Source organism: Candidatus Eremiobacterota bacterium, from assembly GCA_031082125.1.
GTDB lineage: Bacteria > Vulcanimicrobiota > CADAWZ01 > CADAWZ01 > Ess09-12 > Ess09-12.
Map to the genome: position 1 here is coordinate 57,672 of JAVHLM010000027.1, position 57,671 is coordinate 115,342.

At 54.8% G+C, this 57,671-nt stretch carries 44 protein-coding genes and 1 pseudogene (2 of these 45 cut by a window edge); 22 read left to right on the forward strand and 23 right to left on the reverse strand.

Annotated elements, in window-relative coordinates:
* On the reverse strand, window positions 1-442 hold the 5' end (the start) of the coding sequence (locus RDV48_24130) for a serine/threonine-protein kinase (protein ID MDQ7825913.1). Its footprint begins 986 nt before the window's first position; the window shows 442 of its 1,428 coding nt (coding positions 1-442); it begins with the start codon at window positions 440-442; its stop codon lies beyond the left edge, outside the window.
* Between the two features lie 38 nt (window positions 443-480).
* Between RDV48_24130 and RDV48_24135 the strand changes: the two genes are divergently transcribed.
* Window positions 481-741, forward strand: a complete 261-nt coding sequence (locus RDV48_24135) for a hypothetical protein (GenBank protein MDQ7825914.1) — start codon at window positions 481-483, stop codon at window positions 739-741.
* Window positions 742-916: 175 nt separating this feature from the next.
* Complete coding sequence (locus RDV48_24140) at window positions 917-1,957, forward strand: type IV pilus twitching motility protein PilT (protein ID MDQ7825915.1); 1,041 nt, start codon at window positions 917-919, stop codon at window positions 1,955-1,957.
* A 67-nt stretch (window positions 1,958-2,024) separates the two neighbouring features.
* On the opposite strand, the gene RDV48_24145 is transcribed toward RDV48_24140, so the two are convergent.
* Window positions 2,025-6,746 (reverse strand): tetratricopeptide repeat protein, encoded by a 4,722-nt coding sequence (locus RDV48_24145; GenBank protein ID MDQ7825916.1) that lies wholly within the window; start codon window positions 6,744-6,746, stop codon window positions 2,025-2,027.
* Between the two features lie 736 nt (window positions 6,747-7,482).
* Window positions 7,483-7,677: a hypothetical protein gene (locus RDV48_24150; protein MDQ7825917.1), complete on the reverse strand. Its 195-nt coding sequence runs from the start codon at window positions 7,675-7,677 to the stop codon at window positions 7,483-7,485.
* 319 nt (window positions 7,678-7,996) lie between these two features.
* On the opposite strand from RDV48_24150, the gene RDV48_24155 reads away from it, so the two are divergent.
* Window positions 7,997-9,439, forward strand: coding sequence for a serine/threonine-protein kinase (locus RDV48_24155; protein ID MDQ7825918.1), 1,443 nt, complete (start codon window positions 7,997-7,999; stop codon window positions 9,437-9,439).
* A gap of 504 nt (window positions 9,440-9,943) precedes the next feature.
* Here RDV48_24155 and RDV48_24160 read toward each other — a convergent pair.
* Entirely contained in the window at window positions 9,944-11,197 is a 1,254-nt protein-coding gene (locus tag RDV48_24160) for an ATP-binding protein (protein ID MDQ7825919.1), read from the reverse strand.
* Between the two features lie 338 nt (window positions 11,198-11,535).
* Here RDV48_24160 and RDV48_24165 point away from each other — a divergent pair, with 338 nt between their 5' ends.
* Together RDV48_24165 and RDV48_24170 are read left to right on the forward strand one after the other, a co-directional pair.
* On the forward strand, window positions 11,536-11,697 hold the full coding sequence (locus tag RDV48_24165) for a hypothetical protein (protein MDQ7825920.1): 162 nt from the start codon (window positions 11,536-11,538) through the stop codon (window positions 11,695-11,697).
* 49 nt (window positions 11,698-11,746) lie between these two features.
* Complete coding sequence (locus RDV48_24170; GenBank protein MDQ7825921.1) at window positions 11,747-12,223, forward strand: DinB family protein; 477 nt, start codon at window positions 11,747-11,749, stop codon at window positions 12,221-12,223.
* 70 nt (window positions 12,224-12,293) lie between these two features.
* Here RDV48_24170 and RDV48_24175 read toward each other — a convergent pair whose 3' ends face one another.
* The 4 genes from RDV48_24175 to RDV48_24190 all read right to left on the reverse strand — a co-directional run bounded on the left by RDV48_24175 (window position 12,294) and on the right by RDV48_24190 (window position 16,203).
* Window positions 12,294-14,624, reverse strand: a complete 2,331-nt coding sequence (locus tag RDV48_24175) for an HNH endonuclease signature motif containing protein (GenBank protein ID MDQ7825922.1) — start codon at window positions 14,622-14,624, stop codon at window positions 12,294-12,296.
* A 261-nt stretch (window positions 14,625-14,885) separates the two neighbouring features.
* The gene (locus RDV48_24180) at window positions 14,886-15,473 is read right to left on the reverse strand and encodes an ankyrin repeat domain-containing protein (GenBank protein ID MDQ7825923.1); all 588 of its coding nucleotides are present in this window, start codon (window positions 15,471-15,473) and stop codon (window positions 14,886-14,888) included.
* A 59-nt stretch (window positions 15,474-15,532) separates the two neighbouring features.
* Complete coding sequence (locus RDV48_24185) at window positions 15,533-16,039, reverse strand: hypothetical protein (GenBank protein ID MDQ7825924.1); 507 nt, start codon at window positions 16,037-16,039, stop codon at window positions 15,533-15,535.
* A complete protein-coding gene (locus RDV48_24190) occupies window positions 15,979-16,203 on the reverse strand; it encodes a hypothetical protein (GenBank protein ID MDQ7825925.1) in 225 nt (74 codons plus the stop codon). Before RDV48_24190 ends, RDV48_24185 begins: the two co-directional genes overlap by 61 nt.
* A gap of 207 nt (window positions 16,204-16,410) precedes the next feature.
* Here RDV48_24190 and RDV48_24195 point away from each other — a divergent pair, with 207 nt between their 5' ends.
* The gene (locus tag RDV48_24195) at window positions 16,411-17,334 is read left to right on the forward strand and encodes a class I SAM-dependent methyltransferase (GenBank protein MDQ7825926.1); all 924 of its coding nucleotides are present in this window, start codon (window positions 16,411-16,413) and stop codon (window positions 17,332-17,334) included.
* A gap of 115 nt (window positions 17,335-17,449) precedes the next feature.
* Window positions 17,450-18,019, forward strand: coding sequence for a DinB family protein (locus tag RDV48_24200; protein ID MDQ7825927.1), 570 nt, complete (start codon window positions 17,450-17,452; stop codon window positions 18,017-18,019).
* Between the two features lie 329 nt (window positions 18,020-18,348).
* Here RDV48_24200 and RDV48_24205 read toward each other — a convergent pair whose 3' ends face one another.
* From RDV48_24205 to RDV48_24220, 4 genes are all read right to left on the reverse strand, one after another.
* Window positions 18,349-19,338, reverse strand: coding sequence for an ADP-ribosylglycohydrolase family protein (locus tag RDV48_24205; GenBank protein MDQ7825928.1), 990 nt, complete (start codon window positions 19,336-19,338; stop codon window positions 18,349-18,351).
* Between the two features lie 277 nt (window positions 19,339-19,615).
* Window positions 19,616-22,171 carry a histidine kinase dimerization/phosphoacceptor domain -containing protein gene (locus RDV48_24210; GenBank protein MDQ7825929.1) on the reverse strand — a complete coding sequence of 852 codons (2,556 nt, stop codon included), beginning with the start codon at window positions 22,169-22,171 and terminating at the stop codon, window positions 19,616-19,618.
* 240 nt (window positions 22,172-22,411) lie between these two features.
* Window positions 22,412-23,161, reverse strand: a complete 750-nt coding sequence (locus tag RDV48_24215; GenBank protein MDQ7825930.1) for a class I SAM-dependent methyltransferase — start codon at window positions 23,159-23,161, stop codon at window positions 22,412-22,414.
* Window positions 23,162-23,270: 109 nt separating this feature from the next.
* The gene (locus RDV48_24220; GenBank protein MDQ7825931.1) at window positions 23,271-26,444 is read right to left on the reverse strand and encodes a tetratricopeptide repeat protein; all 3,174 of its coding nucleotides are present in this window, start codon (window positions 26,442-26,444) and stop codon (window positions 23,271-23,273) included.
* 293 nt (window positions 26,445-26,737) lie between these two features.
* Here RDV48_24220 and RDV48_24225 point away from each other — a divergent pair, with 293 nt between their 5' ends.
* From RDV48_24225 to RDV48_24240, 4 genes are all read left to right on the forward strand, one after another.
* Window positions 26,738-27,796 (forward strand): hypothetical protein, encoded by a 1,059-nt coding sequence (locus RDV48_24225; GenBank protein MDQ7825932.1) that lies wholly within the window; start codon window positions 26,738-26,740, stop codon window positions 27,794-27,796.
* A 340-nt stretch (window positions 27,797-28,136) separates the two neighbouring features.
* Complete coding sequence (locus RDV48_24230; GenBank protein MDQ7825933.1) at window positions 28,137-29,297, forward strand: hypothetical protein; 1,161 nt, start codon at window positions 28,137-28,139, stop codon at window positions 29,295-29,297.
* Between the two features lie 160 nt (window positions 29,298-29,457).
* On the forward strand, window positions 29,458-30,546 hold the full coding sequence (locus RDV48_24235; GenBank protein MDQ7825934.1) for a PE-PPE domain-containing protein: 1,089 nt from the start codon (window positions 29,458-29,460) through the stop codon (window positions 30,544-30,546).
* Window positions 30,547-30,644: 98 nt separating this feature from the next.
* Window positions 30,645-31,250, forward strand: coding sequence for a hypothetical protein (locus RDV48_24240; GenBank protein ID MDQ7825935.1), 606 nt, complete (start codon window positions 30,645-30,647; stop codon window positions 31,248-31,250).
* 84 nt (window positions 31,251-31,334) lie between these two features.
* Here RDV48_24240 and RDV48_24245 read toward each other — a convergent pair whose 3' ends face one another.
* Together RDV48_24245 and RDV48_24250 are read right to left on the reverse strand one after the other, a co-directional pair.
* Window positions 31,335-32,129, reverse strand: coding sequence for a metallophosphoesterase (locus tag RDV48_24245; GenBank protein ID MDQ7825936.1), 795 nt, complete (start codon window positions 32,127-32,129; stop codon window positions 31,335-31,337).
* On the reverse strand, window positions 32,047-32,544 hold the full coding sequence (locus RDV48_24250) for a carboxypeptidase regulatory-like domain-containing protein (GenBank protein ID MDQ7825937.1): 498 nt from the start codon (window positions 32,542-32,544) through the stop codon (window positions 32,047-32,049). The genes RDV48_24245 and RDV48_24250 overlap by 83 nt, the downstream gene beginning before the upstream one ends.
* Before the next feature lie 194 nt (window positions 32,545-32,738).
* On the opposite strand from RDV48_24250, the gene RDV48_24255 reads away from it, so the two are divergent.
* Both RDV48_24255 and RDV48_24260 read left to right on the forward strand, forming a co-directional pair.
* Window positions 32,739-33,746: an HAD family phosphatase gene (locus tag RDV48_24255; protein MDQ7825938.1), complete on the forward strand. Its 1,008-nt coding sequence runs from the start codon at window positions 32,739-32,741 to the stop codon at window positions 33,744-33,746.
* Between the two features lie 58 nt (window positions 33,747-33,804).
* A complete protein-coding gene (locus tag RDV48_24260; protein MDQ7825939.1) occupies window positions 33,805-34,770 on the forward strand; it encodes a GNAT family N-acetyltransferase in 966 nt (321 codons plus the stop codon).
* Window positions 34,771-34,873: 103 nt separating this feature from the next.
* Here the strand turns inward: RDV48_24260 and RDV48_24265 are convergent, their stop codons facing one another.
* The 4 genes from RDV48_24265 to RDV48_24280 all read right to left on the reverse strand — a co-directional run bounded on the left by RDV48_24265 (window position 34,874) and on the right by RDV48_24280 (window position 38,373).
* Window positions 34,874-35,305, reverse strand: coding sequence for a PilZ domain-containing protein (locus tag RDV48_24265; protein MDQ7825940.1), 432 nt, complete (start codon window positions 35,303-35,305; stop codon window positions 34,874-34,876).
* Between the two features lie 178 nt (window positions 35,306-35,483).
* Window positions 35,484-36,164 (reverse strand): hypothetical protein, encoded by a 681-nt coding sequence (locus RDV48_24270; GenBank protein ID MDQ7825941.1) that lies wholly within the window; start codon window positions 36,162-36,164, stop codon window positions 35,484-35,486.
* 121 nt (window positions 36,165-36,285) lie between these two features.
* Window positions 36,286-37,362, reverse strand: coding sequence for a serine/threonine-protein kinase (locus RDV48_24275; protein MDQ7825942.1), 1,077 nt, complete (start codon window positions 37,360-37,362; stop codon window positions 36,286-36,288).
* A gap of 207 nt (window positions 37,363-37,569) precedes the next feature.
* Window positions 37,570-38,373 carry a hypothetical protein gene (locus tag RDV48_24280; protein MDQ7825943.1) on the reverse strand — a complete coding sequence of 268 codons (804 nt, stop codon included), beginning with the start codon at window positions 38,371-38,373 and terminating at the stop codon, window positions 37,570-37,572.
* On the opposite strand from RDV48_24280, the gene RDV48_24285 reads away from it, so the two are divergent.
* Complete coding sequence (locus tag RDV48_24285) at window positions 38,356-38,790, forward strand: hypothetical protein (protein MDQ7825944.1); 435 nt, start codon at window positions 38,356-38,358, stop codon at window positions 38,788-38,790. The genes RDV48_24280 and RDV48_24285 overlap by 18 nt on opposite strands.
* Window positions 38,791-38,795: 5 nt before the next feature.
* On the opposite strand, the gene RDV48_24290 is transcribed toward RDV48_24285, so the two are convergent.
* From RDV48_24290 to RDV48_24300, 3 genes and pseudogenes are all read right to left on the reverse strand, one after another.
* Window positions 38,796-39,728, reverse strand: coding sequence for a hypothetical protein (locus tag RDV48_24290; protein MDQ7825945.1), 933 nt, complete (start codon window positions 39,726-39,728; stop codon window positions 38,796-38,798).
* A 43-nt stretch (window positions 39,729-39,771) separates the two neighbouring features.
* The gene (locus tag RDV48_24295; protein ID MDQ7825946.1) at window positions 39,772-41,610 is read right to left on the reverse strand and encodes a hypothetical protein; all 1,839 of its coding nucleotides are present in this window, start codon (window positions 41,608-41,610) and stop codon (window positions 39,772-39,774) included.
* A 425-nt stretch (window positions 41,611-42,035) separates the two neighbouring features.
* Window positions 42,036-42,320 (reverse strand): annotated as a pseudogene (locus RDV48_24300) (type II toxin-antitoxin system PemK/MazF family toxin).
* A 255-nt stretch (window positions 42,321-42,575) separates the two neighbouring features.
* Here RDV48_24300 and RDV48_24305 point away from each other — a divergent pair.
* The 8 genes from RDV48_24305 to RDV48_24340 all read left to right on the forward strand — a co-directional run bounded on the left by RDV48_24305 (window position 42,576) and on the right by RDV48_24340 (window position 54,788).
* Entirely contained in the window at window positions 42,576-44,219 is a 1,644-nt protein-coding gene (locus tag RDV48_24305) for a hypothetical protein (protein ID MDQ7825947.1), read from the forward strand.
* Window positions 44,216-45,883, forward strand: a complete 1,668-nt coding sequence (locus tag RDV48_24310; protein ID MDQ7825948.1) for a hypothetical protein — start codon at window positions 44,216-44,218, stop codon at window positions 45,881-45,883. The genes RDV48_24305 and RDV48_24310 overlap by 4 nt, the downstream gene beginning before the upstream one ends.
* 424 nt (window positions 45,884-46,307) lie before the next feature.
* Complete coding sequence (locus tag RDV48_24315) at window positions 46,308-47,486, forward strand: ATP-binding protein (protein ID MDQ7825949.1); 1,179 nt, start codon at window positions 46,308-46,310, stop codon at window positions 47,484-47,486.
* A gap of 201 nt (window positions 47,487-47,687) precedes the next feature.
* A complete protein-coding gene (locus tag RDV48_24320; protein ID MDQ7825950.1) occupies window positions 47,688-49,166 on the forward strand; it encodes a serine/threonine-protein kinase in 1,479 nt (492 codons plus the stop codon).
* Window positions 49,167-49,580: 414 nt separating this feature from the next.
* Window positions 49,581-50,537: an Rpn family recombination-promoting nuclease/putative transposase gene (locus RDV48_24325; protein MDQ7825951.1), complete on the forward strand. Its 957-nt coding sequence runs from the start codon at window positions 49,581-49,583 to the stop codon at window positions 50,535-50,537.
* Window positions 50,538-50,682: 145 nt separating this feature from the next.
* Complete coding sequence (locus tag RDV48_24330; protein MDQ7825952.1) at window positions 50,683-51,825, forward strand: hypothetical protein; 1,143 nt, start codon at window positions 50,683-50,685, stop codon at window positions 51,823-51,825.
* A 212-nt stretch (window positions 51,826-52,037) separates the two neighbouring features.
* Entirely contained in the window at window positions 52,038-52,622 is a 585-nt protein-coding gene (locus tag RDV48_24335) for a hypothetical protein (GenBank protein ID MDQ7825953.1), read from the forward strand.
* Window positions 52,623-52,769: 147 nt separating this feature from the next.
* Window positions 52,770-54,788: a serine hydrolase domain-containing protein gene (locus RDV48_24340; protein MDQ7825954.1), complete on the forward strand. Its 2,019-nt coding sequence runs from the start codon at window positions 52,770-52,772 to the stop codon at window positions 54,786-54,788.
* A gap of 68 nt (window positions 54,789-54,856) precedes the next feature.
* On the opposite strand, the gene RDV48_24345 is transcribed toward RDV48_24340, so the two are convergent.
* Both RDV48_24345 and RDV48_24350 read right to left on the reverse strand, forming a co-directional pair.
* Window positions 54,857-56,851 (reverse strand): IPT/TIG domain-containing protein, encoded by a 1,995-nt coding sequence (locus RDV48_24345; protein MDQ7825955.1) that lies wholly within the window; start codon window positions 56,849-56,851, stop codon window positions 54,857-54,859.
* A 472-nt stretch (window positions 56,852-57,323) separates the two neighbouring features.
* Window positions 57,324-57,671 carry the end of an ankyrin repeat domain-containing protein gene (locus RDV48_24350; GenBank protein ID MDQ7825956.1) on the reverse strand. The gene runs 1,026 nt beyond the window's last position, so 348 of the gene's 1,374 nt are visible here — the last part of the coding sequence; its start codon lies beyond the right edge, outside the window; its stop codon occupies window positions 57,324-57,326.

The window sequence follows — 57,671 nt, forward strand, 5'->3', positions numbered from 1 at the left end:
TGTTGGAGGGCTTGAGATCTCGGAATATGACGGGCTCCGGTCTGAGATTGTGAAGATACTCGAGGATTGACGCGAGCTGGGTCGACCAGGCGTGGACCTCCCCGGCTTTGAGCTTTCGTTTTTTCCCCTTGTGGAGCTCTTCAAGGTTTTTCCCGGGAATATACTCCATCACCAGATAGTGCCGCCTGCCGGCAGAAAAGAAATCCATGATGGAGGGAAGGCCCGGGTGCCTGAGGCGCCTGAGAAGCTCCGCCTCCCGCCTGAAGAGCTCCTCGTGCTCGCCATGATCCCCGGAGGTGCCCTCCGGCTCTTCAATCTCCTTCAGAGCGAGCCGCTTCCCCGGCTCATTGACGGCCTCGGCGAGGTACACCGACCCGTATGAGCCCCTGCCCAGAATCCCGAGTATCCTGTATTTTTCAGCAATGATCCCGCCAGCTTCCATGTGCTTCCTCTCCCCCCGGCTGCGGGGCGAGCACTACTTTGCCAGAGGCTCTCACAATCCCTCCTGTGCCCTTTGAAAGGGTTCCGGAACTGACGACTGATTGCCGGCTCTTCACGATACTTTTTTCCCGGGACGTCTTCGTTCATGACAGAACTGATGTGTTTCTTCATATCATCGAAAAGACGGGAGATATTCTCTGCTACGGCAACCCGCAGCCCGAAGAGATGCTCCGGGAGCAGATAGAGCGGGTAAAAGAGATCGAAGCACTCACCGGGGAGGCACATGCAGGTGAGCCGTGAGCTGCGGGAAAAGGAAAGTGCTCCTTCTTCTGCGAGCATGCTGTCAGGCGGTACGGGGAGACCCGCAAGGAAATGCTGCAGAACAGGGAAAATATAATTGAAAAGATTGTAAGCAAAAAGGTTTTCTTCAGTCCTGAAAGAAGTCATGGTAAAACAGAGAAAACGAGGATCCACCATGGAAATCACCGAACTCTTCCAGGACACCATCTACGGCGGCGGCACCGATCTTCACCTCAATCCCGGCTATCCCCCGATGATACGAGTCGAGGGAACGATAAAGAAGATGGAGGGGGCCCTCCTTGACGCGGACATGATTTACGACCTCATTGCCCCCATCCTGTCAGAAGAGCAGAAGGCTCTTCTGGACAAAGGCCATGAAGTGGACTTTGCCTATGAGCTGCCGAACTTTGCCCGATTCAGGATAAATGTCTTCAAGCTCCTCCGCGGCATCGCCGTGGCGTGCCGTATCATCCCCCTCACGCTCCCGGATTTTTCGGAGCTGAACCTTCCTTACCAGTTGAGCGATCTGGCCTCTCTTGACAAGGGGCTTATCCTGGTGACGGGGCCCACAGGCCATGGGAAATCAACGACCATTGCCGCAGTTCTCTCCATCATTACCAATTCAAGGGATGATCACATCATTACCATTGAGGACCCCATAGAATTTGTCTTCCCCACCCATAAATGCCTTGTCTCCCAGAGAGAGCTTGGAACTCACACCCTCTCATTTGCCTCGGCGCTGAAAAGCGCCCTCAGGGAGGACCCAGACATCATCATGGTCGGCGAGATGCGTGACGTGGAGACGGCAGCCCTCACCCTGACGGCTGCCGAGACAGGGCACCTGGTCTTCTCGACGCTTCACACCAACTCTGCCATGTCAACGGCACAGAGGATCGTGGACATGTTCCCCCCCCACCAGCAGCAGCAGATACGGGTACAGCTTGCCGACAACATCAGGGCAGTCATCTGCCAGACCCTCATTCCCAGGAAGGACAACATGGGAAGGGCACCGGTCTGCGAGATTATGTTTGGAAGCCCTGCCATAAGGAACCTGATCCGCGAAGGCAAGACCCACCAGCTGGAAACGGCCATCCAGACCGCCATCAAGGAAGGGATGCAGACCTTCGACCAGTCTCTCAAGCAGCTTCTCTCCAGCGGCCTTATCACGAGGGAAGATGCCATGGCGAGGGCAAGCAACAAGAATATTTTCTCCTGAGTGACGGACCTGCGGCAAAGGACCTTACCGGGAATTCATGGGAGCGAAATGGTGACAGCGAGGGACTTCAGAAAGCGCCGTCGAGCTTCAGAAGGTCAAGAAGGTGAAGCGGCTCCCTGAATTCAAGGGATTCCGGCAGGGGGAGGTCGAAGGGAAGCGCGAAAGAGTCTTCAAGAGGAAGAACGAACTGGGGTGCCCTTGAATCCTCAATTCTCTCGCGCCACCTCTCATAGGTCCTGGCATCGCTTGATTCGGCGTTGCGCATGGCATCTGTGCAGGCGCCGTAGTCGTTGGTGATCTTGTAAAGGGCTGCCTTCCCCAGCCATGGGAGTGCCATGCGGGGATTAAGGGTGAGTGACCTGGTGAAATAATTCTGAGCTCTCTCGTGGTCATCGACGGAAAGTGCCGCAATACCGCAGTTATAGCAGAGAGCCGCATTTTTTTCCTCCCTTGCGCAGAGATCGGAGAAGCACTTGAGGCTTTCCCTGTAGTTCCCCATGAGAAACAGAATAATCCCCCTGAGGTTGCCCGCTGAAAGGTCTTCCGGCCTGTAATAAAGGGCCCTTGAGATGCTCTTTTCTGCTTCGCTGACGTTTCCAAGCTCCTTCAGGATCTTTGACTTGGCGAGATGGGCAGGGAAGCTGTCATCAGAGGTCCTGAGGGCTCTCTCGATACATTGCAGGGCCTGGAGGCCGCGGCCGCTCTGGGCGTAAAGAATGCCAAGGTTGAGCCAGTGCTGGGCATTGTCACGATCATGCTCCAGGGACTGCCTGAAATATTTTTCCGCCTTTTCCTGCTGGCCAAGGTGCCAGCAGGTGGCGCCAATAAACTGGTAAATGAGCTGAGCCCTGTGGGGATTGACAAGGAGGGAATGCTCAAAAGACTTCAGGGCACTGTTATAGTGGCCCTCCTGATACCCGGCGATTCCTTCAAGCAGGTAGAGGCCGCTGTCAAGGCTGTGTGACGCCAGGGCTCTTTCCAGATATTCTGCTGCTTTCTTGCCGTCCCCCGTCCTGATCGAGAGCACCGCAAGGCCTTTCAGAAGGGGAACATTGTGAGGATCATAGACGAGTGCTCCTGAAAGAAGCGAGATGGCTTCGCCGTACATTTTTGAAGAGACGAAAGAGGAGGCCCTCAGCAGAGAGAAGAAGCCGCTATGGTCTGAGGTCTGTATGCTTCTGTAATAATTGAGGAACTCCATATTTGCTCCAGACTCAAGGAGAATCCCGGCCTTCTTGGCGACGAGAAAAGAGGAGCCGGGCTTTCTGGCGAGGGCATTGTCCATCGCTTCGAGAGCTTTTGTGTACTCCTTTCCCTCCGCGGCAAGATGGGCACTGACATAGGCCGAGGTGATGTCTGCTTCGCCGGTTGAAGAGAGCTTCCCAAAGTAGTTGGCAGCCTCTGTCCAGTTTGATTTCATCTCGTAGCTCTTCCCCATGCCGAGGAGGGCCGCGGCATCGGAAGAATCAAGCTTGAGGCTCTCGGAAAAGCATAGTGAAGCCTCGGCAATCCTTCCCACATACAGCTCCAGGAAGCCCCTGAGGTTCCAGTACTCGATGCTCTGCTTGGGGAGCTTCCATTGGGCCATCTGCTTGCGGAGAATTTCGGTCACGAGCAGGCAGGCCCTCTCTTCATCATGGTGCTGTATATAGTGCCACACGAGCCTCATCCATGAAAGGTGGAAAGAGGGAAGGAAGCCTATCATTTTTTTGTGATAGTCCTCCAGGGTTTCGCGGGGAGTATGAGACGGCGCGCTCTCTATAAGATGGCGGTAAAGCCCCGGGGAGCGCGGGTGCTTTTCTTTGAAAAGCCTGAGGCAGCCCTCGGCCTTCTCGTTGTCACCCAGTGCGCCCAAGGCCTTGCCGGAATAAAAGAGGGCGCCCGGGGATTCCGGCTCTCGCTTCAGGACCTCGCTGAAAAACCGGAGGGCTTCTTTATGGTCGCCCTTTTCGAAAGCTCTCAGGCCCTGCATCAGGGCCATCCATTCTTCTCCCTTCGGCTCCCTTCCGCCTTTACCGAAGAGTCCGCCCAGGATGCCTCCCCCCCTGCTCTTCTCGCCCTCAGCGGCAGATTTTTCGATCAATGAGAGCAAGCTTTTGCTCCTTGCGACTTCAAAACCCATATCCATGGACTTCCTGAGTGAATGCCTCGCCTTGCCTGGATCGCCCTTGATGAAATAAAGCTGGGCCGCCGTGAAGAATACCTGGGGGTCCTGAGAGGTCTCCTCCACCAATGAGAGGTAAACCAGGGCATCGTCCACGCTGCAGAATATTGAGAGAAAGGTTGAGAGCTCGTAGGAGGGACTGGTGAGGGTAATGGCATTGAACTGGCTTATTTTTGAGACGATTGCGCTCTTTTCCCTTATCCAGTGAAGTGCTGAATCAGAGACATGCTTTGCCTGGCCTGAAAGGCCGGCCTCTTTCTTGATCTCCTCGCAGAGAGAGACGGCTTTCTCGTAGAAGCCCATCTTGAGGTTGAGGGAGGCGATCTTTGTCTTTATTCTGGTGGTGCCTGCGTCAAGATGGAGCGATTCAGTGAGGAGCCTGAGGGCTTCGGAATGCAGCACCATCTCCTCAAGAAGCTGTGCCTTTGCGACGATAAGATCGATGTTGTCATTTTCTATTTTCAGCGCATGATCAATGATGCTGAGGGCCCTGCGCAGGTCTCCGAGCCCCTTGTAGCAGCCCGCCATGCCAAGGCGGACTTTCAGGGAATGAGCCTTGAGGGTAAGCGCTTTCTGAAAGACCTCGAGGGCTTCGTGGTGAAGGCCGGTCCATGAGAGGGAAGAGCCCAGGTGATAGAGGGCTTCCATATCGCCCGGATTTATCTCACTGGCTTTTCTGAAGCATTTGACCGCCTCTTCATACTGGAATATGGCCATGAGGGTTTCCCCCTTCGCAATCCAGGTCTCTTCGTGAAGGGGGTTCTCCTCAAGATCCATGGTGAAGTAGTCAAGCGCTTCCAAGTGCCTTCCTGCGAGTGAAAGGACCCTCCCCCTGCTTCTCTGCATTTCGGAGTTCCCGGGAGCGAGATCCAGCGCTTTTTCCAGCGAGTCCAGGGCTTCTTCGTGCCTGCCTTCAGCGGCAAGAAGATTACCTCTCTTATGCCACAGCTCAGGGTGCTCCGGGCTGATGGCAAGAGCGCTGTCAAGTGCTTTTGATGCTTCGGCGTTACTGCCGAGGGAAATCAGGGAAGAGGCCTTTTCCATAGTGGCGGAGAGTGATCTCGGGTTGATGGCGATAGCCTGCTTGAAGGCCGTGAGGGCTTCCCTGTGTCTTCCCATGGAAGCCAGGATTTTCCCCTTGTCGCTCCAGTCAGTGTCCGAGAGCATGTCATCTTTTTCCGGGACTGCGAAAGGCTGACCGAAAAGCTCGCCATAGGTTGATTGCAGAGCCTGGTAAAGCGTATTGAAATCATGGTGTCTTGACTGGCGGTCCTTTTCAAGGCATTTCATGGTAATCTGTGAGAGGGAATCCGGCACATCGGCATTGAAGGCCCTGGGAGGCTCGGGATCTCTGGTGAGATGGCCCAGAATCACTTCGTCGGGATCTTCATGATAGAAGGGGTTTGTGCCGGTGAGCATGGTGTAGAGGAGCGTCCCGAAAGAATAAATATCGGAAAGAGGGGTCAGGGCTTTCTTATCAGAGAAAAGCTCAGGAGCGAAGCACGAGAGGACGCTGCAGAGATCGGGCAGCGCCGCGCCCCCTTCTTCATTGTGGCGGGCAAGCGAGATAAGCTTTCCATCAGTAAGCTCGTCGTCGAAGATTCTCAGGAGACCGTAACCTATGATGCGGGCCACACCGTTCCGCGTGATAACGACGCTCGAGGGAGATAAGCCCATGTGGAGCAGCCCCTTTTTCAGATATGCATGGTGCATGGCCGCGCAAATCTGGAGAGCATATTCAAGGGAGGTCTTGAGAGGGGGGAGCTCATTTTCCAGCATGCTCTCAAAGCTCCTGGCCGGCACATACTCGAAAAACACGCAGGGCTCCTTTTCTATTTCCCTTATGGACTTCGCAGCCACGATATTCCGCTGGCTTTCAAGGCTCAGAAGCTCTCTGCCGTGTTTCAGGAACTTCTGAATGTGACGGCTGTCAGAAAGGAACTTCGTTTTCATGGTGTACATCGTGAAGAGCTGCCCATGCTCCAGGTCAAGCACCGTGGCCGAGAGATCCATCTTTCCCGGCATCACCTCTATGAGGGCAAACTTGTCCTGAAAAATCGCCCCTGGTTTCCAGCGGTGGAGCTGGTGCGAGTAGGTGCCCTCCATGCCGTGAGCTTCATCGGGAATCAGCGGGTGGCTTTTGCTGTCAATAAAAGGGAGAGAGCGCTCAAGGGTTTCCCTGCAATAGGCTGCGGCATCGTTGAAATTACTGAAGGAAGGGAGAAAAAGGCTGTTCTGATAGAGATAATCCTTAAGAGGCCTGTCGATGCAGGCGGTCGGCACTTCCTGGAGCATTCTGCAGAGCTGGTGAGCCACGAAGGTGAACTTGTATTCGATGAGATCGCGGGTATTCTTGCCGAGGGAAACAGGGTGAGGAGCCTCGCCCTCAGGCTCTTCGAATTCAAAAAGCCTCAGGATGAGCTTGAGGCCATCAATAAAATAGAACCCTTCGTCGCCTCTGAGCATGAGAAAGAGCGTGGGAATGTTCTCGTTTTCAACATTCTTTATGCGGACTCCGAAAAAGCCCTGCACCTTTTCCCATGAAATATGAAGCTCATGCTCTTCAAGGCTCAGGAAGAGATTGTAAGGTGTGCCCCGGCACCCGGTGACTCGAGTGAATTTCATTGTGATTCCTTTATCTGAAACAGTTGGCTATTCTCAGCGGATCCCCGGGCTTCTCTCAGTCGGCCCGGGACCTATGGCCTCCCGGCGATTGCTTTGATGCAGAAAATCCGGGGTTTCAACTCTCCGGCAACAAGGAGGCGGAGAAATTGCTCACCTTGTTCAAAAAAGAACTCTTAGCCTTATCCCGGGGTGGGAAAATATATCTGCGCCCTTTTGTTATTTCTCTAAAGATGGAGTTCTTCCTGTTGACGGGGCTTCCAATCCCTCTTTCAAGGATATGACTTGCTCAACCCCCATATGCGAGTTTGAAGCTCCGTAATCCGCTCTCTTTCAGATGCTTTTTTCATCTTTCAGCACCATTCATAGAATTTTACCGTGACCATCACCGCCCTCTTCTTCTGGCCCGAGTCCGCGGTGCCCACCTGCAAGTGACCTGGAATTCGGGACAGGGCAGGATCATAAGGCTCACCTCTTCAAAGAGCCGTAGGTAATGCCCCCGGCCTCCTCTGCGTGCGGCTCCCCGGGACGTGATGGCGAAGTGCAGCGCCGAGGGGATTTCCTGAGGGGTGAGGTAGAAAAACACCTGGAGTATCTTGAGAAACTCACACGCAAGACCGCATAAGCGGCCCCAGACCAAGCGACCACAAGCCCCGGACAGGGGCTTTTTTGTTTCCCCGCATATTGCTCGGCACGCCTTGATAAAACGTTTACACAAATCGAGAAAATGCAATTCTGTTCAGGCTACTTTATCGCGGGATTTCATGTCAGGGTTGTCGCCACCCTGCCACCAGTCTGCAAAGGAGCTCCGTGCCATCTTTTCTTTCAGGTAATCACTCAATGCACCACCATGGAGGTCTTTTATCTCTTCATAAATCTTTGCCTGGATCGCATTTTTCATCTGCACGCAGTCAAAGCCCTTATTCTTCATCAAGGCACACCTCCTTTTCCATAACACGGCAGCTGTCCTCTGCAAATTCATCATCAAATACTCCGCCGAAGACTGACGTGTCAAGATATAGCAACAAATGCAATCACCGCCTCAATGAGATCCATATCCATTTTACCATGGATACCTCCATGGAGCAATGGGCGCACCTGTGTGAGCCTTCCCAGGGGCAGCACTCGGTAAGCGCGAGAGCGCATATTCTCTCCTGTGACAGGAATCATTCAGGATGGCAGGTAATTTTATCTCATGGCGGCCCGGGAGCATCACCTCACCTGGGTGATAAGCATAGAGGCCATGGAGACTTATGGATAAATCCGATATAATTGCCGGTAAGTACAAGGTTGTTGAGGTTCTGGGCAGAGGCTCCTACGGGACTGTCTTTCTTGTCGAGGAGCTGAACAGCCCCGGGATAAAGCGGGCGCTCAAGGTGCTCGATGAAGCAAGGATTCCTGAAGAGGAGCGCAGCCACGTGCTGGAGCTCTTCCGGCGGGAGGCGAAGCTGCTTGCCGATCTGTGCCACCCGGGCATCCCCTCCGTCACGGATTTCTTTTCCTCAGGCGGGCTTCACCATATGGTCATGGAATTCATTCCCGGAATGGACCTGGCGGCTCTCAAGGAGGCAAGAAAAGGCAGGTTAGGCTGTGATGAGGTCCACAGCTGGGCGATTCAGCTCGCGTCAATTCTGGAATACCTCCATAATCAGGAGCCTGATCCCGTCATATTCCGGGACCTCAAGCCCTCGAACATCATGCTTTCCTCGAGTCTCTATAGAATAATGCTTGTTGATTTTGGAATAGCCCGTTACTTTCATCCCGGGAAGCTCAAGGACACCCAGTTTCTGGGCACGCCGGGGTTCTCTCCTCCGGAGCAGTATGGCTCAGGCCAGTCAGACCGGAGATCCGACATCTACTCCTTCGGTGCCACCCTCTACTTCATGCTGACCGATGAGGACATCGCCTCCTTCCATTTCAAGCTTCCCCCTCTCGGGCAGCTGAACAGCTCAGTTCCTCCCAGTCTTGAGAGCATCATCATGAAATGCCTTCCGATAAATCCGGGAGAGCGTTACCAGTCAATGACGGAGGTGCTGACGGAATTGGGAATGGTGGAATTCAGCTCCCACTCCAGTGAGTTCATCCAGGAGCGCTCACAGGAAAGGAGAGCACTGAGCACGGTGCTGTCGAAATTTTTCCTGGGCGGATTTCGTGACGGCATCCTGCATTACCCCTTCCTGAGTGTGGATGAGCGTAAGATCGGCACTTTCTCGACGGCTGAGTTTTCAGGCATATTGGTGAACTTTATAAGGATAACTATGAATGGAGTGGAGTGCCACACCGTGGCGCTGGTCACCCTCGAAGGAGCGTCTTTCCCGAAGTTCTTCATGCGGAGAGAATCACTGCTGGATATCAGGTTGTTCTGCGGGGACCCTGATATCGACTTCAAGGAGAACCCCCGGTTTTCAAAGAGCTTTTATCTTACCGGGCCTGACAGGGAAGGCGTGAAGGATTTTTTCCGCCCCGAGATCATAGAGGCCTTTGCCGAAAACCCGATGAAGGGCCTCGTGAAAATCGGCTTTCTCGCGGTGCCGGGAATAGACTGGATCGTGGAGGCGGACGGGCCCCACCTCATCTTCTATTTCCCGGGAATAGAGTTCCCGAAAAAATTCTGTCAGCAGTTCGTGGAGCACGCCGGCAAGGTCCTCCTCCCCTTTGTGAAAAAGGCTTTGCAGTCACGGAATACCGGTGGATGAGCAAAGAGGGACCGACCAGGTTACGCAGTTGCCCCCCGATTCAGGCACCCTTGAAGGCCATGCCCGCGGCATTCACACAGGGCATTCTGTGCAACGACGCCGCTCATGTCAAGCGGGTCCTCTCTCCCAGGCTGGCCCCAACAACCCCGTCACCCTCTCCGACCCCCACCACCTCGCCCGGCGGCGCAATCAATGAGTTTTGCATGGGCGAGTGCGAGGTGACTAACCTGGAATAGACAACGAAGGCTTCAAGACCTATCCTGCAGGCTATGCGCCGACTCCCCACACCCCCGCTTTCGCCGGTGACCACAGGCCCGCAGAAATGATTACGTGGTATTATATGCCGGTGTAATGCAACTGGAAGAGCCAGCAGGCCGGGATTGATCCCGGCGAGTAGTGCTATGCCATCACCGCGGCTAAGCCTCTGAACGACACGCCCACGGTGGAATTCAACGCAGGTATGCATCGCGGGTCAGGGGACATTCTCCCGGCGGGCAGGCTGATTCAGATCATCTTTGTCCATGGGATCGCGACAATCTTCTCTCCCAGATATTCCGCCTCGGCTCCTGTGTGGATAAGAACTCCTGTTTCAGCTTCAGGATACTCCTTCATGAAATGGCGGAGTCCCGCAGTATCCTCAATGCGGGGCCTGCTGGTGTATTTTACCTCTATTGGCAGGAGAGAGCGCCCATGCTCGACCACAAAATCCACTTCCCGCCCGGAAACGGTCCTCCAGTAGAAAGTTCTGGCGGCAGGCATCATAAGATCGCATTGAATAAGAATGTGCAGCAGAATCAGTGATTCGAAGTATCCTCCCAGCTCCCTGGATTTCCTGAGCGCGTCAGCGCTGAAGTATCCCCCCAGATAAGCTGCAAGGGCAGGATCAAGAAAATAATATTTCGGGCTTTTCACAAGCCGGCTCGTGCGATTTCTGTGAAACGATGGGACTCTCTTTAAAAGACAGGTCACTTCCAGAAGAGTGAGGTATCGATATACGCTGGACTGGCTTATCCCCACATCCCTGGCAATCCCTGTCTGGTTGACCAGTTGTCCGCTCCTCAGCGACAGGGCCTCCATCACCCGGCGGAATTCCACCAGGGAATCAACCTGAGAGAGCTGCCTCAAATCTCTCTCCAGGTAGGTGGCAATATATCCTTCCCACCATTGAAGCCATCCTTCAGGGGATCCGTACTCCATGAGCGCCGGCATGAACCCCCTGGCCATAAGAACGCATGGATCCTCAGCGTGATCCTTTTTTCTTAACGATTCAATTGAGAAGGTGCCGGCGAGCAGACTGCCTAAAATGCTGTGAAAAGGACGGCTTTCCATCTCAGAGTACGACATCGGGAAAAGGTTGAAATAGACAGCTCTCCCGCTGAGGCTCTCCGAGACCTTTTCCATGAGCAGCAGATTCGCCGATCCTGAGAGAAGGAACCTGAGCGACCGGTCCCTGTCAACAGCTTCTTTTATGGATGAGAGTATGGATGGCGTCTTCTGCACTTCATCGATGATAATGCGCTTTTCAGAGATCCAGAGCGAAATCGGCTCCCGGCGTGCCAGGGAAAGAGCCGCATAGTCGTCCATGGTAACGTACTTCCATTCCCGAAAAGCCTTTTCCCTTGTCAGGAGGGTGCTTTTCCCTACCTGGCGGGCACCGGTAAGAACAACCACGGGATGGCGGCTGACTGCCGATTCGATCCTGGGAGCAAGCAGCCTGTTTTTGTATTTTAATGCAGACTCAGAATGATTGTTATTCATAATTAGAATTATACCATGAAATAGCGGTGAGTTCAACTGTTGCCTGCGCCTCTGGCGGGTTTCAGAAAGAGAGCCACTCAGAACTCTGCGCACTCAAGAAAAGACGCAAATTCAGAATAAGAGCTTTGCCCATTTTGAGGGAGTTTCAGCTCGCTCTCCCGTCTTTTTCCCCGCACTGACGCACCGCTTCCCGGAATTTCGTAGATTTTCGGCCTCCTTCACCGCTCTTCACCAGGAACTATTTGGACTTTTCCGGCAATTTATTGTATACTATATGCGGAGGCCGGGGGAAGCCGAAATCAAGCTTCCTGCCCTCCTTGACGGCTTCAGGATCCCAGGTGACCTTTCGCCCTCTCTCCGACGAGTTTCATAAGGCAAAGGAGGGCTCCTCATATCTGTTCTTCTTTGCAGAGGCCCTCAAGAAAGGCTCCGACAATCGACTGCTGAGAATGGAAGACATGGACAAGTATGATACCGTAAAGAAAATGATATCCCGATGAGCCAGCCCTGCCGCAGATGATTGTATCTCTTAAAAATCAGGAGGTTACCATGGGCTACTGGAAAGAATTTTTCAACTACTGGCAATTGACTCACCAGGCATTTCTCAACATGGTGAAGCGAGTTCCCGGGGATGCTCTCGATTTCAGGCCGACACCTGAAAACTATACTTTGAAAGAGCTGCTCCTCCACATCATCGAATGCGAGCGGGAGATGACAGAGGGGATAAGAAGAGGAGAGCTCAGCGAAGCGTATCTTGAGACCTGTCAACCCCCACCGACGGGCTCTGTCCAGGAGATTTACGAGGCCGCCCGCAAGACCCATGAAGAGACTCAGCGCGATTTTTCAGGTCTTTCCGACGATGAGCTGATGAGACCGATCAGGGTGGCCTGGCTGGACAAATCGAATCCTGCCATATCCCTTCTGATACACGCCTTTGAAGAGCTTCTCCATCACCGCGGTCAGGCCACTCTCTACTTTCGCCTGCTCAAGCTTGATCCGGTCAATATTTACGATTATTCGAAGTGATAGGGTAAAGGAGGAGACGCCCGAAGGGAAATAGTCGCATTTGTCTTTTGTTTTCTCTTCTTTCTTCCATTTAAAGGCCTCTCCCGCCGCGGGGGAAGATGAAGGTGAGATTGTGAGGAGCCGTGCCCCTGATGACGAGGTGGCCCTCGTGGAGGCACCGCAGGTGGTGGGCCCTGCAGAGGGTGATGAGGTTGCCCCCGGTCGTGGGGCCGCCGTGGGAGCGGTATTTGATATGGTGGCCGTGGAGGTTGCGCCGGCACCGGCAGCCGGGGGCCTGGCACTGGTAGTGGTCCCGGGCGAGGACGCGGCTGTGGAGGTCCCTTTTTTCGGGGTGGTCCCAGGCAGCGAGGAAAGTGTCAAGGAGGGCCTCGATAAAAAGGGCAAGGTCCTGCCCGCCAGGAGCGGCTCCTTCCGGCCTGCCGGCGGCCCAGAGCCTCACCGCGTGGTTCCAGAGGGGAACGAGGTCCCGTTTCAAAAAGAAGCGGATGAGGGCACCCCTGTCCGAGAGGTTTGGCCCGAAGGTTCCCGCTTTGTGGGGGTCCCCAGAGAGGATGGAGAGGATCCCGGGGAGCTCTGGAAACTCCCGGCCCTCGGTGACCTGCCAGACTGTGACTTCCCCTGAAAAGTGTCCCCCCACCTCGTGTGTGCATTTCTGGACTGGAGCATCCAAACCCATATCCCCATTGGGTTCTGTGCCATTTGATGCAGGAGCGGGGAGGGGCCCCACCCTCTTGACGGATCTCCCCGTGACGGCCACCTCGAAGGCCTCGGGATGGAGATCCCACTTTTTGTGGACAGCCCTCTTCGCGAAGCGGAGGAACCCCTCGACAGCCTGCATGAGGGTGGCCACCGGCACTTGCTGGGCGTATGAGAGCCACGCCCCCTGGACGCGGGTCCCCTCAATGAAGACCCTGGCAAGATGCCGCGCCTGCTCTGGCGTGAGCTTTCCCGCCTGCACGAGGTCGAGCATATCGGGATACTCGAGATAGCTCCTTTCTGATTTGATTAAGGAATACGCGGTGCTGCGGGACATTCCCAGGCGCTCCCTGGTGTAGTGCCCAAGGCTCAGGAAGAGCATGTCCCTGTAGAGGCCGAAATTGTTGAGAGTCCGCAGGAGCCTTCCCTGGTAGAAGGAGAGGGAGTGGCGCAGAGCCGCCATCTTCCGGAGGCGGGCGACCGTCTCGAAAGGATCGGCGGCAGGGAACCCCACCTGGGACCCATCAGGGACCCCGACGGCGGTATCGGCATCGGGCCTGTGGTGTGCGGGAGCCTGGAATTCCGTGGGAAGCTCCACCGCGACAGCTTTCCAGGGCAAAAACTCCCAGAGATGAGAGACCTCTTCGAGGTCCTTGTGGACCTGCCGGGCAAGCTCTTTTTCCCGCTCGCCGAAGGAGGCCTCGTCATCGAGAGAGCCGATGGCACCCGCCAGGGCGCCAAGGAGAAGTGCCTTCTCCTCGATTGCAGGAGCAGCCTCTGTCTCCCTGGAGCCGGAAGCATCAGGGCCATCGTGGGAGTGTGCCCCATCGCCGTGGGTGGCGCAGGCTCCCTGGGAGTCATTCCCCTGCTGGCGGCAGAGAGAAGTTCCCGCGGCCTCCCGGGCCTCAGGCCTCCCTGTCCCGGAATCCTCCGGTGCCTGCAACGTGGTGCCCTGTGCACCGATACCCTCACGCGGCGCCGAAGCGGCGAACTCCGCAAGAAGGGCCTCCACGAAGCTCTCCGAAGGGAGCTCCGCCTCCTCGATCCTGCGGAAGACCTCGAGGGCCCGATCCCATTTCGCGGCAACGGAAAAAGGAACCCGCGCGCTCACGGCGAGGCTCCCTGCGTCCTCCTCGTTGTCATCCCCGGCGACAAGGGAGTCAATGCCGGCCTCCCCGGCACCGGCTTTAAAACGCTTCACCTCCTCTTCGATTTCTCTCACGGTGGACTGCATGGCTTTTCGGAGCCACTCATGCTGTGTCTCAGGCGTCACGACCTGGAAAAGATACCGCAGCGCGCTCTTGCGCAGGCGCCCCTCTTCAAGAGCCTCCCTGATAAGGGGGAACTTCTGCAGCTCAAGGGCATTCCGCATCAGCTCATAGCAGTTCCTTGATGAGATCCCCAGCTCTTCTCGCACAAAGTCGCCGACACGGACATAACCGAGCTTCTCGAGCTGCCCGTCAAGGGAGAGAAGGGCCTCCCCGATGAGAAGATCGAGTGTGACCCCGGCATGGGAGAGGCACCAGAGGTTCCAGTCCAGGACCTCCGCGGTGAGATCGCGAAAGATGTGCCGGCAGTTCGAGCGCGCGAGCACCTCGTCGGCGCCGTACGTGACCAGCGGGAGGCCGGGGACAGCTTTGAAAACCTGCCCGCCCTCCATGACGGCCTCGTAGCCTGGATACTCGCGGATCACGCCGGTATTCAAAATATCCTCCTTTCATCAATATGGATAAGAAGAAACTTATGTATCTCTTATATCAATTATACCTCATTGCGTTAAGAAAGTCAAAAGATGTGACAGCCTGAAAGCCTGTGGTTATCGGGATTGAAGGTCGTCGCCAGATGGCCGTCAGAGGGCCCGGGAGGTTCTTTGTGCGATTTTTCCGCCAGGTGGCCCTTAAAGGCTCACCAGCGAAGAGAAATGGCCTCCTGCGGCAGGGCGGGGAGGCACGGGAGGGAATGGGTGTTATCTGTTCTTTTCCCGCAGGGATTTTTCCGTGTCCTTGAGGCCGAAGGCCTTCGCGATATCACGGGGCTTCATGCCGAGGGAGTTTTGTGCATCGGGACTGCCGCCCCTCGTTTTCATGATCTCTGCTATTTCCGGAATGCCGGATAAGACTGACATATGGAGAGGCGTCATGCCGTCGATGGTTGTGGCGGTTATGTCAGCGCCGTTTTCAAGAAAGAGGAGTATGGCTTCCCTGTTCGGGGCCATTGCCGCAAGGTGAAGGGGGGTATTTCCAAGCCTGTCCCGCGTGGTGAGAGGGGCTCCCCTTGAGAGGAGCAACTCGATTGTCTCCCTGTGTCCGGGGGACCTTGCGAGCCAGTGAAGGACTGTCATGCCGAGGTTATCCTGGAGATTGACAAGGGAGCCGTCCTGATCAAGCAAGGAAGTCACTTTTTCCAGGTCATCCTTAAGTGCCGCCCTGTAGAAATCACTCCCGAGGGGATGGGCATCGCAGGTGTTCTCGAAGGGAACATACTGCGCTTCTGTCATATTTTTCCACTCCTGTTCATGCCTGTGTTTTGCCGCCCAGTCATGGCTTCTGGACATGACGTTCTCCCTGTTTTTTTTATTGAAGAGCCGCCTGGAAAACTCCATGTGCCGCCGCCTTATGGTGTACCTCTCAGGAGGAGATCCTCGAGAAAAGCACGGTCTCTCCTGTCAGCCTCTCTCGTCGTGTCCTTGGTGCGCAGGAGTATCGATACTGAAGCGAAGGGGATTGGTACGCCCAGAGCAGCATCAATATCAAGTGAATCCGCGGCGTCTTCATAGGTGACATTGCATGCTTTTCCAAGAAGGTCAACAGTAATCACGTCATTTATCCTGATAACTGAATATGAGGTGATATCCTCCGGATCTATTTCAAGGGCAGCGCCGTCAGGAAGCCGGCCAGGCGCTTTAATCACTCTCTCCATGTTCTCGGGAGAGCTCTCCACAAGCAGATCGATATCGTGAGTCCCCCTCACAAAGCCATAGTGGTTGAGTGCCATCCCGCCGATGATGGCATACTGTGCCTTCTCTTCATTGAGAGAGCGGCAGACAGTGACAAGATCCTCTATAGTGGGCGGTCTTGCGTAGCTTTCTTCTGGGTCGCAATCAGTTCGTTCTCCATCCATAGCTGGGCTTCTTCGAAAGTCCGGAACCGGAAGACTCCTTTCGGGACAGTGTGAGGTGCTTTTTTCAGTGCGATGCCGAGCCTGAAGAATTCGTTGAGTTCGGAGAGAGAGGGCTTTTTCCCTGTCTTTCTCTTCCCTGCAACTTTTATTGAAAATTCTTCCATGATGTTCGCTCCGTGCCAGGTGGTGCATGCTGCGGTTTCAGGTGCAAAAACACTCACTCACATTATCATATATTATTGCCTCCAAGTCAACCTCGGCCCATCCCTTCCCATGCTCCCCGGGATTGACTGGCGTCAAGGGAAGCCTTTGTATACAGAGGCCGGAGACAGCGGCTGGAGGAAAACCGGAAATCATGGTATGATCGGGTCATGGCAGATAGCAATCTTCCTCGCGGTTGTGGCATGGGCGACATCAAAACCGGGAAGTTGGAGTTGAGCGACGTGTCGAACACGGGCCTGCTCACCGCCTTCTGCCATGCCGTCGAGAGCCGGTCGAAGGAGCCCCTTCTCGAAGACCCGCGTGCAGAGGCCATCGCCGATCGCCTGAAGCCCATGCTCGAAAGTTCGCCCGAAAGGCTTCTCCGGAGCATCGCCCGGGGCAGGTTCCAGGCTGGCCTTGTCGTCCACCTCGCTCTCCGCGCCAGGAAGTACGACCAGTACGCCCGGGACTTCGCCGCACGGCACCAGGGCGGCTGCGTGGTCAACTTGGGGTGTGGCCTGGACACGCGCTTCTGGCGCATCGACGACGGCTGCCTGCAGCTGTACGACCTCGACCTCCCGGAGATGATTTCCCTCAAGCGCGAACTCGTGGAGGAGACCGACCGTTACCATCTCATCGGCTTGTCCGTCCTCGATCACCTCTGGATGGATAGCCCTGCGGCCGAGCAGGCGGGCCCGTTCCTTTTCCTGGCCGAGGGGCTGCTGATGTACCTGCCGCCCGACGGCGCCCGAGGGCTGATCCTGGAGCTTCAGTCGCGATTCCCGGGGAGCGAGCTGGTCTTCGAGACCGTCAACTCGGCCTGGCTCGAGCCGGCCCTGAAGTGGATGATCAATCTCAAGCTGCAGAAGGTGCTGGGTCTCGGAAAAGGCACGGAGTTCCGGTTCGGCATCCGCGACGGCCACGAGATCGAGGAGTGGAGTCCCGGCATCCACCTGCTGGAGGAGTGGAGCTATTTCGACGAGGACGAGCCGAGGATCGGCCTCATCCGCCGTTTCCGCAACTGGAAGCTTCTCCGCTGCGCGCAGTGGACGGTTCGCTGCCTGCTAGGGAAAAGAGCAGATGAAAAGGAATGATATTATGAATCCACGCCTTGCTCAATGGTGCAGTTACCTGGCTGTTATTCCAGCGAAGCGGGTGGAGGTTTGACAAGGGAAGGCGCATGGCAGGAAATTGAAGGGAGGGACTGAAATGGAAATGCTTGAAGGTTTTAAGAGAACGTACACGAAACTCGCTGATACGACGCTGCACCTTATGCGTAAGGTGCCTGAGGGGAAGGAGGGCTTTACGCCTCCTTCCGGGGAGTTTATGACCCTTGGGCAGCTCATGCATCACCTTGGTGATACGCAGCTGTTTTTGAGAATGATTTTTGAGGGCTCCCTGCGGGAGCTTGACAAGAATTTCCTTGAATACATGGGCTCGCACCCGAGTTCCACCAAGGAAGAAGCGATAGCCCGCTACATGGAAGAATACCGCAAAGTGATGGTTTATATCGACAGGATGACGGAAGAGGAATTCGCCGGTGCCGTTCACTATTTCTGGACTGTCAATGATGAGCCTCTTCCCTTTATCGCCTTTAACATTATCGAGCATAATGCAAGCCACAAGTACCAGCTGTTTATCTACTTGAAGCTGATGGGGCTTGAAAACATCGATTCATTCGCGCTTGCCGGCGAAGATACCGCGCCCCGGGACAAGATCATTGAAATGTACAAAAAGGCTCATGAAGAATACGATAAAAAGCATGGGGTACACGCGTAGGCTCTTCTGGCACCGCGGTATGGCCCGCCGCTCTCATCTGCTCTGTTGAGCCATCCAAAAGAACGCTTTGAGCGAGAGAGGCAGGCGGTGCCTGGCCCGATGGCTCTTCTCTGATAGAGTTTGTACCTCTGTTATATCGGGGGTGGCCGGGGCAGTGAAGGTGTGCATTAAAAGACTCTTAGAAAGAAGTAAATAAGGGCGAAGCTCAGGATATGTCGAAATGGTATACTGATCATGGCATGCAGGTGCCCCAGTGTGTCCAGGACTGGATTAACAAGGGAAAGGGAAATTGAGGCCCGTTAATTGTTACTATGAGAGTCTGTCCCCACTCATATCGCCATCCTGGCACAGAGGGCTTCTGCGATTCCCTTGACCCGTGCCGGGGTATAATGATCTTCGCGAACCCGTGCGAGCCAGTGACGGGGTATGTGCGCCAGTCCACCGAAGGCTCCGCAGATCGAGCCGGCCATTGAAGCTATGGTGTCAGTATCTCCCCCTATAAATACAGCTTCATGAATTACCCGCTCAAAGGACTGCCAGTTCGAGAGGAAACAGTATATGGCCATGGGCACAGCTTCCCTGGCCTCGATACCGTTGCCTAGAATCTGAGCCATTTCTGAGGGCTCACGGCGCTCAGCCAGGCCCCGCGAAAGTATCTGCAGGGCCTCCCGGTAAATAGTCGTATCGTTGGGGAGTTTCTCAAGAACCTCTCCCAGAGACTGCAGGAATTCGCCGGTCTGTAAAGGCGCGGGCATCCTTATTGCAGCCGCTACAGCTGCCGCCTGCACTATTGCTCCCTGCACGGCCAGGGGGTGGGAATGGGTCGTGATTGAGGATGTGCGCGCGGCCTTTATCAGGCCCGCGGGATCTCTATGGAAATAGCAGCCGATGGGGCCCGCACGCATTGCGGAACCGTTCCCGTAGGAGCCCTCGGGGAACATGAGGGTGGCCAGGGCACGCCAATCCGGAGGATTGCGCTCAAAGGACTCGAGTATCAGGGCCGTTCCTGAGCCATATCGTCGCGCCGGCCTGAATGATTGATTGAACCGGGTGAGCAGGCTCTTTCCATCGAGCTGGGGATCTTCCAGGAGCCATTCAGCCACATCGAGTGACATAATGGTATCGTCAGTAAATTGCCCTACAAGCCACTTACGGCCAAGAATTTCCTCCACGTGCTCAATAGCAAGCATATCATCAATGGAAGAAAAAGTCTTGCGGATATACCGGGGTGATTCACCCTCGACGACTGCACCGATGATATCCCCTATCATACCGCCGAGGAGGCTGCCCGTGAACCTGTCGCAAAGTCTCTCATTCATGGAAGGTCTTTCAATATCGAATATCCTGCATACGCACAATTGATTTCCATACTACTATAACAGATTTTTGCATCTTTGAACAGCTATACCACAGGGGCTCTGCATAACGTGTAATCAAAATTCCTGCCATGAGGGCTCTTTGTGGTTATACTCCAGAGCATAAGTAATTGCAGCATTCTAAATTGCCAAATGAGCATGGATACTTAACTCTGGAAACTATGATGCTGCAATTTATAATGCGCATTACTATAAAATCAACAGGAGGAAGAAAAGCACACTACTCCCCATCAAATTCCAGTGTGAACTTTGTCCCCCTGTGATGTTCAAGCCGGATGGTTCCCCTGAGCTGCTCCGCCAGCATGCCGACAAGCATCAGCCCGAAGCCGGTGGAGGCGGAAATATCAACCGACTCGGGAATGCCGACGCCGTCATCCTCTATGATAAGTGTCGCATGAGTGCCCTTCAAAGAAAGTGAAACACTTATCGCTCCCTTGTCTCTGCCTGTAAAGGCATACTTCATGGCGTTCGTCAGCAGCTCATTGAGAATAATGCCGAGAGGAGACAGGGTGTTTGCATCAAGGGTGAGGTCTTCAATATGTTTTTCAATTGCTACGAATCCCTTCCCGGGGAACATTCCGGTAATTTCATCGATCAAGGCGGTGAAGTATTCCTTTGTTGATATCTTTCTATAATCCGGAGCCATGTAAAGCTTGTCGTACAGAACCATCATGCTCTGGACGCGGCTTCTCGCATCCTCAAGGGAAGAAACGGCTGACGGGTCCCTTAATGTATTCGATTGCAGAGTGAGGAGGTTCATGAGGGTGCACATGTTGTTCTTAATCCTGTGGTGCACCTCTCTGAGGAGCAGTTCCTTCTCGGAGAGGAGGCTTTTTATTTTCTCTTCGGCCCTTGTGCGCTCGACGATCTCGCCTATCAGCCTGGCTGACGACTCAAGTCGCTTTTTTGCAATGTCGATTATATAGGAAGGCCTGGGCTGGTAAGTTTTTGCCATTTCAAGAAGCTTTTCCGCATTGACGCCGTAAAGGGAGGCGAGCTCATTTATTTTCTGAAGATCCTGGGGGGGAGTGCCATAGCCGAAATTTATCGAGCCTATCACGCCGTTGTCGGCGCAGATGGGAACTGCATAGATATGGATGCCCCCCTTGCATGCTATATCGACCGGGCGGCCGCTTTCCACGGAAGCCCTGGAAGCCTCGTTCCAGCACGACTCGTGGCAGAGCCATTTGCCGCTTGCGAGGGCTTCCCTGTCATCCCTGGTGCCGCAAAGGTTCCGCCCGGCCTCATCCATGAATTTGCACCACTCGGAAGTAAATATGCCGTAAGCATAATCGCCGTTCTTTTCATATATGGCGGCGCAGCTCTCAAGAAGGTCGAGGTAGTCATCTGCGATTTCTGACAGCGCGGCCTCTCCCACCGAATCCAGTATGAGGCGGCCTGTATTCAATCTGATAACATCAGCATTGGCCAGCCGGCCTGACTGTATTCTCAGCGCCCTGGGCTGCGCATTTTTGGTGAGCATCCACTCTATTTTCTGCAGCGCCTCTTCCGCCAGCCTGCGCTCAACCATGGTCCCGAGTATCTTCGCAACATAATCCAGCAGGGTCCTCTCTTCGTCAAGAAATAAGCCAATGCTTTCCGAGGGTTCTTTCTCGAGAAGAAATACCTCAACCGACCCCGCATGCTTTCCCGAAGCAGTGATGCCGGCGGAAAGCTTCCATGGTGTTTCCCTGAAGTTGTCCGTAGAGAACTCCCGTCCCTCGAAAGTGATTCTCGCACAGGTATTTTCGGGGGAGTACCAGCCTGGCGGAATAAGGTGAACCGCTTTTATGCACACTTCGTCGATGGATGTGCCGGACTCGGCGATTACCTTTGCTACCCCATAGAGGCAATTGAGCTCTTTCACCCGCTCGCCGAGGTCCCTGACTTTCTGGCGCAGTGTCTCCTCCACCTGCCTGTACTCAGTGATATCCTGGAAGGTGCCGAAGACCTTGCCCCGTTCGCGATCGGCTTTCCCGATCGCATGAACCCGGCGATGGTTCCCTTTGGCGGTGATAAAATCCAGCTCCACATCAAAGGGCTCGCCGAGCTCGATTGCGCTTTGCACGGCCCGCTCAATAACGGGTCTGGCCGCCGGTGCATAGAAGTCTATTCCCTTGCTCACTGTCGGCCTGTGAGTCAGATCAACTTCATGGATGCGGTATATCTCTTCAGTCCAGGCCTGTTCCATGGTGGCAATATCAAATTCCCAGCCGCCAACTTTTGCCATCTTTCCCGTTTCATTGAGGAGGACTTCACTCTCCCGGAGCTTTCTGTTGGTTTCAATGAGCTCTTCATTCTTCCTTTCCACGTTTCCAATAGCCTCACACAGTTCAAAGGCCATTTCAATGGAGGAAAGCAGCACGAAATTGCCGGAATTCTTTATCACATAGCCATAGCGGGTGATGCCGCGCACTTTTTCCACCATGTCCTGCTCGGCATGGGAGGTGAGGAACACGATGGGGAGGCCCCGGACTTCGAGAATCCGTTTCGCGGCCTCTGTGCCGTCGATGCCTTCGCCCAGATTGATATCCATCAGCACCAGGTCAATCGAAGGATCGGTTCTTGTTGCTTCAACGGCTGTTTCACCGGAGCTGACATTTGCCACCTCGTAGCCGTTTCTCTTCAACAGCTCCGTGACAATCAATGTGGCGACCGCCTCATCTTCGACGAGGAGAATCTTTTTGCGGGCAGTGCCGCTCATCACTGATGGAGTTTCAGCTTCCTGAGGCGAACTGTCACCGGGTGTGCCGCAGCAGTCTTTCATGGATGCCATGCCCTTTTCTGATAAGTGTCCTGAGAAGCGTTGAATTCTTGTTCTTTTGAGGAGAGGACTTCTTATATATACTGCGTACTAGATTTCTTCTGCAGAGAGAGAAATCCCTCTCCCGTTTCCTTCACAGGATTCATAGTGCTCCTTGCTCAAACGCTTTGCCTTTCCCCCTCTTCGCAGAGGCCGAACACCCTCTATTCCTGACTCCTTATACAGACCGCGCGGAAAAAGCGGTTATACCGATCACATCTGAGCTTTCCTCACAATTGCGTAATAGGCGAGACCACTCCAATTCTTGCCTTCCCTGAGCCATTCCGTATCGTTGTAATGCATCTGGAAGCCTTTCCTTGTGAAGAATTCGGCGATAGCCCCGTTGTTCTCGAATGCATTGACAAGCAGTCGAAGTGTCGGGCAATTGAAAGCCGCCGAATCTTCTTCACTTTCCCATATTGCTTCAAAATCTGAGGCGGGAATCTTGTTTTCTTCAAGCACCCGAATCAGTGCTTTATCACACCTGTCCGGATGGTGCAGCATGAAAAAAGCCATTCCTCCGGGTAGGAGCACGCGCAGGATCTCATCTGCGGATCGCTCCATGTCGGTATAACAAAGGGTGAAGGAATCCACGACGAGCTTGACGGATCCGCTCTTCAGCGGCAGGCGCTCGATTGAGCCCTTTATGAACTTGCCTTCGGCACCCATTTCCCCGAGCACGATGTCCAGCCCGATTGTGTTATACCCCGCCTGCCTGAGCTCGGCGCAAAGGGAGCCGTCGCTGCAGCCTACTTCGAGAATAACGTCCTGCCCCGTGAGATTCATTTTTTTCGCAAGCGCAAGAACCCTCAATAACATTTCTCTTTTCAACTCGGGAATCGTCTTCAGCTCCCACCGATCTACTGCCCAATAGCTCGCGGCCTGGTCTTCGACTGACGGGCCAAGCTTCTCTAATCCGGCCTTAATTTTCTCTATGAACGGTCTGCTCAAAACTCTTGCCACATGAATAGCCCTCCTGAAAATTGAAAGCTCTCGTGCATGGAACGCTTTAAGGAAGCTTGATTTCGGCTGCCCCCGGCCTCCGCAGATAGTATACAGGAAATTCCCGCCTTCACCGGCCCAGCCTGGTGAGGGCCTCACGGGCTTCCCGGTAGTCCGGCTTGAGCTCCAGGGCCTTCCGGTAGTCGTCAAGGGCACCCTTCACATTCCCCTGCTTCTCGCGCGTCACGCCCCTGTTGTACCAGGCCGGGGCATAATCGACCCTCAAGGCGAGAAAGGCGCTGAAATCCTCTTCAGAGGCCCTGTAATCGCCCAGCCTGTAACGGTCAAAAGCCCTGTTGTACCAGGCCTCGGCAAAGTCCCTGCCGAGCCTGATGCACTCGGTGTAATCGGAAGCGGCCCCGGCGTATTCACCGAGCAGGTCCCTTGCGACGCCCCTGTTGTACCAGGCCTTCCCATGGGAGGGCTTGAGCTCTATTGTCTTTGAGTAGTTCTCTATCGCCGCATGGTAATCTTTGAGATCCATATTTTCCAGGGCGCGCCTGTAGTATGCCTCGGCATCCTCAGCGGGCGGGGGAGGCGCGCTGCCCTGGGATGGCCTGACGGGGGCGCTTCCCGGGGGGAGCTTCCACCACGGGGCGCCCTGGGGGGAAGAAGCCTCGGGCTTCGGCAGAGGCCTGCCGGGCACAAGGGTAAGCGCCTCGCCGCATGATGCCTTCACTTCCTCTCCGGTGGCGGGCCTGCGCACGGTGACGGCGCCTTCAACGACTCTCACGGCAGTCTCCCCGCCCTTCCCCGCGTCAATGATGAAGCTCGTGCCTGAAGGGGTGACGACGGCCTCCCCGTCGGCAGAGACGGCGCTGGTGTTCACGAACTGCGCTTTGCCGAATTGGAGCTGCACATAGTCGTAGCCCTTGTCTATCGAGACCTTGTGCTCTCCCGGGCCGAAGCTCACCCATTCCTTTTTGCCGTCTTCAAAGTAGCCGTCGGAGAATTTCTGGAATGCCACCTTCACCTCTGGAGGCACCTCTATGGTATCTCCCTTTTTAAGCTCTATCGAAGGGCTGAAATCAATCAGGGCGCCGTTCCGCTTCACCTTGATCTTTTTCAGCGCCTCAGGAGAATCCGTCACGCCTTCCCACACATTTGCCGCCTTTATCCTGTATTTCTCTGCAAGCTTTGAAAGATCTCCCCCATATTTTAATCCCGGTGATGCCGCATTCAGCTTGGCATCCATGAATTCTTCTATGGTCCGGGCAGGCCTGATGGAAGTATAGAACTCCTGGTACTTTTGCACGGTATCGGTGTAATCCTTGAATACCGCCTCGGGATTCTTCATGCCGCCTTTATAGTAATCGCACAGAAAGCTCGTGATATTGCCTTCTATGATATTTCCGGGGCACACGTACCTGCCTGAGGCGTCAACAGAGTTCTTTTCCGTGTTGAATTCGGCATTATAGACCACCTTGTCTTTGGATTCATACCTGCAGAAAAGCTGGGCAAAAAAATGGGCTCCAGCCTCTTCAAAAGCAAGCTCTCCCGATTCATCCATCGCCGGCACCCATACGTTGTGCTCTCCGCCGACCCACTTGCCCTGGAGGGGGTAGCCCTTGAGATAATAGTCTGTGGGGTCCAGGATTTTATCCGACAGGAAATGCCCGATCTCATGGGCGAAATTCCTGTCGAACTGCTTCAGGCCATTGATGCTTGATATGCTTTTCCCGTCAATGGAGATAATCTTGCTCTGCGAGTCATATTCCGCCTTGGGTGAAGCAAGGTCCACCCTGGCGCTGAAGATAAGCTTCGCCTGCTCTTCCGGGAACCCGGCCTTTTTAAGGAACTCATATACTTTTTTCCTGGTGAGCTTCACATGATCCAGAAGGGTGGTCCTCAGCAGGTCCACTTTCCCCGGTACCACCACTTCCGCGCCGTCGCCCAGGTACGTGTCGTCCCTGCGGCTGACTTTTACCCTCACTCCCTTGGGAAAAGCCTTTGAAAACCTGCCCTCTTCACTGGTGAAAACCGTTTCTGTCGTCGCTTTGCCATTGCTTACATAGGCAAGGGTCAGCTTATCATAGACGCCATGATTTTCTTCGTCGTGCACAAAGACTTCAAGCAGGGATTCCGCCATTTCCTCGAGATTGAGGCTTATTGTGGCCTCATCGGCCTTTTTGCCGGTTCCCGGATTGGCTGCTGTGATTGTAAAGGTGACCGGCACTGTCGGCGAAGTCTTGAATCCTTTCACCTCCTCTCTCTGAGGAGCAGTGTAGATGAAATGGAAATTCCCCTGCGCATCGGTCTTTGCCAGTGAAGCAGAGAGCTTCCCCGCCTGGGGCTCACCCGTTATTTTTACCGGGTACCCCGCCACGCCCTTGCCGTCCCTGGTCCTGAGCCTCCCCGTTATTTTTGCGGGGGATTTTCCGTCTGCAGGCAAAGCCGTCCTGTCAATTTTCAAGTCAAGGAATGTCTCGGTAACGTGCTCTTCCTCAAGCTTGAGGCGCTCGACGCCGGAAAGCCTCGCCGCGAGCTTTTTCGCCAGATCGACAAGAACCGCATCGTCAAACAAGTTCTCGCTGTAAAGGTACACAAGGTAATTGCCGATATAACAATTAAGGTTATATCCCTTGTATACTTTCGGATCGGCGGGCTCATAAATATATGCCACGCACATATCCCCTATGCCGGGATACAGCTTATAGGTAATCTTATCGCCTTGGGAGGAAAGTTCAAAAACAAGGTCTTTCTCGGGGAGCTTGCGCGCTTTTATATAGGCTTTCATGCTGTTTCTTGCCTGCTCATTGAAAAATGCCTTCGAGCCGGCGCTTTCCAGGGGAAATTCAGTCACTGATATCTTCACATACGCATGATAGTAAGGCTCGGTGGAGAGAATTCTGTCTCCCTGGACAACCTGGGCTTTTTTGAGCCAGAAAGTCTGTGCGAAAGTATAAGTGTCAAAGGTGTAAACTTTGTCGCCAAATTTTGTGTCCCGCGCATACCTGTGGTCATAGGAATTGGATATCTCAAGATTTTCGGGGGCAAAGGAGGGTACATAGATATATTCGTTCTGAGGAGAAGAGCACTGTGAGCCCGTCCGAATAAACCTGACACCGTGCCAGCTTCTGCATGGATACTGCGCGAGCTCCTCCCGGGTAACCACAAGGCTTTTAAGTAATGGAGAAAGGGCGTCAAGCTTGATATTCTCAAGTTTCACCCCGGTCGGGTAGTTTATGGAGCCGAAGGAGCCGATGCCGGTATCATCCCCGGCAAAGGAGGGAATACTAATCAAACACGCCAGAAACAGCAAAATCAATACCAGGCTCCGCAGCGCTCTTTTCATTGCACCCCCGGAAGAAAAGGATAGGCAGGCGTTTTCCCGCCTCCCGTAAATTCTAACAGATTATCACTCTAAAGACAAGAAATGACCTTCACCGCCGGCCGGCCTCAGCGGGGCCTTGTTCCGCCGCACCAGTGATGGTATAATGAAAGAGGCTGCGCCATGGCACGAGAGCCCCGCTCCAGGGATGACGGAAGCGGGAAGCTCGTCGCGGCGGGTCTGAATCCCGGAATACAGGAGAGACAATGATGGATGAAAGAGAAGAGGAAGCAAAAAGGCCTCACGATGACCCTCCCGGTGAAGTGAGCGACAGGAGCCTGCAGCTGCGGATAGCGGGAGTGCTCCAGAGTCTCATAGGAATGGCCTCTGCGGCCCTGGCCTTCCTGATTCTGTTTTCAGGTTCGATCTTGAAAGGCTCTTCTCAGACAGCGATGTCGGGTATGATCGCCGCGAGCGTGGTATATGCCGTCATCGCGTTTTTCTTCATGATAACAGGCGTGGAAGCCATACGCCTTCGCCGCTGGGTTCGCCCGGTGATGCTCTCCGTCATGTGGCCCGCTCTTTTTGCGGGAATCTCGGCACTGGTTTTTTTCATCTTCATGATGCCGGCCATGAAAGGAACAATGACCGGCACCGCCGCAACAGGATCTGCGTTCATCATGGGAATGTCATGCGTGCTTGTCATGCTGGTGCTGATCTTCATCGTCATTCCTCTCTCTCTCTTATGGCTCTATCATGGCGGGCATGTGCGCCGTTACCTGGAATCCATTGATCCTCTTCCTTCTTGGGCCGATGCGGCGCCGATCCCTGTATTCGGCCTCGCACTGTGGACCCTGCTGATAGCGCTCCAGCCTCTTGCGGTTCTTCTCATAATGAAGAACTTCAACGTGTTTTTCTTTGGCAGAGCCCTTGGCGGCTACTGGCTCAGCGTTTATGCCCTGGGGTATTTATCGGTGGGCTCGCTGCTCGCCTACGGTCTTTACCGGATGAAGCCCTGGGCCTGGTGGCTCGCCCTGGTATTATCGGTGGTATCCTGTGTCTCAGTTGTTTTTAACGTGCTGTACCCGCCTTCTGCCAGGTCCCTTCTGAGCTCGTCCGGAATGCCCCCCGGGCAGGCTGAAGCCTCTATGGCGATGATGCAGTCCCTCAGGATGCCCACGGTAATTTTCGCAATACTGTGGGCCGTGCTGCTCGTCGGTTATGTGCTCTTTATCAGGCGCTACTTTACCGGGCGGAATGCCGGGCCTCAGGAGACTCCCCCGCCTCAGGAAGCCCCCCCGCCGTCTCAGTCCGGCGATCAATAGCCTCATCATTTGCAATGACTCTTGCCGCCAGCAGCGCCGCAGGCTACCAGATTGTTCTCACGGGGTACGGGGTGATCAAGGGGTCCGGCCTTTTTCCTCTCACTGACGCACGCCCCCGGGGTTTTTCTTTCTTAGGTCCCTCTCACCGCTCTTCTTAAAGCACTATTTAGACTTTTCCGGAAATTTATTGTATACTGTCTGCGGAGGCCGACGGAGGCCGGGATTAAAGTTCCTATCCTCCCTATAGGCCTTCCATCGCGGGAAGGCCAGGCTCCCCGCCCGGAAGAGAGGCTTGGACTCTGGTTTACTCCCCGCTGGTATCTCGCGAAAGGGGAATATCATGCAACGAGACATGGATCACTCAGGACGCGGCAGAAAGTGCTGTACAGCCGCACTTCTGGCTTTTTTGCTTATCCTGGCTATGCCGGCTGAGTCACGGGACCAGGACATAAGGGACATATACCTTGAAGCCTCTCACTTTTCTTATACGCCTCTTGATACGGGAGAGGACTGCGGGCGCCTGATAATGATCATTGACAGGCAGATCAGCCGGTTGAAGTCGCTCAGGGCATCTCTTCCCATGCAGGATGCACTGCAGCACCATCTGGCTTTTGATCTGAAGCATGCGGAAGCAGCAAGGGCTGAATTGCTCTCTCTCAGGACTCTCATTGAGAGCTCGGAACTGCGGCTGAGCAAGGAGGAGCGTGACAGGGCATATTCCATGGAGAGCCTCGAGTATGCGAAAACCAGGAAGTATGCCGAGGAGACGAAAGAGCATGCCCTGAAGTCGCCTGCGGGGTGCGCCGCAGAGCTGGGCCGCTGTTACATGACGATTGGTTACCGGGCAGCAATGCTGGAAGGCGTGCATGCTCTTTACAAGACTCTCATTGCGCTTCCCGAGCCAGAGCGCCATGTTGGCAAGGTTCCGGTGCCCGTGTATTTCTCCAATCCCCGGTACCAGGCAGTTGAGTTCGGCATGGTAATGATGGGCACCAAGCCCTCATGTTTCAGTGACTTTGTCATGATGGACTGCACCCGCTATGGCAGGGTCTGGAAATTGATGGGCCTGGAGCTGGAGCCTCTCCAGAGGGGAGTTCTTTACAACCCCGGGGCACTCAGGAAAATAATGGAGGATGACCCGGTTTTCTATGGCCGTTATGGGAAAACACCCCGGGAAGTAGTCTGCGCCACCTTTTCAAAGATGGATTCCGTAGGTGAGCTGCTGGGATATGGCAAAGCACGGAATATAGAAATGACGCTTCCCTCAATCGAGTTTTACGGCAGGACGAGCAGGAAGCAGATCATGGCTTTTCGCATCAAGCCTGAAGATATCAGCAGGCTGGTGCCTCACTATTGCCACGCGATAAAGGAAGTTACCGGCGAGGATTCGGACGTCATCCTGACATATGACCCTGATAAGAGCGTCGAGAAAAGATATGGAATCAGGTATATCATCTTCAAGATGGAGAGAATGTCCGACACTCCCGTGGAATATGAATGACCATGCACACCGGAAATGCAGTATTGCTCTTTTTCTGATGCTCTCCAATATTAACATTTCGCGGAGGAAAAGTTAACCTGGATTTTACAATATTTCCTTTATCGGCTCCGGTGACGCGGTGATAATAAGAGAAAGAAGCACTGCCGGGAGGAGCACGATAATGAGCATAGGTCATCTGAGCGCGCTGAGACTTGATGCCGTCACCGTGAACAGGGGAAGAGGCAGGCCGCAAGTGTCAGAAGGGGAAGCAAAGAATGAGGAGACGCCGAAAGATTCAATAGCGGTATCACAGGACCTCCAGGAAGAAGAGGCAGGCACTCCTGAAAAGATCGCGCCTGAAGTTCCCAGGGGGGCGCTCGGTGGGCTATTTGATGGCATCGGGAAAGCCTTCGGGGGGATTCTCGAGGGGATAGGCAAAGCGGTGCAGGGAATCTTTGCGGGCATATTCGGGAAAACCACCGCAGGTGCCGATGAGCAGGATGGCGAGCAGATCATGCAGGAATACGAGCCGAAGAATGATTCGGCCGGAGAGCGGGCTCGTGCGGAGGAGGCCGATAAAAAGACCTCGGTCATCTTCGTGAATGGAGCAGGAACACACAGGGAAGAGGCAGTTAAAGGCGCAGAGATGCTCTCCGGCACGCTGGGGAGAAATGTGGATCTCATCCATAATGCGACGGCGATGACCAGGTCGGAAGGGGGGCTCCTGAGCCCTCTCATCAATGCTGTCGGCATGACAGGCTTTTTGACGGATCTTCAGCAGGTTGGTGACGATCATGCGGGGCGAGGAACGAATCAATGCGTTGAGGAAGTGAAGAACGAGCTTAGAAAACGCCTTATGGCAGGGGAAGATGTCGATATCATCGGCCACAGCCAGGGAACCACCATAATTGCGCGCGCGATCAAGGAGCTTAACGAGGAGCATAACCCGGGAATCAATTTTCAGAATCTTCATGTGATCAATATGGGGGGAACAGCGGAAAGGCAGGACTACGGCACTGCGGATTTCAACTATGATCACGTGGAGCTGCCGGGCGATCATGCGGCGTATACCGTGGGAGAGCTTGTCCCGGAGCAGGATCGCGCGAGAAGAGATGCCGAGTTCGACGAGCTTATCAAGGGCTCCATAAAAGGCTTTCTTGCCGAGGGAGGGAATTACAACAGGGATCACGACCCAAGGAGAATACTGGATGAGAGCACTACCGCGGGCCTCCTGAACATCCAGAAGATAGCAAAGCTTTTTGATAGCTGATCCGCATCCTCTGCTTCGCTCACCTATATCATGGATGCAAATCTGTCTTGACAAATGGTACAATCTGTTCTTACCAGGAATTCCTCAGGAGGGATACTATGGGAAGCACTATAGAGGGGAACACTCCTTCTCTCAATGCGAATCAATATGGAAATATCCATTATCGGACTTCTTCTGCAGCAAAGGATAAATCCACTACGCCAAAGGGAGGGGGAATATCAGAAAAGGGTGGGGTATCCTTCAGCCCGGAAGCCCGGAGCACTCTCAATCCAGCCACTGAAAAGCGCTTCACTTCTGAAGCCAGGAAGGACCCGGGAATTCAGCAGTTAAAAAACAACTTCAGCCCTGGAGCCATAAAGGCTTATGAAGGACTCACAAAAGGCGAAAAGTCCCGATTGAAAAATACTCTGAATGGCACTACCACGAAGAAGGGTAAATTAACCGATATAGAGATAGATAACAGGAAATCTTTTATCAGCGGTCATCCTTATGTTACCAAGGGGCTTGGCCCTCTTAACGGAGAGCAGAGCAGCCTCAATACATTTGATGAGAAACAAAAGGAATATGATAATTTGTCACGAGAAGGGAAAATCACCCGGGATGAACATGCCCGGCGCACTGAAATGAACCGGAGATTTAAAGAAATGAGCCCTGAACAGCGCAAATCCTTTATGGAAATGATGCGTCTCGATAGCTCTCTTTAAGGATGCGGCCTTGAGCGCTGCGCCGCGTCAGTCATACTCGGTTATTTCAAAGGTACAGCTCTGGACTGTGGATGCGGTGAAAGGTCATGCTGCCAAAGAAGCCTGGGTAATAGCGCCTCTGCAGATAATCTCTGGTATACTTATCATAGAGTATTCATACTCTCGCCTCTCAGGGAGCCCGCGAGATGAGATTGCGTGCATACCCGTAATCCGCTCCGCAATGACCAGCCTCACCCCCTTCTGCGTGAAGAGGGGAGTCAGCCCATTGATGATGTCATCGTCGACGAACATGCAGTCCCAGGCCGGCGTGTGCATGAAGACTATCTTCCAGGCTTTACCGGCGCTGTCCAGGTCTTTTGACAGCCACTCGTACTGGTCCGTGCCGGGGGTGTAATCGCGATGCATCCATGTATCGACGACTGCGACGTGGATCGGCCCGTAGTCGAAGGAGTAGTAGAAGCGATCATTGCGCGGGAACATGGCATAGGGCCAGTATTTCAGAAGAAGCTGCCCGCCTATCACGGAGTCGATGCCGGCGCAGTTGGAGAGGTAGCATTCGTGGTTTCCGATAGAAGTCATGATCGGCAGCGTCGATTCGAGCTGCATCTGGCCCGGGTAGCAGCGATTGAAGTACTGGGTGTCCCAGTAGGCTTCGTCGAGGCCATGGCGGACCACGTCCCCGTCGTTGAGGATAAGAGTCTGCCGGAGAGCGCTCCCGCTCATATCGCTCATGATCGCCTTGCAGACGTTCTCATGGTCATTGACGGGCCCCCACAGGTAATGGTTTGCCCTTGTATCACCGTAGGCATAGAAGGAGAGCTCCTTTGCCGATGCGCCGGGAGCTGTCCTGAAGGAGCCGGCCTCGCTCTGGCCGTCCACGGTGACCCTGTAATAGTATGGTCATTGAACCCGAATAACCGAGGTATCCCTGGCAGCTGGCAGTCACCTGCGCGGTCCCGGGGGAAAGACCATCTATTTCATAGTGGCCGATCCAGTCGCTGAGCGTGGTCTTGCCGCCGATGATGACCTGGGCTCCCTGGATTTCTTCATGTGAATCACTGTCGTAGACGATGCCGGTGACGGTGCCGGTGGTGCCCTGTGAAGGGCTGACTGATGGCGAGGGGCTCGGCGATGAGCTCGGGGAGGGAAGGGGCGAAGGAGATGGCTCGAAAGAGCCGCCGTAACCCACCAGAGGCGCCGGTGATGAGGCGCTCTGCCCGCAGCCGGTGAGTGTGAACGCCAGGAGAAGCGCTGCCATCAAAAGAGTGAGAGGGAGCAATAAACGATTCCGCATAAGAGGCCCTCCTGCGGGCTATTGAAGATTTCACGAGGACCATATCCACCCTTTCTCAATATTCGCCGCCCGCCAGCCAGATCCCGCCCTGACCGTCGTCATCACGATTCATAATGGTATATTGCCATGCTATTTTCAGCACACGAAATAAGTGGTATAATTTATACAAATTGAAGTGATTCCGGGAGGGGCATATGCTTGAAAATATATCTCCTATTAATAATCAGATGCTTTATGGCACTCTGGAATCACCTGCAATACCCGAAGCAAAAGACACTCCCGGTTCTGCAGGTGATGGTTTTGTATCTTCGAAGATGCGTCCTTTGGATGCACCCGGCGGCACAAATCTCTCAACACGGGGATCAAACTGCGAGGTAAAATTATCACAAAACTTTGCCGGGGCAGAAGCAGATAGTGCATCAGGTTGCAGAGAAGCGCACACCAGTGACATTCCCACGTTGAAGCCCGATGCGCCATACGCTTTGTTCGATTTCGATGGCACATTGAGTCGCGGCTTCATATCCATGGATTTCCTCGATTATGCTCATGAGAAAGGCCTTTACAGTGATAAGGAATACCGTCATCAGATGGACATACTGGACAAGTACAAAAATAAGACGATGTCATATGATGACTGGGTGGAAGAATGGGGACGCTCCTGGGCGCGGGGACTTGAAGGCAGGAAACAGTCGGATTTAGATGCTGCCGCCAAAGTTTTCTTTGAAAGCTTTAAGGGTAATATTTATCCGGAGGCTGAACGAATTGTCGCGGAGCTTCGCTCCCGCGGATACAGCACTGTCATGGTATCTGCAGGCGTATCCGAGACAGCGGATATCGCCGGCAGAGAGCTGGGATTTGATGCTGTCATTGCTACCCGCTGCAAGGTAATCGATGGTGTATATACAGGTGAGCTGGCAACTTCGCTGCACACGGCATCAGGTAAAGGCAAAATGGTTGATGAGCTTGAAGCCGCATATGGCGCACCCACCTTCGCCTTCGGCGACTCTTCAGGCGACATCGGCATGTTGAGCCGTTCCCGCCATCCCGTGTGCTTGAATCCCAATTCCGAATTGAGAACCGTGGCCCGCCAGAAAGGCTGGGAACGGATGCCCATATCATCTGGTGTTACCTATTTACAGGATGTTCTGGCCAGGGAAGCCTCTTCCCCGCTTAACGAAAACTGGAACATGGCAAAGATTTGAGCCTCCCCTGAAATGAGCACCTGAGAGACGAATTCGGATCCAGGAGTGCTATCCCCCAGTGTCCGCCAGAGGAGTTGAGAAGCAGATAGAAATTCGTGAGATTCAACAGGGAGATTTTCCTGAATTTCGCAGTATTATGCGGGATTTTTACCGCCATGCCGGCAACCGGATACCGGAAAATGTTGAAATGGAACTATTATTTACCAGGGCGACACACCGGCAAAGCAACCTGGTTTTCATTGCCGCCTTTGATAAGGGAGAACTGATTGGAATACTCTCTTTAACTTTTGGGGAAAGCAGCTATGAAGTGGCACCTTTTGCCTGGTGTGATGATGTATATGTCAATGAAAATCACAGGAATAAAGGCATTGGCAGAATGCTGCTCCAGAGAGCTCAAGAAATTGCCAAAAAGCGAAAGTGCTCAAGTATCCTTCTTGGAGTAGGACAGGATGAAATCGGGGCGCAGAAGTTTTACCAATCCCTCGGATTTATTGATCTGAACAGCAAGCTCATGAGCCTGCCGGTTGAGCGGGCAGAAGGCGAAGGAAATATTCATGTTCGTGCTCTCAATCCCGATGAACGCACCTGGGTCTCCCAATTCATAACCCACCACTGGGGAGATGAGCAGGTGATTGCTCGCGGGATCATATATTACCCGCACCAGTTGCCAGGCTTGGTTGCTCTTTATGACCAGCAAAGGGTTGGCTTGCTTACTTACCATATCGAGGGCGGGAGCTGTGAGATTGTAACTCTTAACAGCACAAAATCTTCCATGGGAATGGGAACTGCTTTAATTGAGGCAGTGAAAGCGTCTGCCCGACAGGAGGGGTGTAAGAGACTGTGGCTGGTTACTTCTAATGATAACCTGAATGCCTTGCGGTTCTATCAAAAAAGAGGATTTGAGCTGGTTGCAGTGCATAGAAATGGAATTACGCACATGCGCACGCTGAAACCTATGATTCCCTTGCGAGGTGCTGATCAAATCCCCCTGAGGGATGAAATTGAACTGGAAATGCTGCTGTAGCCTCATTACCCATCTTGACCTGTGGCACATCCCCCACAATGAGCGCTTACCCTCCCCACGATTTACAACTGGATGCCTCCCCTGGCTGAGGTATGCCCGCCGCTTAGAACAGCGTGTTCTCGGGATCAAATCCGCCGAGACCGAACTTATCGATGAATTTCTCGAAAAACCTCGCGTCCTCGTCGCTTATGGAAATAAACTCAATGCCGCCCTCATAGAGGGACTTGCCGCGCATCATCCTGCTGTCGCACCATACGACCCGGCCCTTGGCGGAAATCGTGGGAAAATGGGAACGGAGCAGGATCTTCATCGAGATAATCTCGCTTGCAAAAAGCTTCTTCGTGGAGACAAACTTTATCCCGTGCACATTCACATTATCCGTCATTATCTGGAATGGATCCTGGTGCTCCCGGCTCTGGCAGCTCACTATGAGGAGCATTTTGATACGCCTGAGATTTCTCTTGTTGGTCTCATGCTGAGAGTCCTGGGCTTTCGCCGGGGCAGTCACTTTCTGTCGTCCAAATAACGGCCACATAGTATCACCAAATAACGGCCACATAGTATCACTCTCTCATTTAAATTCCCTCACTTTTATTGTATCGTGCAGGGCGGAATTGCAACACCTCCAGATGGACTATCGTGAATATGCCATTGGGACTATCGTGAATATACCATAAGAACTATTGAGAGTACCTCACATGATGGCCCCCTCTCTAATAGCACTCGAAAAGGCCTTCTTTGGAGCCATATCCCATATATGAAGGATATCCGCGCTCTCCCGGCTTCTTTGCCCCGCACCCCCTGTCTATCCCGCACATCACGGTATAGGCAGGGACCGCATTGTCCACAGTGTATTCATAGTGCAGCAGCACCCGGTATTTCTTTTCATAATAAAGCCTGTCGCCATCTTTCAATGGAGAGGTGAAAGGGGGAAGCTCTTTGAAATAACCGGGTACAAGCTGCTCGAGCTTCTCGGGATATGTTCCCTTGTGGTCGGCGGCATACTTTTCCATCGCATCTCCCACTTTTTTCAGGCTGGACTTTGCATAGACCACGTGAGAGGTCCCCACCGGGCGTATGACCATGACGCTCCCCCAGAGAAAAAGTACCAGAGCGAGAGCCGAGAGAGCGAAGAGCCTCCGGGGGCCTGACAGGGCACGAAGGGAGGAGGCGCGGAACTCCTGCCTGAAAAGCATCCTTACGGTGACGAAAAAGAGGGCGATGATGAAAGAATCCACCAGCGACTTGGAAGGCAGGTCGGACCCGCCGCCCCTGAACAGGCCCGCCGCTATCACAAAGAACCCGTCGGCATAAAAATGCCGCTTTTCGTCAATGAGCGCGTAGTCCATGACGAGCAGGATCACTATCAGCCAGAACAACAGCCCTTCGCTCACGGGAAGGTATATTCTTGTTCAGCCGTATCAGGCATATCCTGTGCCTGTTTGAAGCAGGAACAGGAGCACCGTCAGCATAAGAGCGTATCGCTTCATTTCAAGCCTCCACCATGCTTTTCGCCTATGGCCCGGCAGAAGCTCCGACGCCCGGGGCCGTGCCGGCCGGGGCGGGCCAGAAGAATCTCACCGCCAGGGTGGCAATTGCAAGTGCCGCGATTGTTGCGAGAAGCAGTTTATCCCCTGTGACAAGAAAGGGGAAGACCAGAACCTTGAGCACTATGCCGAGCACCACGAAGATCGCCACGGGGGGATCCTTTTGAAAGGCAGGCCATCCGGTCAGCGGCGGTGATGAAGCATATGAGGGGGCGGGCATTGCGGGCCTTCCCAGGGCGGCCTCCTCAAAATACCCTTTCATCTCGGCCGCGGACTGAAAGCGCCGTCCGGGGTCCTCGTCAAGGCATTTTTCGAGGGCCTCTTCAAGCCACGGGGGCACGGCGGCGTTGAACTGCGTCACCGGGGGGAACCTGAAGGCGAACTGTTCGGGGTCCTCGCCGGTGAGCAGCCAGTATATGGTGACGGCCAGGGAATAGAGATCGCTCCTCCCGTCGGTCTGCCAGGTCCCGTACTGCTCCGGGGCGGAGAATCCCGGCGTCCCCATCACGAAGGTGTCGCGGGTCTTTTCAGGCGCGAAGAGGCGCGCAATGCCGAAGTCAATGAGCTTCACGCGGTTGAGTTTTGTGACAAGGATGTTGGAGGGCTTGAGATCCCTGAATATCACCGGCGTGGGCTGCGAGTGCAGGTACTCAAGAATGGAGAGGATCTGAAGCACCCAGGGGGCAAGCTCCCGGTAGTCGAAGGGCCTGCTCCGTGCCTTGGCGATAGTGTGAAGGTTCTCCCCGGCGATATACTCCATTGCCAGGTAGTGGCGCTCTCCATCGCTGAAGAAGTCGATGATCTTCGGCAGCCCGCCGTGATCAAGGCATTTCAGGATTTCGGCCTCTCTCCTGAACATGGCGAGGGCTTCCCTGCGCTCCGCCTCGCCCGCATGAAGGGGTGCCATTTCCTTCACCGCGCAGCGCTGCCCCGTCTCCCGCAGATCATCGGCACAATACACGACTCCCGCAGCGCCTTCGCCGATGACCTTGACAATGGAGAACCGCTCGTTCAGGACCGTTCCGGCAGAGAGCTCGTGGTGCAATGGATCCCCTCCTTCCCCATCATATATTTCGGCGCTTTCTCCGCACTTCCTTCGCAGGCGCCTTTCTGGCATAATCACCCCGGTCCTCTTGCTGTCAGGCGGGCAGGGCCTTCAAGCCCTTTTCATAGACCAGGAAGGGATCTCCTTCTGAGAGGGAACCGAAAATAAAGGTGAGGTCGTTGGGCGCCCGGACCTTGATGGTGAGGGTCAGGAGGCCGTGGAGAAGGTGCAGATGGCAGGCATTGCAGAGCGTGATGAGGTTCCAGGAATCATCGGTGTCGCCCTGGGAGCGCCTGATGATATGGTGGACATGGAGGTTGCGCCGGCATCGGCAGCCTGGCAGCGGAACCGGTCACGCTTGAGAATTCTGTGGTGATGGGCCGCTTTGTGGAAGGTCCCCTCGGTGGTGAGGTAGTCCGTCATGAGGGCGGCAAGGAATCTCTCTTCCGGGAGGACATGGGCATCGAAAGGCTGGCTGAGATCGTGCCGGGTTGGATCAGTCTGGGTGGCCTCTGCCTGCGCGGTGAGGTGCAGAAAAGCCATGGCAGCGATGTTCCACAGGTCATAGAGCTCAGCGGGGAGGAAGAACTTGATCATCATCGATCCTGTTGCTGCCGGTGAGGGGTCTTTTACAGAGAGGATGTCCACAAGAAAAGTCTCCTCGGGACTGGCGCCCTGGGGCATGGTGCAGATCTGCCTGACTTTTTCGGCACTCTTTTCGCTCGCACACAGGACGGAATTTTTTTCAACTTTCATCTGGGCCTCACAGGCGAGCATTTCGTCAACATCGCTGAAATTGTTCCATGGCTTTTCAAAGCACCTGTCGCGGGCTGCCAGCAGATCTTCGTCACCTGATGAGATTTGCCACGAAGAGCAAAGTGAGGGGCCTGCATACCACGAGCCGGTCCTTATGAGTTCCTGCACCTCCGACGCGGTGCGCCCTGACATTGAGAGATGCTCCACGGCAAAGGACGCCATGGAGCGGTAGCCCAGATGGTCAGCTCCTTTCATCTTGAGATTCACGAGAAGGCCGCCAATGGCGAGATCAAGCGCGAGGCGGCCGGCGGGCAGCCGCCTGTCTTGCGGCGGGCGCGCTGCAGGGCAGGACTGCTTTTTATGGAAGTTCCATTACCTATGGATATGCAGCCTCAGAGAAGAAGCATGGCGATACCGCAGAAAACCTGGTTCATCATCTATGCCGTATGGGCTTTCATCGTGCTCATCCTTGTTTTCATCAGGAGCGGAATTGATACGGCAAATTGTACCCATGCGATGAATTTTCTTCCCTATCTGCTGGTAAGGGAGGATATTCACCCCCGCCTGAGCGGGTGGCAGAAATACGTGATCCCGCCCTGTGTCGTAATACTGATTTACCTTGCGGGGGGAGCGCTGATAAAGCTGGCGGGATCGATGTTCTCATTGAAATAGGGGCTTTACTCATCGGCTGAGGAATGGCCCTGGAGGGAGGGATACTTGAAATTCTGCCTCTTCAGGGCGGAATAGGCATCACGGGGGGACTGGAGCTCGCCGGCACGCACCTTGGGAAGATCAATTGAAAGACTCCAGGCCTGCCAGGGATCCATTGTGGACGGGTTGACGCGTCGTGCAGGCGAGATTCCCTTGGTGGCGCCTATGGAGATCCACTCTTTCTCTCCCAGGGCCGTGGCCTGCTCCGGGCCCGGTTCAGGGCTCGACTCGGGGCTCAGCTCAGGGCTCAGCATGGAGTAAGGATTCCGCGCCTTTTTCGCCAAGGTCTGAAACTGCGCCTCTCCCCTCCAGCAGAGGATTCGTGTGTCTCCCTTGGGCGACACGGAGATTTCAGTGGACCCACTGCCGGGCTCCACGAGAGCGCGCGGCGTCTCCACGCTCACCCTCACGCACCCGGGATTGTCAATCCAGAGCCTCCCTTTCCCCATCCTGAGCCTCAGAAGGATGTCCCTGGAAGTGCCGGCTTTCTTCATCGCATCGACGGTAAGCCTCGTATCGGCGCCCATGATGAAGTAATATTCGCTGTTCACCGAGATGACGGTCCTGGGGCAATTGCCCGAGATGAGAGTGTATCCTGTCCTGATGAGCTCCCCTGGCAGAAGGTGGGATCTTTCCAGAGTCTCCTCCTTGAGGACCATGGGAACGCCGTCACTGTAAGCAAGCACCAGTTTCACAGGGAGCTCGGTGACTTTCTGCCAGCCAAAGATTATGAGGGCCAGCAGGGCCATGACGAAGAGAAGAAGCGGCAGGATTGATTTCGGATTCCGCGGGCGGGCAGGAAGCACGGGGCTCCCGGGCGCAGGATATTTGGCATGTGCAGACGCGGCTCCCTCAGGATGCTCCGTCATTGACTCGTCGGGAGACGATGGCTCTTTCATCCCTGGTTCCCCCCTGGAATGGTGTATTTCTATAGCCGCTCCTTTAGTCCTCTGCAACACCGCAAATGCCTTCTGCTTCCTGCACACGATTGAAATCGGGGCCTGTCCCTTTCGAGAGGTGGAATACGTCGCCTGTCACCGTGACCAGCTCCAGCCTTCCCCCGTGCTCCGGGCGGATTGACGCCACCTCGCCGGGCGGCAGCAGCACGAGGCCCGTCTTTATATCTCCCTGGACCACCAGGCGCGGCAGGCCCTTCGCAAAGAGCGGGCCATCCATGGCTCCGTAAGGGATTGAGGGACTCGGTTCAACAGGTGCGGGCGGGGCTTCCGGCAGCGCCCGGCGGGCGGAGGTCATCCCTTTTTCGCCTTCCAGGAGGCCGCGGCACACTTCTTCGAGGGCGCTCCATATTCTCTCATGGGGCCACAGGTCGTCGGCATGGATCCCCCTCGGCTTCCCCTCGATGCCGCCTCCGGCCTCCATCCACTTCCTTATCTTGCCCCTGATGGCTTCATGAGGGCTTTCGACCTGATAGCTCACCTGCCTGATCTCTTCGGCGCTGAACCTTGAAGGAACGACAAGGTGCCTCACCGAGGCGGCCTTCACCCCGTAGCGCTCAAGCTGCTCACGGAACATCTCAACGAGGAGCCATCCGAAGGGATCATAGTCCACCAGGCTCACCAGGTGCACGGGATCGCTCGGCTCAAGCCTGCCCTTGAGTGCATCGCAGAAATATTCCGTCGGTATCCACGAAGGGTTCCCTCCCAGTATGACCGCCGATATCCCCAGCCTCCCGCCGGCCTCATGGAGCACTTTCGAGAGACTGTACTTCTCTATCACCAGCACCACCCGGGGGTGCTTCTCCCCGATGCATCTCAGGTCGGGCCTCACATCCTCGAAGCCAAGGTCGCGGTAGGTGAAAAAACGGCGCTTCGCCGAGAGCTCCACGAGGGTCCTGAGGAGGAGGGCGTACCAGTAATCGGTTCCCGTGGCGCCGGCGCCCATGACGCTCACCTCCGGCCCGTGAGCAGGGCTGATGAAGGGCCAGAGGGGTGAATCGGCGGCTATTCTGAAAAGCTTTTCACGCGCTCCGGGAGCTCCCGGCGGCCCGGGAATCTCCGGGGAGGGGGCTCCATCAGGCAGTTCCAGGGAGGTGAGAGTGCCGGGTATATTCAGGGATGCGGCGAAAACCCCTGCAGACGTGAGGCCGAGCCTGTTCAGCACTACCAGCAGGGGGCGGTAGAGGAAGCCGCGGGGTGTCGTGACCTCGTAGGAGGGCTCACGGCCTGCGATCCTGTAACGGTAAAGCTGCCACAGGAGATTCCCTGTGAGGCGCTCCACATCGACTTTTCCGCTATCGTCAAAGCACCGCCGCAGCTCTCCGGACTCCATCCTGATGAGCTCCACGTTATAGTCCCTCAGGCCCTCTTCCCAGAGAGCGCGGTGAAGCTCCGGGAAAGGCTCTACATGATAGAGGTGCGGGAGCCCCAGGGCATCAGCTATTTTCTTTCCCATGGCGGGATGCACGCGGACACGCAGGGGCTCGGAGCCGCCTCCTGATCCTTTCTGCGGCACGCCTGAGTCCAGCGTGAGCCAGTAGCACTTCTCCTTCCGCGTCCAGAGGATTGACCTGAGCCTCATGGCATTGAGCCATGTGCCCGCCCCGGTGCAGATGAAAGGCGCTCCCTCCCCGAGGAGCTTCAGGGACTCGCCGGCATAGTGAGCCCTGTAATGGACGAAAGAGCCTTTCAGGGACATCCAGGTCACTTTCCCTGCTTTTCCCTCTATCAGGAGCCCCTCGTCACGGGAAAGCTTCACTGATTTGCGCGGTCCCACAGGGAGGCTCACCTGAAGGCATGGAGTCAGGGCTTCCTTCTCTCTCATAATCCCTCCACTCCTCTCTGAAAGGTGAATTCCTCCGCTTTTCCTCATTTCCTCCCTGCCGCGGGAACTGCCTGGAGCCCCCCCTCCTCTTCAGAACCGGAATCGAGAGGCCAGGGGAATTCTCCCGGCCTCCCGGCAGTCTCTCCCCTGTATAATTATGGTCAGCACCGATGTCCGGCAGCGCCGGGAAATGCGGTGAAGCGATGGACTCACGGGAAATCAAAGAGCTGCGGTATTCGTCACAGCCCTTCCCGTTTCTTCCCGAATAGAGGTACCCTTTCTTTTTCAAGGCCACACAGGCTCTCCCATGCATGTCAGCCGCGGCCCTTATCTCAGGAGGGGCAACAGAAGGTGTACACCTTTCATGACTGAATTCCGCCATACTATCGGCTGCAATCGATACCTGCGTCCATGAACCCCTCTCTCTAAAGGCAAAGGAGTATACGAAGACGATCTTCAACTGATTTAAAAGTATCGCTTGATATCATGCCCAGTCGCTTTGAAAGTCGCTCTTTGGAGACAGACCGGATATCTTCGCATTTGATGAAACTCTTCACGCCAAGACCGCCTTCCGGGGGTTTGACTTCGACATGAAAGGGAACTCCCTTTGCCTTGCTGGTCACAGGCAATAACACGACAAGATCGGCCGGCCCATAATTGAACTGGTCAACAGATATTATAAGGCCAGGTCTGATTCCCGCTTGTTTCCGGCCTTTTGCAGGGCAGGAGCCATAGGGATACGATTAGTCTGCGCTCCTTCCCTGCTGATTAAGCAGCTCTCTCACCGCGCTTCTCCATGAAATCTTTGGACTTTTCCTGAAATATAGTGTATACTATTCTGCGGAGGCCGGGGAGAGCCGGAATCCCGCTTCCCGCCATTCGGACCCAGGCCCGGGATTTTCCGGGAAATGCCATCAAGTTCCGGCAAAGCCAGATATACTGTCACATCGAAAAGGACAATTCATATGGCAAAAATATTTCTGTTGTCGGTGCTCTTGCTGCTTTTCACCGCAGGCACTCCCTTTGCCGCCGAATGGGTTCTCCGTGACTATCCAGTCAATACGGACGAAATCTCCCGGGGCGTGAACAGCCTCAACGCGGAGCAGGGCCTTATTCCTGTCGGACTTGGAGCGGTCAATGACAGGATACACGTTCACTATGTGTCAAACAGCCTGATTGGAGCCACTGCGTGGAAAATTGACGTGTACCGATCGGTGGACTCCTTTTTTGCCGGTCTCGACAGGCATGTGGCAGAAGGGTATACCCCTGTCGATCTCACCACCTCGGGGGAAAATGTCCTGGTCCTTTTTCTCAAGATGAGGATAAGGACAAAAGGATGGAAGTGGATTACCACAAAGATTGACGGCAAGGAGGTCTCTGAGGGCATAAAAAAGTTCGTCAGCCAGGGCTATATTCCCGCCGGTATGACCATTGTCTCCGGTGCCTTCGGGATTCTTCTGATTCAGCCCGTAAACTGCAGGCTTCTGGAATGGCAGATCGGTGCCTATTCGAGAGATGTGAATGCCGTTGAGGCAGGTGTCCGGAAAGAGCTTGAGTCGGGCTTTATTCCCTTCGGCTACCTGGCGGGAAATGCCAACACCAATATCATGCTGGTCAAGGTCGAGATGACCGATCAGCCGGCGGCGCCCCCCGGCGGGGCTCAGCCGGCGCAGGCCTCCGGCAGCGGGCGGAAGCCTGCGTCAGACTCAATGAGCCCTGAAAAGCTTCTGGTGGATATCTGCGGCTTTATCGAGCTCATGCGCGAGAATCCCGGGGCCGCGGGAAATCTGTTCATGACCGCCGAGGCGGAGATCGGCTACGCCGACATGGTCAGGGTGTGCGGGCCGGCGCTCAGGTATTTCGCCCATGGAGCCATTCCCCTCATCTCATATCAGAGCGACGCGGAAGCTCTTGTCGGGCTCTATCATCCCTGGACGGATACCCTGATGATTACCCGGTGGCGCGCCGAGAGCACCGGACCGAGAATATATGACGTGGAGCTTGTCACCGGCGATTTTATGAGGCAGGGCGGCGAGCCTCCCTACAATCTTCAGCCTCTCTGGCTGCGCTCGGAGGAAAAATTCCCGCCTGAAGCGGTGCGTAAGATGACCGCCGAGACAAGCGCCGCATTCTCCGAAACCTTCGACAGGGCCGCTCCCGGCCTCTGGAGGCATGAGCTGCGGGCACTGAGAAATCCCGGGCTTCTCGCCGCCGACATGTGCATTGCGGCAGGCCGCATGAAAGCGAGCCTCCAGTCGTTCAAGGCTCTGCTCCGCGGCTCTGACCACAAGGCGCTTTCATCGGAGCTTGAAAAGACGATGAGCCGCCTTCATGCCAGCCAGTATCAGCAGGTTCTGAAGGAAGCCGCAGCGACCTCGGCCAGCTCCGCAGGGGTGATCGCAAAGTCGTCCGCTTCCTTCTGGCAGCGCGCGCAGCTTATGGCCGTCAGGGCCGATAAAAAGAGCGGCTTCATTTTTCTGAGCGCCCCCGGCGTGCCCTGGCTTTTCACTTGCCTTTACTTTGAGAGCCTGTCGGGAAAAATGACTCTCAGCCGGATCGAGCTGCTCAACTTCCCGGTAAAAGACGCCTTCAGCGAGGTGAACAAATGATGCGAGGCACACGGAGCGAATCAGGAACCCCCGGCAGGATGATCTTTCGTGCCTTCATTCTTCTGGGCCTTGTACTATGTCTCTGCACCGGCTCTTCAGCCGAGGAGCCCGGCACATGGGACAGGCTTTTCATATGGGCTGACAGGCCCGATGTGCTAAAGACGGGAGATTTACTGACGCAGGACGGCATATCAGACGGCTTTGAAACAATGGCCGGGTATATTGACGTGCAAATCAGCGATGCCGGGAAAGCCCTCGAAGGAATCGCCGCGGGCAAGCGGGTCCTCATAGAAGGGAGCGCCAGGCTTCAGAATACCATGACAGTGCTTGTAAAAGAGCTGGATCAGGTGAAGCAGTCCAATTACCGGGACTACCATGCGGCCAGGGCGGCCAATCCCGGCCTCAAGGCGTACGATTGGTTCAAGAAGGCTGACGCCCAGTCAAATATGAGCGCCAGGGTCCAGTCGCTGAACACTCAGATCAGGGATGTGAACAGCCGGATCATGGCGAACACCCGGGCTCAGGGAGACCTTCTGATGAAAGAGCAGGCGGTGCAGAACTCGGGATTCTTCGGCAGGGCAAAGGGAGTCCTTCAGGCAGGCAAAGATATGTTAAAAGCCATGGATATTGCCGGGGCTTCGGGGCGGATTAGCGGCGAGTTTTATGAAGCGATGGAGGGAACCACCACCTTTCGAAATGCTTTTGCAAGAATGGTTGAAGAAGGCGGAAGGATAAAATCTGTGGGCATAGGAGCGGCGGGAGGCGCGGGGGCCGGTGCGATGATGGGACCGGGGGCGGTAGTGGCATCACCGGTCCTCGCCATAGCCGGAGGAGCGATAGCCTCGAAGATTTACGCCGCGACCGCAGGCAATTCCTTTGAGATAAACAGGCAGAACCAGGCCGACCTGCTCGCGAGGGAAAAATATGCCGCCGATGCCGAAAAGCTCGCGGCTCAGAGGGCGGCGCTCAGGGCGAAAAGAGAGCAGGAGATTATTGACAGAAGGCTTGCCTCGCAGGCAAAGGGGGCTCAATACGAAGAGGACAGGAAATACCTGGCCGCCCTGCGGGCACAGGTAGCGGCCTTTAACGAGCGCACTCGAATTGAAGACGAGGCCCGGCGCAAAGCTCAAAGCGCCGCGCCGCCTGCAGCAGCAAAACCGCCTGCGGCAGCAAAGCAGCCTGAAGCGGCAAAGCCGGCAGCACCGGCAGCGGCCAGGTCCGGGTCATTCCAAAAAACCTATACCAGGGGATCGAATCAGTTGTCCATCACCGTATCCGGCATTGAGCTTCTGAGGGAAGAGAAGGAAAAAAGCCATGACTGGGGTCTTGAAGGCGGCCATCTGTACTTCGCGGCGCCCTCTTCGCAGAGCACCGTGACGGTAAGCTACACCGTGTCCGCCCCTCATGAATATGACACCGCTTCAGCCAAGGCGGATCTTGTGGAGCTCAGCAAGGATTATGACACAATAAGGAGCTCTTTCGCGGTTGCCGCCAGTCCCAAGCACAAAGGCCCCGGCTCATTCACCGGCGAGTTCAGCTTTACTGTGGACGCCGGCAAAAATATCCTGCACTATCTGATATCAACTGATACCGGTGTGAACGGAGAGGTAAGCCTTTCGCTTTATTTCGTGTCAGCGGAGAACCGGCATTATCTTGACAGGTGAGGCGCAGGCTGCCACCCCGACAGGAATGGCGTGGAACCCCTCCTCTTCAGAACCGGAATCGGGAGGCCAGGAGAATGTCCCCTGTTCTCCTCGTGTTTTGTCACTGTTCATTTTTATAAAGACCATATCTTTACACTATCATTTCGGAGCTGCATAACGCCAAGCATCCCTCTTTCATTTCTAGACCTTGAACCCGGCTTTTTAAGAAGCCGTTCTATCACATCCCGTTTTGCCTCATAAATATCAGTGGCATTATAGTGCTCATTTATAAACCAAAATCACCGCATCCAATTCTTTCTTGAGACTTAAAGCGCCCAGTCTTTGCCCTGGCTTTAATTTGTCTGGTAGAGCATGAAAGAATTATATGATACTGTAGTATAATATATTGACATTATATACGATAATATAGTATATTATAACAAGAATGGATGAGTTGTTTTATCGGTACAATCCTTGGTGGGAGGCCCGGTACCAGACCGAGAGCTTCATAGAAAGACCCGCCCTTCTGGAGGCCATGAGAAAGCATCTCGGTACCGGGCGGATTGTCCTTCTTACCGGCCTGCGCCGCGTGGGGAAGACAACCCTCCTGAAGCTTTTTGTCAGGCATCTCATGGAAGAAGAGGGTATCAAGTCCGGAAGCCTCTTTTATATCAGTCTCGACGACTATCTTCTCTCCAGAAAGACAATCCTGGAGCTGGTCGATGACTTCAGGAAAGTCCGGAGACTCCGATTTGCGGAAAAGGCGTACCTTTTCCTCGATGAGGTGGCATACAAGGAGGATTTTGAAGTACAGCTCAAAAACCTCCAGGACAGCCAGAACCTTCAAATCTATGCTTCCTCTTCCAGCGCCTCTGTGCTGAGGGGGAAAAAGCCCTGGCTCACCGGCAGGAGCGTCATCCTGGAGGTGCTCCCGTTGGATTTCAATGAATATCTGCGGTTCAAGGGGATCAAGGTTGCCAGGAGCGATTCTCATCTGATTGAGGGATATTTTGAGGAATATCTGAATTCGGGCGGAATTCCGGAATATGTGCTGCGCCCGAACATCGAATACCTGAGAGAACTGGTGGACGACATCATATTCAAGGACATAGCGGCCTTTCACAATCTGCGGAATACGAGGATTCTCAAGGAGTTTTTCCTGCTTCTCATGGAGCGCGCCGGAAAAACGGCAAGTATCAACAAGATGGCCAGAATCATGAAGATTTCTCCCGACACCGCAAGGAGATATCTGGATATGTTCGCCGATACTTATCTCATTCACCTTGTGGCGAGGTGGGGAAAAACCAATGAGAGGATTCTCTCGCCGAAGAAAGTATATGCTGCCGATCTCGGTATCAGGACATTATTTACAGGCTTCCGGGACAAAGGCAGCCTGTTCGAGAATTATGTATATCTGAAGCTCAGGGGCCTCAATCCCTGCTATGTCTGTCAGGAAGGTAATGAAATAGATTTTCTTACAGAAAACAACGATCTCCTTGAAGTCAAGTACAAAGGCAGCCTTGGAGTGAGGCAGCGTGCGTTATTTGAAAGCTTCAAGGCGAGAGGGAAATATCTTATTCTCGGTAATGGAGGCCTGGAGGAGTACCTGGCACTCCCCTCCTGAAGGCATGGCGGCAGCAGGAGTAATCGCGGCAGTTCTTGAAGGAATGGCAGCTCTCCGATATGATGAAAGCGCTCAAGACCCTGGGGAACAGTAAAGGGAATTATCGGCAGGCAGCCGCTCTATCAATGAAAACATCGATCCCTCAAGCTTAATCAGCGCATCTTTTTGAGAGGGAGGGAAAAGGGAAAAGCCCGAGGAGTTATGGATGCCGGGAGAATAATAGCTGAAAAGTACAGAATCATCGAGATTCTTGGCAAGGGCTCTTATGGGACGGTGTACCTCGCCGAGGAAATCAGTCATCCGGGAATGCGGCGGGCTCTCAAGGAAATAGAGGAGTCCAGGATTCCCCCGGAGGATCGCAATCACCTGCTGGATTTATTAAGGCGGGAGGCAGAGCTGCTCACCCGCCTCAGGCATGCGGGCCTTCCCTCCGTAACGGATTTCTTTTCCACCGGTGATCGGCACTATCTTGTCATGGAATTCATTCCCGGAAAAAACCTGGAAGAAATCAAAGCATCAAGAAACGGCATTATAGAGTGTGAAGGGGTCTTTAGATGGGCACTTCAGCTCGCCTCAATCCTCGAATACCTCCATAATCACAAGCCGGAGCCCGTTATATTCCGCGACCTCAAGCCGTCCAATATAATGCTTTCTTCGGCCACTTACATGATAATGCTCGTTGATTTTGGAATTGCCCGGTACTTCACTCCCGGAAAACTCAGAGATACCCAGTTTCTTGGAACGCCGGGCTTCTCTCCGCCGGAACAATACGGCTCAGGCCAGTCAGATCAGAGGACCGACATATATTCCTTCGGAGCCACCTTGTATTTCCTTCTGACAGATCAGGACATCGCCCGGTATGATTTCAAATTTCCCCCGATCACGCAAATAAATAAAGATGTTCCCCCTCTTTTCGGAAGGATTATCATGAAATGCCTTTCCATCAACCCGGGAGAGCGCTATCAATCGATGACGGATATTCTGAAAGATATGAGGAGAATTACTTTTGAGGCACACTCACCCGATTATCTCAAAGAAACAGATAAAGAGAAGGAAGCATTGAGCAGAGTGCTTTCAAAGTTCTCTTTATCTTTTTATCCTCATGGTCTTTTTGCTGATGCCACTCCGCTTGATGATCTGGAAAGAATCGGCATCTTTTCAACGGCGGAGTTTTCAGGCCTGTTCGTCGATTGTTTCAGAAAAACTGGAGATGTAGTGATGTGCCAGACTGTTGCAATAGTAACCCTGGAGGGAGTGAATTTCCCGAGATTCCTTATGCGGGGCGAATCAATAATGGATATTAATGTTTTCGGGGAGGATCTTGATATCGATTTCAAGGAGAGCCCACGTTTTTCAAAGAGCTTTTATGTCACAGGCCCTGACCGAAAAGCCGTCGAGAGTTTTTTTCGCCCTGAAATCGTAGAGGCATTTTCAGAGAATCCGATGAAAAACCTCGTCAAGCTCTCTTTCAATATGCTGCCGGGAGCATACTGGATTGTGGAAGCAAAAGGCCCGGACATCGTCTTTTATTGTGCCGGAGTACAAGTCCCGACAAATTCGCTTGAGAAGTTTGCTGAATATGCCCGGAAGGTTCTGCTCCCCTTCGTAAACAAAGGAATACAGTCCCGGCCTGGTATCTGGCCGCTTGAAGCCGGGCATCGATATGAAGCTGAATTATGAAGCGGCTCAGTTATTTGATGAGAGCACGGCTTGCATGCCTCAGGATGCCGCATCCATATGACCCCGGCATAGAATGTCACTCCCTGTGAAACTCTCCCCTGCACTCCTTTTATAGCAGCTCTCGTATGATCAGGCACAGAAACGAGCAGCATTGGTCTCCCTGCCGCCCCCCCCTCTTCAGAACCGGAATCGAGAGGCCAGGGGAATTCTCCCGGCAAACAGAAATTGTCTGTTCTCTGTGCCTCCATGCTCCATCGCTTTCTCCGCTTCGTGCAAATACCGCGCCACAGTGTTCACATTCTTTTCACACAAAAGCCATTTTTTCTTACCTTTTCTCAACATTACGGCAATCTCTCCCCGCTATAATTATGGTCAGGATGAATTTCCGGCAGTGCCGGGAAAGGCGGTGAAGCCATGGACTCAAGGGAAATCAGAGAGCTGACCACCATAAGCCTCAGGAATGACATCATCTTCAAGTATGTCTTCGGCCACGAGAAGAACGAGAAGATCCTGAGGTCCCTTCTCAACGCGATCCTGCATCTTGAGGGCGATCAAAGGATCATATCCCTCACGTTCCTGAACCCGGCCAATCTCAAGGAATATCTCGACGACAAGTTCAGCACTCTTGACGTGAAGGCCTCAGACGAGACAGGGAAGCGCTATAACATCGAGATGCAGGTGAGAACCTACCGCTCATATATCGCGAGGGTCATCTACTACCACGACAGACTCTTTACCGGTGATATTGAAGAGGGCGGAGCTTACGATAACCTCATGAAGTCCATATCCATATCGATTCTGAACTTTCGGCTTTTCAGGGAGGAAGGGGATTTACACACCATTTACCGGTATGCTAATATTAAATCAAAGAGGGAGCTCACGGACCTGAAAGAGCTTCACTTCATCGAGCTTCCTAAGTTCAGGAAGGAGAAGCCGAGGTACCTTCGGACCCGGTTCGAGAAGTGGCTCCATGTGCTGAAGTTTGGCGAGCACTATGCCTTTGACCCCGGGAAGGTTCCCGAAGTGCTGAAGAACGAGGAGGAGATTCTGATGGCTATGAGGGAGATGAAAAAGGCGTCATCGGACAGAATGGTGAGAGAGATGATGGAGGTCCGCGAGAAGGCTCTTCTTGACGAGGCCACGCTGCGTATCGAAGGTGAGAGGGAGGCCATGGAACGGGGCATGGCTCAGGGCATGGCTCAGGGCATGGCTCAGGGTATCAAGCAGGGCAGAGAAGAGGGCAGAGAAGAGGGCCGCATGGAGCAGGTCTGTGAAATTGCGCTCAGGATGAGGAAGCAAGGTTTTGATTCCCGTACCATAGCCGATCTCACGGGCCTCTCTGCCGATGAGCTGGAAAAGCTCAGCTCCTGACGGGCCTCATCGCCTCCTCCCGGATCTTACTCCGCTCTGCGATAGTATAAAGGGGCAGTCTCCGCGGAATTCTTCGGAATCGAGAGGCCAGGGGAATTCTCCCGGGCACCATGAGCTGGTATAACTCCCTTCAAGGGGTGATGGGATGGGAAACAGACCCGCTTGTGTGCCGCGCCTATGGAGGCCGGGGGCAGCTGTAATCAAACTTCCCCGCATGCAAAAGGAGCAGAAGACCTTTATACGATTCGCCGCACAGTCACCCATTCAGGCTACGGTGTATGAATGTGAGCGGCTGCGCTGTAATCTCTGCGGCTCCAACTCATCGCTGCGGTGGGGCGATCATATATTCGCAGCCTTTTCTTTGGTAAATAATGAAAACGCATTTGTAGCACCCTTTAATTTCTATCCCCGGAGTCAGATTCCCGATTCAAACGAGCTTGACATTGTCTACTGCGGCTGCTGTTTTGACACAGGCCTTCTTCCCCTGGGCGGGGATGGAAACTGTGCGACAGTCAATGATATTGAAGGGATTCTTGCCCATGAAACACAACATATTATGCGCTGGCTGAGAAAAGTGTACGAATCCGGCCACCCTTATTTTCCAAGCTCACAATTCGATACACTTGTTCTTGATGCTCCTCTTAACGAGGGTCTCTCCATGTATTTAGAGTGCATGGTCAATCGAGGTTTTCTCTTCGGCGATGTTTTCTCCAAGGAGTTGAGGATTTATGACCTGCGAAATATTCTCTCAAGGAGTTATCGAGGCTCAATTTTTGGGGGAAACAATAATCCCGGTCTATATTCCTGTGGATTACTGCTGATGTTCTGGCTTGCGGACCATTACGGTCTGGAAGATCTGGCAAAACTGGAGCTGCCCAATGGAAAACTTGCACAGCAGAGCCTGGAAGATGTCACCGGGGAGGTCAACAGGAATACCTTTATGAAGTTCTCGATGGCACAGGCTCTCTCGGCAGAGACAGGAATTAATCCGGAATATCACTTTACCTCAATAGACCTCTCGGGTGCTATCGTTTATTACCGCCATTGGGAAAAGAACTACGGGCTGTTCCCTGCCGCAAGCACCATATCCACATATGATTCCTGGCTTGGCTGGGATATTACGAATGCCGGCCCCTGTGACATGAACCAATACTCTGTCCGAGAATGGGCTGTCAACCACCTGAGGTTCTATAATGGAGCGGGTAACACACTCACCATTCCTCTGGCAGGATTAATTCCCGATCCTGACGCAGGAGGAGAATTCTTTGTGAAGGTTCTCATCAAGTAGTCGTCCCTCAATCCTACGGTCGTCGTGGGAACAGGCTCCGCGGGCATCAACAACTTCATCAGCCCCTTGTCGTCAACAGGGACCGGTATCATTGCGGCTCCCTCCTCCTCTGGAGTGTTTCAGGCTCTGAGCGCTTGAAAGGATGCTTGAAATGTGTTTCTTTGCATGGTATAATCTTGGGAACACTAATGGTTTTCTGAAGGTGGGGGATTATGAGGCTGAATCATTCATTCGCTTTTCGCTGCTTTCCTTTCCTGCTCGCTTTCGTCCTTGCGGTAGCTCTTTCCGGGGGCTGCGGCTCCGGAGCATCGGGGGGAGCCGGAGGATGGCCGGGAGGAGGGAACAAGGGAGCGAAGCTCGTCATAACCCTTCCCTTTCCCCAGAAGAGCGACAGGGGTGTCCTGAAAATAGAGGGAAGCCTCCGGGGAGACTCCACCCGCTGCCTGCTGCGCGAGATACCTGCAGGTACAGTCTATTTCGCCATCTATATCTCTGAGCGGGGTACCACAGAGAATGCCGTGCCTCCTCTGCGGGTTGACAGGCCGGCTTCCGGGGCTGCCGCAACGGCGGTCATTGAGAATGTTCCCCTGGGATGGAAGACAATCAGGATCCTGGCGGGCAGCGCCTCAGACGAGGCCCTTGCCGAAGCAGCCTTTGACATAGATGTGATCGCCGGCAACAACCCCGAGATCACCATGGCGCTCACGCCCACCATGTCCCCGCTCCCCTCGCCGTCACCAATGCCCGCGCCGACGCTCTCTCCCTCGCCCTCGACGGGAGCGGCTTCCCATGCATAGCCTTCCATGACTTCACTGCCAAGGTGCTGAGATTTGCCCGTTACTCTGAGTGAGGGACAGGAACCGGGGAAAGAGGGTTTTTCCGGCACTGCAGATAATCCCCCGGAACGAGCCCCCCGGACAACCCGTCGTGAAGGAGAGAAGACCATGAAGAAAAGAACCGCGGCACTGATGCTTGTTATCTCGATGAGCCTCTGCCTGGCAGCGGCCTGCAGAGCTGAAAGCGCTGAAAGTCCCGCAAATGACCCTTATCAGAAGGCAAAGGTCGCCGCCCGCGAGACCCTGTGGAAAGCGATAACCAACGGGCAGGGAAGCGGCGCCACGGTGGCCGTGATGGACAACGGGGAGATCGTCTATTCTGAAGGCATCGGGGTCAGGGACAGGGCGCAGAACAGCCCCGTGGACCGTCACACCCGCTTCAATATCGGCTCCACCAGCAAGATGTTCGTCTGCACCGCCGTGCTGCTCCTTGTGGACGAAGGAAAGGTGGGCCTCGACGAGAAAGTCACCCGCTATATTCCCGGGTTCACGATGAAGGATGAGCGGTATAAGGATATCACCGTGAGGATGCTCTTCAACCATTCCTCGGGCCTCCCGGGCTCGACATTCTATTTCAGCTACCGCCCCTCTCACGACATGCACGAGATCCTGCTGAAAACCCTTGCCGACGCCTCACTGAAGCACAGGCCCGGCGCCATGTCGATGTACTGCAACGACGCCTTTACCCTCGCCGAGATCATCGTGGAAAAAGTCTCCGGCAGAAAGTACCTCAAGTTTCTCCAGGAGCGCATTTTCACCCCCCTCGGCATGCACGACACGGGGGCGAGCATCGGCGAATATAAGGGCGCCGACAGGGCAGAATACTACGACGCGAAGACCGGGAAAAAATACCCCCCCGAGGTGGTCACCGTCTATGCCGCAGGCGGCCTCTCCTCGACGGCCGAGGACCTCTGCCGCTTCGGCAGCAGCTTTACCGCGAAAGGCAGCAGGATCCTGTCGGAAGCTTCCCTCAGGGAGATCAGGAGCACACAGCCGACGCACTTCTCCGGTAGGCTGAAATCCCGGCAGATGATGAGCGAGCTCGGCTGGGAATATACCAGGCTTCACCCCTTCGACAGGAAAGGGATCCAGGTGATGGGCAAGGGCGGCAACACCATGTGCTACTCGACCAACCTGCAGATAGTGCCTGACCAGGGAATCGTCATCGGCCTCTCCCTGTCGGGCCATGCAAATGGCGAGGCGCTGACCCGCCCGATTCTGGACGCCGTCATGGAGGAGAAGCAGCTCGTGGAGCCCGAAACGAAGCGCGCCTCAAAGCCGCCGTCTCCGCAGCAGATCCCCCCGGAGCTTTCGAAATATGCCGGCTTCTATGCGGACGAGGACAAAGTGGTGAAACTGATCATTGACCGCAAGGGGAGAAAGATTGACCTCTGCCTTCCTGCCGCAGAAAAAAAAGCGGGCGCGCCATGGAGCGAGCCTCTCTTATCCTTTATCTACCACGACGGGTATCTGTACAACACCGAAAATGAGCTTCAGTGCTATCTGACCACGATAGAGGGGAAGCGCTACCTTGCCCGCCACAGGATTCCCTCCTACGGCGTCGATATGCTGCTCTTCCAGAAGCTCGAGCCTGTGAAGAGGCCCAAAGCTCTCAAAGCGCCCGTGGACGGCAAAATCTGGCTGATGCGGAATGTGAGGCCTTACGTGCAGGCCGGCACGGTGGGGCTGATCACCTCGGCGCTGTACAAGGATTTTCCGGGATACGCGGACTTCTGCGGCATCAAGAAGATAGAGGGCCCCGGATCTGCGGCCATCGCGGCGACGTGCTTCCGGGATCAGACGGCAGTCGCCCTGATGAACCGCAATGGCGAATGGTGGGCCAGAGCCGGCATGTACCTCCTCTCGGAGGCTGATCGGGCGAAAAAGGCCGCACGCGGGGTGAACACGGTGACCATAGGAGCCGATGGCTATAACGAGTGGCTCAATGTGGCGAAAGGCGCCATACTGAGCTTTGAAAAGCCTGAAGAGGGGAGAGTCATCGTGGTGAGCGACGACAAGGTCCTCTTTGACAGCGTCGTTGACCGCGACGAGCTCTACGCGCCGGAAGGGAGCTTCGTCTTCTGCGCCGCCCCTCCCGGCGGGATCTTTAAAATCAGAGCCAGATAGAGGGAACCAGCGGTCTCCGTTGCCGGAGACCGCCTGTCTCACCGGGAGCCTTCTCCGGCGCTCCCCTGTCACTGTTTCGACATGGTGAAGGTCCCTTCATCACTCCCGGTGAAGGTTCCGCTTACCGATGTCTCGCTCTCGGCGTACGTTCCGGTGCATAGCATTGTCGCGCTGCCTACCTTGAGAGTCATGGAGAGCGAATTGCCCTGCCGTGTTGCGGTCACTGTGCCGGTATTGCCGAACATGGAGCCCGTCAGCGTGCAGGTCCCGCTCGCCGAGGTGTTCTGCCCGTCCCATGTTATGTCGAGAGTAAAGGTGCCGCTTGTCGAGGAATATTTTGTGGAGGTCCAGGTGCCGCTCCATTTTTCACCCCCTTCTGAAGAGCCGCCGCTTTCCATGAAATATACGAGGGCGAGCTCTCCGGCCCGGGGCATGATGGTCCAGGAGGAGGGAGCAAAAGAGACCCCCGCCTTCGCCGCAGTGATTACCGAAGACACATCGGGCGTCATTGTCATCCAGAACTGCGGGCTCTCGTAGGTGATTGCCACCGTCTGCGTGGCGCTCCAGTCAATAGTCGTATAGGTGCCGGCTGCGCTGTAGCCTGTGGAGAGCGCGGAAGGACTGCTGGACACTGCTACGCCTCCCATATAATGAGAGCTCTTATCCCACACGAAGCCGCAGAGAAGGCCCTTGGTGAGATCAAAATGCGGCTCCTGCTGCATCTCTGATATCTTGCCCATATCGCAGTCAAATCCGGTCAGATCCCGGGAGGTGAGGGAAAAGTATAATCGCATGGGAAGATACTCTGCCGTTGAAAGCAGAATGTTTCCTGTCCCTTCAGGGACCTCGGTGAAAGAGTAATTCCCGCTTGCATCGGTAGTGGTGGTCCTGACGGCGCCATTCACGTCGGTCAGGGTGCATGAGACGCCGCTCAGGGGAGGGTGAGGATCCTTGTTGGAGCGGATGGCGCCGCTCACCGAATGTTTTGTTGCCGGCGACGAGGACTTCGCGAGGCTGAGGGTGCCGGCGTCGGACCCTCCCGGCCAGGTGGCGGTATAGGTGCACGAGAGCTGCGTCTCATCGCTGTTGTAGGTGCCGGTGAACTGCACCGTCTCTTCGCCCAGGATCGCGGTGCCGGAGAGGGCCTTGCCGGAACCTCTCGATACCGTGACGGTCCCGGAGCTGTAAGGAGTGCCCGTCGCCGTGCAGGTCCCGGTCGCCGAGGTCTTCTCGGCGTTCCAGTTCAGGGCCATCGTGAAGGCGCCGCTTTTCGTGGTGTCCTGCGTGGAGGTCCATGTGCCGCTCCAGTTCTCGGCCGCCGTCGAGCCGCCCCCCGCGGTGTAGCTGTAGCCGGCGCTCGCGCCGTTCTGGTTTGAGAAGAGGGAGACCGACACGGCGCCCGACATCCCTGAAGGGATGGCGCACACGGCCTGGGTCCCGCCGGTGAATGTCACGGTCATCTGCTTCGTGGTGCCGAAGGTCACGTAGCCCGAGGTGCCGAAATTCGTGCCGGTGATGGTGACGCTCTGGCCCGCCGCCTGGCCTGCGGGAAGAATGCCGGTGATCTGCGGTGTGACCGTCGGCTGGGCGGGGGTCACGCTCGCTGACGATGAGGCCCCTGAGCTTGACGAGGAGCCGTCAAGGACTTTCACCACGCTGATGGTGTAAGTGACCCCGTTCACCACGGAGCTGGGAATGAGAAAGGTGATATAGGTGTCGCTCCAGCTCACGATATTGGAGTCGGGAACCCGTATCGTAGAAGCGGTGGCAGTGCCGGGGACCAGCTCAACATAGCTCGCGTAGGTCACCCTGGTTCCCGTGTTGGTGAGGCCGAAGCCGGTGCCGCTGAGGGAGCATGCCGCTCCCGGCGCCACGCTCTGCCCCGAGAGGGAGCAGTTCGTGACAGTGGGCGCCGAGGTGGGAGTGGGGTTGTTATTAGTGTCGTTATTGTAATAGCCGGAGGGAGCGCTGCTTCCTCCGCCGCCACCGCATCCGCAGTGAAAGAGCGCGCACACCAGCGCCACGATGAGCAGCCCATGGATATCTGCATACCTTTTTTTCATGGAAAAACCTCCTTAGTGATGGAAATGATCAGACCTGAGTCAGGAAAGGCAATGAATGATAAAGATAATGCATCCCCCCATTTCACAGAGCGTGACTTCTCACTCAGCAGAGATATTTGTCTTGCGGCTTGTTCAGGTATAGTGGTGTGTCGTGCGTGGTGCGGATCAAGCGGTGGTGAGTGCAGTGAAATTCCTTATATTTGCGCTTCCGCGAATTTTTCCTGCAAAGAAAAAAAATTCAGATTCCACGCTGAGGATCCCGGAGGGCTCCCCCCCGGAGAAAAAGCTCTGTGGTGCGGCGCGAGGCCAGGGGACATTCTCCCGGCACACAAGGGATTTTCTGTGCAAAGAGACACCTGTAGGGAAAATCCCAAAACTGTTTGCTGGAAGAGGAGAATGATCCCCTGTCCTCAGAGCGCCAGTTCCTTCAGCTTTCAATCCACGCCCCTGCGCGAGGGGCGACAACGGACATTCACCGTGCCCCGTGACTTGTCAGCAGGCTCTCCATATCCTTATTGCCGAACTTTCTGGCCCATCTCAGCGGGGTATAACCGGTTTGATCCTTCACATTGATATCTGCGCCCTTTGAGAGGAGAAATTCCACTATCTCCTTGTGGGCTTTCAGGGAAGCGCGGAAAACAGGGGTCTGGAGCCTGTTATCCCCTGCATTTACATCGGCTCCCTTATCCACGAGAATCTTCACGGCCTTCAGGCTGTTATTCGCGCCCGCAAGGTGCAAGGGGGTGCTCCCTTGGCCGTCTTTTGCAGTGACTGCAGAGCCTTTTAAAATCAGGTATTCCACAACCTCTTCGTGGCCGCC

Bases quoted from the DNA above. Each gene is read 5' to 3' on its own strand.
- RDV48_24210 (MDQ7825929.1), bottom strand. From the start codon at position 22,171: ATGGCATCCATGAAAGACTGCTGCGGCACACCCGGTGACAGTTCGCCT.
- RDV48_24170 (MDQ7825921.1), top strand. From the start codon at position 11,747: ATGGGCTACTGGAAAGAATTTTTCAACTACTGGCAATTGACTCACCAG.
- RDV48_24325 (MDQ7825951.1), top strand. From the start codon at position 49,581: ATGGACTCAAGGGAAATCAGAGAGCTGACCACCATAAGCCTCAGGAAT.
- RDV48_24265 (MDQ7825940.1), bottom strand. From the start codon at position 35,305: ATGTGGCCGTTATTTGGACGACAGAAAGTGACTGCCCCGGCGAAAGCC.
- RDV48_24235 (MDQ7825934.1), top strand. From the start codon at position 29,458: ATGAGCATAGGTCATCTGAGCGCGCTGAGACTTGATGCCGTCACCGTG.
- RDV48_24330 (MDQ7825952.1), top strand. From the start codon at position 50,683: ATGGGAAACAGACCCGCTTGTGTGCCGCGCCTATGGAGGCCGGGGGCA.
- RDV48_24305 (MDQ7825947.1), top strand. From the start codon at position 42,576: ATGGCAAAAATATTTCTGTTGTCGGTGCTCTTGCTGCTTTTCACCGCA.
- RDV48_24190 (MDQ7825925.1), bottom strand. From the start codon at position 16,203: ATGGAAGAATTTTCAATAAAAGTTGCAGGGAAGAGAAAGACAGGGAAA.
- RDV48_24295 (MDQ7825946.1), bottom strand. From the start codon at position 41,610: ATGAGAGAGAAGGAAGCCCTGACTCCATGCCTTCAGGTGAGCCTCCCT.
- RDV48_24345 (MDQ7825955.1), bottom strand. From the start codon at position 56,851: ATGAAAAAAAGGTATGCAGATATCCATGGGCTGCTCATCGTGGCGCTG.
- RDV48_24280 (MDQ7825943.1), bottom strand. From the start codon at position 38,373: ATGAAAGGAGCTGACCATCTGGGCTACCGCTCCATGGCGTCCTTTGCC.
- RDV48_24320 (MDQ7825950.1), top strand. From the start codon at position 47,688: ATGGATGCCGGGAGAATAATAGCTGAAAAGTACAGAATCATCGAGATT.
- RDV48_24290 (MDQ7825945.1), bottom strand. From the start codon at position 39,728: ATGAAAGAGCCATCGTCTCCCGACGAGTCAATGACGGAGCATCCTGAG.
- RDV48_24255 (MDQ7825938.1), top strand. From the start codon at position 32,739: ATGCTTGAAAATATATCTCCTATTAATAATCAGATGCTTTATGGCACT.
- RDV48_24160 (MDQ7825919.1), bottom strand. From the start codon at position 11,197: ATGAATAACAATCATTCTGAGTCTGCATTAAAATACAAAAACAGGCTG.
- RDV48_24315 (MDQ7825949.1), top strand. From the start codon at position 46,308: ATGGATGAGTTGTTTTATCGGTACAATCCTTGGTGGGAGGCCCGGTAC.
- RDV48_24200 (MDQ7825927.1), top strand. From the start codon at position 17,450: ATGGAAATGCTTGAAGGTTTTAAGAGAACGTACACGAAACTCGCTGAT.
- RDV48_24155 (MDQ7825918.1), top strand. From the start codon at position 7,997: ATGGATAAATCCGATATAATTGCCGGTAAGTACAAGGTTGTTGAGGTT.
- RDV48_24335 (MDQ7825953.1), top strand. From the start codon at position 52,038: ATGAGGCTGAATCATTCATTCGCTTTTCGCTGCTTTCCTTTCCTGCTC.
- RDV48_24195 (MDQ7825926.1), top strand. From the start codon at position 16,411: ATGGCAGATAGCAATCTTCCTCGCGGTTGTGGCATGGGCGACATCAAA.
- RDV48_24310 (MDQ7825948.1), top strand. From the start codon at position 44,216: ATGATGCGAGGCACACGGAGCGAATCAGGAACCCCCGGCAGGATGATC.
- RDV48_24140 (MDQ7825915.1), top strand. From the start codon at position 917: ATGGAAATCACCGAACTCTTCCAGGACACCATCTACGGCGGCGGCACC.
- RDV48_24230 (MDQ7825933.1), top strand. From the start codon at position 28,137: ATGCAACGAGACATGGATCACTCAGGACGCGGCAGAAAGTGCTGTACA.
- RDV48_24145 (MDQ7825916.1), bottom strand. From the start codon at position 6,746: ATGAAATTCACTCGAGTCACCGGGTGCCGGGGCACACCTTACAATCTC.
- RDV48_24340 (MDQ7825954.1), top strand. From the start codon at position 52,770: ATGAAGAAAAGAACCGCGGCACTGATGCTTGTTATCTCGATGAGCCTC.
- RDV48_24225 (MDQ7825932.1), top strand. From the start codon at position 26,738: ATGATGGATGAAAGAGAAGAGGAAGCAAAAAGGCCTCACGATGACCCT.
- RDV48_24250 (MDQ7825937.1), bottom strand. From the start codon at position 32,544: ATGCGGAATCGTTTATTGCTCCCTCTCACTCTTTTGATGGCAGCGCTT.
- RDV48_24205 (MDQ7825928.1), bottom strand. From the start codon at position 19,338: ATGAATGAGAGACTTTGCGACAGGTTCACGGGCAGCCTCCTCGGCGGT.
- RDV48_24285 (MDQ7825944.1), top strand. From the start codon at position 38,356: ATGGTCAGCTCCTTTCATCTTGAGATTCACGAGAAGGCCGCCAATGGC.
- RDV48_24240 (MDQ7825935.1), top strand. From the start codon at position 30,645: ATGGGAAGCACTATAGAGGGGAACACTCCTTCTCTCAATGCGAATCAA.
- RDV48_24180 (MDQ7825923.1), bottom strand. From the start codon at position 15,473: ATGTCCAGAAGCCATGACTGGGCGGCAAAACACAGGCATGAACAGGAG.
- RDV48_24185 (MDQ7825924.1), bottom strand. From the start codon at position 16,039: ATGGATGGAGAACGAACTGATTGCGACCCAGAAGAAAGCTACGCAAGA.